This window comes from Variovorax sp. F042 (genome assembly GCF_057814215.1).
Genome location: NZ_JBVASX010000011.1, coordinates 170,736 through 225,301, shown reverse-complemented (window position 1 = coordinate 225,301; position 54,566 = coordinate 170,736). Strand labels below are relative to the sequence as shown.

Sequence of the window (54,566 nt, the reverse complement as noted above, 5' to 3'; positions counted from 1 at the left end):
TTCGCTGATCACCGGGTGAGCATCGCAAATATCGATCGTCGGGTCAATAAAGCATCGACGAAAGGCAGTCAATCCGGTGGCGTCCATTCATCGAATTTCTCGGTGTTAAGCACGAATTTATATTGTTTTTCTTTGACGTTGCACGTTCATAAACTTCGCCACCTCAGTAAGAAAAAACACTGAGAGAACGATGAAGACATGCGAGATGTCACGAGGAAATCTCAGCGCGTGAGCGCGAGCTTCCTTCGATGTTCTTGATGTGCACCGGGGCGCCGCACCATGAGATCTCTTGCGGATCACATGATGAGCCGAGCACCGTTTCGACCCACCGAAACAGGAGCCAGAGTATGAAAAGAATCTTGGTCGCCAATCGAGGCGAAATCGCTTGCCGCATCATCCGGGCGGCGCGCGAGCTGGACATCCAGACCATCGCCATCCATTCGGACGCGGACGCCGGCTCGCTGCATTGCGAAATGGCGGACTTCGCCGTCCGAATCGGACCGGCGCCTGCGAGCGAGAGCTATCTGAATGTCGATGCGGTTCTCCATGCCGGCCTGCAGTACAAGGCCGAGGGGGTGCATCCGGGCTATGGCTTTCTCTCCGAGAACACCACCTTCGCCAGGGCTGCGGAACGTCATGGCATTGCATGGATTGGCCCCACGCCGGAATCCATCGAGGACATGGGCGACAAGCACCGGGCGCGCAGCATCGCTCACCAGTGCGGAGTACCTGTTCTCCCAGGCAGTCGCGCATTTCTTCCTGGCGAAGGTGTGGAACTGCTGGCGCTTGAAGCCGCGCGTGTGGGTTACCCCTTGCTGGTCAAGGCGGCCGGCGGCGGTGGCGGCATCGGGATGAAACGAGTGGACTCGCCTGCCACCTTGGCAGCGGCCGTTTCGTCAACCCAGTCGCAAGCGCTGAAGGCCTTCAACGACGCCTCGATCTATCTGGAGCGCTTCGTGGCGTGCGCCCGGCACATCGAGGTGCAGGTTTTCGGCTACGGCGACGGCACCGCAGTTCACCTCTTTGAGCGCGAGTGCTCGGTGCAGCGACGGTTCCAGAAGATCGTGGAAGAGAGCCCCGCGCCAAACCTGGCACCCGACGTACTCGAGCGGATGCTCGCCTGTGCCGTCTCGCTTACCGCGGGCCAGCGGTACCGCGGAGCCGGGACTGTCGAGTTCATCCTGGACGAGGACAGCCAGGCCTTCTATTTCCTTGAAATGAATACCCGCATCCAGGTTGAGCATGGTGTCACCGAAGCCGTGACTGGACGGGACCTGGTGCGCGATCAAATTCTCCTGGCTGCCGGACTTCTGGAGCACACACCACAAGCGGCAATTCACCGTCAAGGCGCCGCGATCGAGTGCCGGGTGTATGCAGAGAATCCGTTGAAGAACTTTCTTCCATCGCCTGGCCTGCTTGAACGATTTGTCTTGCCTTCAGGGATCGACGGCCTTCGCGTGGACACCGGCGTACGCCAAGGGGATTCGATCAGCCCGTTCTACGACCCGATGATCGCCAAGATCATCACTGCGGCGTCGACGCGTGCCGAGGCACTGCAACGGATGGACGCGGCACTGCAATCCATCGACATAGCGGGCATTCGCCACAACACGACTTTCCTGCAGCAAGTCATCCGGCATCCGGCCTTCGAGGCCGGCACAGTAGACACGAATTTTGTCGATCGGGAAAAGCAGGCACTGCTGGCCAACTTGAGCGAGCTTGCGAGCGATAGCGCTTCGCCGAAAGTCACATCATGAGCGGTCACGAAGCGCTCGCCGAAAAAGAGCTGCCGTGGCGAATCGCGCCTTCTGGCGACAGCTGTCTTGTGGTGGAGACCCGCCTGGTTGCTCCCGGCGCCGGCAGCCGGTGGTCGGCAACCGCTGCGGCCGCATTGCGCGAAGCCGGCATTCCGGGCGTGACGGATATCGTGTCTGCAATGACGACCGTTGGGATTCACTATCGGCCAGAGTCGATTCAGTGCTTGTTAACGCTTGGAGAGACGCCTTACCAAGCCGCGGCACGCCATATCTCGACGGTGCTTGAAGGGTTCGAATGCAGCGATTCGGTTTCCACGCGCCTCGTCGAGATTCCTGTCTGCTACGGCGGTGACCACGGCCCCGATCTCGAGTCTGTGGCCGAAACATGTGGACTGTCGTCTCGCGCATTGATCGATCTGCATGCCGGCGCTGATGTCGAGGTTCAAATGGTCGGCTTTGCGCCGGGCCATCCTTACATTGGCACCTTCGACGAACGACTGGCACCACCGAGGCGCGCGCAACCCCGAACAGCCGTGCCGATCGGCTCCATCGGGTTGGCGAACCGCCAGAGCGTGATCTATCCATTCACGCTCCCCGGCGGATGGAATCTCATCGGTCGAACCCCGTTGATGCTTTTCGACCTGACCCGCGATCCGGTGTGTTTGCTGGAGGCGGGTGACCGCGTTCGTTTCGTTCCCATTTCGGTGGACGAGTTCGAAGCCATGGGAGCGAAGTGATGACGATCGAAGTCCTCAAGCCCGGTGCGCTGTCGACCTTTCAGGACCTGGGGCGCGCCGGCCACCAGCACCACGGCATTCCGGTCTCCGGCGTCATGGATGAACGCTCGCACCGGCTGGCCTGCATGCTGGTCGGCAATGCGCCCTCTCAAGCCACGCTCGAAGTCACACTGCTTGGCCCCACGCTGAAATTCGATGCGGCTGCGGTCGTTGCGGTGTGCGGCGCAGACCTGGGCGCCACCCTGGGTGGGAAGGTATTGCCACTTTGCACGCCAGTTTCCGTGGCTGCAGGCGACCTGCTCTCCTTCGGCAAGCGCGCAAGCGGACTGCGTGCATACATCGCAGTCGCTGGCGGCTATGCACTCCAGCCGGTCATGGGCAGCGCGAGCACATACGTTCGCGGCGGATTCGGCGGCGCGCAAGGTCGTCCGCTTCAAAAGGGTGATCGCATCGGGCTTGCCCATGCAACAACAGGAACTTTGTCGCTCGATGCAAACGGATTCGTTTTCCCGAAGGAAGTGCAGCGTCCGTCGGGGGCGCCACTTCGGATCGTCGCAGGCAGGGAGTGGAAGGCATTCGAGCCCTCTGCGCACCGGGCGATGGCCGAGCAGGCTTTCCGCGTCAGTCCGCGTTCCGATCGCATGGGCTACCGGCTGGAAGGCGAACCTCTGCGCCTTTTGCAGTCGCTGGAGCTGCAATCGGAAGCCGTGAGCTTCGGAACCGTTCAGGTCCCTCCGGATGGACTTCCCATCGTGCTGCTGGCAGATCGCCAGACCACGGGCGGATACCCCCGCATCGCGAACATTGCGACTGTGGATCTGCCCAGCCTCGCGCAGGTCATGGCGGGCGAGCATGTGCGCTTCGAGTGGATCACGCTGGATGCAGCGCAACGGCTCGCGGTTGCGCAGGGCGAGCTCTTCCGGACGATGGAGGCAGGCCGTGGCGCCCATTGACTTCAACAGCGACGTGGGTGAGAACTACGGGGTCTACCGGCTCGGCGACGACGCGGCGGTGCTGGACCATGTGACCTCTGCCAACGTGGCCTGCGGCATGCACGCCGGAGACCCGCAGACCATCGCCGCCACCGTCGAGCTCGCGATAGCCCGTGGCGTCTCGATCGGCGCACATCCCGGGTTTGCCGATCTCCAGGGATTCGGGCGGCGGCCCATGCAACTGGGGCGAGATGAGTTGTTCCACCTGATGCTCTACCAGATCGGCGCGCTGCAAGCCTTTTGCAAGGCCGCAGGGACTCGCCTGGCGCACGTCAAGACGCACGGTGCGCTCTACAACATGGCGGCACGCGATCCGCTGATGGCGCGCGCGATTGCCGACGCCGTGCGCGCCGTCGATCCGCAACTGGTTTTCTATGGCCTCGCAGGTTCAGAACTCGTCCGCAGCGCGCGAGACGCGGGACTCGTCGTGGCAGAAGAAGTGTTTGCGGACCGGAGCTACCAGGACGACGGCACCCTGACGCCGCGCTCGCACCCGCGAGCCATGGTCACCGACGTCGAGCAATCCGTGGCGCAGGTGTTGCGCATGGTTCGCTCCGGCGTGGTGAGGTCGATCAACGGCGTGGACGTGCCTGTGCGGCCGGACACGCTGTGCATTCATGGCGACCAACCCAATGCGGCGAGCTTCGCGCGTGCGATCCGCCAGGCACTCGAAGCCGAGGGCGTGTCCATTCGCCCTGTGAGCCAGCGCGCCACCGCCCTTCGGCCGAAGTCCCCCCTTACCCCTGGAGCCCACGCATGAGCCAAGAAATCGAAATTCGCACGGACACAGCCGGCACGCTTTTGAAGATCGTCGCCGCGCCGAATGCACTCCTGTCTGCGGGGGACGACATCGCAATCATGGAGTCCATGAAGATGGAGATTCCGCTGCAAGCGCCCGCAGCGGGATTCGTCGCCGAATTCTTCTTCGACGAGGGGGCGTTGCTTGAAGAAGACGTCGTCCTCGCGCGCTTCCTCGTCAGTTGACGCTGTCGCGGCAGCGCATTTCATCCAGCCCTGCCGCTGGCAACACCTCAGTTGTTTGAACCCATTCGAAACGGACGACGCGTCGTCCGAGACGAGCCGCGCCTTCTCGAAGGCAATTTGAATCCCTCCCCACATGATGGAGAAAAGATGAACACCTCTCACACGCTGGGCTCGACCGATGGGTCGGGCGCACTGCCGGCGCATTCCTTCTCCAGTGATGCGACGACTGACCCTCTTGCCCGGACGACTGCGCGCAAAGCGGCCCTGGCCGCATCGGTGGGAACGGCCATCGAGTACTACGAATTCGGTGTCTACGGCTACATGGCCGCGACCATCGGCCCCCTGTTCTTTCCGAGCACCGATGCGACCGCGTCGCTCCTGGCCATTCTTGCCGTCTTCGGCAGCGCGTTTCTGATGCGCCCCATTGGCGGCATTGTTCTGGGTCGATTGGGTGACCGTATCGGCCGACGCGGCATCTTGCTCGTCACCGTGATCGGCATGGGCATTGCGACCGCCGCCATCGGTCTCTTGCCCGTGGCCTCGACCGCCGGCATCGCCGCGCCCATCCTGCTGTTGGCGATCCGCCTCGTGCAGGGCTTTTTCGCTGGCGGCGAAGTCACAGGTGCCGCTGCTTACGTGGCCGAGTCGGCGCCTCCCGGGAAGCGGGGCTTCTACGGTGCCTTCACGCCGGTGGGTGTTGCAGTGGGCGGCGCACTGGCGGCCTCTGCTTGCGGCCTGACCTCAGCCCTGCTGAGCGCCGACCAGATGCAGCAATGGGGTTGGAGAATCCCGTTCCTGCTGGCGATACCTATGGTGATCGTGTCGACCGCCGTACGGCGCCGCGTCGAGGAATCTGTGGCATTCCAGGAATTCCAAGCCCATAACGAGCCGACCAAAGCCCCACTGCGCGAAGTTCTGACCCAGCATACGTCGAAGGTGCTGAAAGTGACCGCGCTGGCGTTCGGCCAGAACGTCGGCTACTGGGTGGGCCTGGTGTTCATGAACATCTATCTCACCACCTACCTGAAGTACGACAAGACGACCGTCTACTGGATCATGGCCGCAGTCGGCGTGACCATGGCCATCCTCATGCCGTTCTGGGGCGGCCTCTCGGATCGTTGGGGGCGTCGTCGGGTCCTGGGCATCGGCTTTCTGGGCTACATGCTTCTCGTGTGGCCCATGATGATCCTCATGGACCAGCAAAGCATCGGCCTAGCGGCGCTGGCCATGTTCATCATTGCCTTGCCTTTGCCTATCGTGCAATCGGTCGGCTATCCGACCTATGCCGAGCAATTTCCAACGCGCATTCGATACACCGGGATGGCATTCAGCTTCAACATCGGCGCGATCCTCGGTGGGGGCCTGACGCCGTATGTAGCCACAAGCTTGATTGCGTCCACTGGCAACTTGAAGTCCCCCGCCATCCTGCTGATCGCAGCGGCGATCTTCAGCTTGCTCGCATTGCTGACGGTACGGGAGACCGCAAAGGATCGTCTCGCATAGGCGACGGCTGCAAGTCTCAAGCCTTGCAGTTCAGCGTTGCAAGCGATCGACGTCATTTGGCATTGGCACTGAGCATGAAATCAACAAATGCGCGCAGTTTCCCTGGCATGTGCTTGCGATGTGGGTAGTACAGATGAAACGCGTCGTCCATCCCGCTGTGCCGCTTCAGAATTTGCCGCAACTGGCCGCTGGCCAACTCCTGCTTAGCAAAATCCTCGAAAACGAAACCAATGCCTTGCCCTCGTGCCGCCGCATCAACGACAGACCTCATTTCGTCAAATAGAAGACGCCCCTGCACGTCGATCTGAATCATTTGCCCCGCCGAATCGAACTTCCACTCAAACCACCGGCCTCCCACGGAATAGCGTTGTCGAATGCAGTCGTGGTTCAGCAGATCATCGATGGACTTGGGTTCCTTTCGGCCCTGAAAATAGTCCGGGGCGGCTACCACGATTCTTTTTTGTGCCGATCCCAACTGCATGGCCACCATGTCGTTCTGCACTTTCTTGCCCATTCGTATGCCGGTGTCAAAGCCGGCATTGACGATATCGCCGAGCACGTTGTCCAACGATATCTCGACATGGACCAACGGGAAATTCGCCAGGAAGGCGTCTATATGGGGTTCGATAAACATACGGTATGCGACGTATGAGGAATTGATCCGCACGGTGCCGGACGGCTGATCGGTCGCTAGCAAAGCTTCTGACAAAGAGTCTCTGATCAGTGCAAGCGCGGGTGCCATTTTTGAGTTCAGTGACGAACCCGCCTCGGTCAAGCTGACGCTGCGCGTGGTGCGGTTGAACAGCCGCACATTCAACTGCGCTTCCACGGCTTTGATGGTGCGCGACACGGCGGTGGGCGTGACGCCCAATTCCGCCGCAGCCCGCGCAAAGTTCAAGTGCCGGGCCGCCGCCTCGAACGTCAGAAGCCCTGGAAGATGTATCGGTGGCGCGGCGGGCGCTACCCCCGCACGGCCAGCAGGCACCGCGTTTTGGATTGTGAGCTTTTTGTTCATTCTGTATTTCTGCTTATGACTATTTACGTCATTATCTCCGGCGTCCACACTGCTGGTATCGCATGAATTCTTCATGCAACGTGATTGCCAAAAGGAAATACAAAATGACACTCAGCAGTTCTTCCAGCGATCTTTTTTCGCCAGTGGCGATGGGTGCGCTGGCGCTCGCAAACCGCATCGTCATGGCGCCGCTCACCCGCAGTCGCATGGGTCCCGATGGCGTGCCCAACGACATGCACGCGCGCTACTACGCACAGCGGGCCAGCGCGGGCTTGATCATCAGCGAGGCGACCAACATCTCCGCGCAGGGGCTGGGCTACGCGTTGACGCCAGGCATCTGGACGGAAGAACAGGTAGCGGGCTGGAAAAAAGTGACAGACGCGGTGCATGCAGCCGGTGGCTTGATCGTGTGCCAACTGTGGCATGTAGGTCGTTTCTCGCATGTGGACCTGCAGCCGGACGGAGGAGCTCCAGTGGCACCTTCGGCGATTCGGGCGCAAGGGCAGACCTATACCGAAAAGGGAATGCTGGATGTCTCGATGCCGCGCGCACTGGAAACGTCCGAGATTCCCGGCATCATCCAGCAATACCGACACGCCGCGGAATGCGCAAAGCGCGCTGGCTTCGATGGTGTGGAAGTGCATTCGGCCAACAGCTACCTGCTAGACCAGTTCCTGCGCGATTCCACAAACCAGCGTGGCGACGAATACGGCGGCTCGATTGAAAATCGCAGCCGGCTCACATTAGAAGTCACTGCGGCGGTGGTCGAGGTCTGGGGCCACGACCGCGTCGGTATTCGGCTTTCCCCTGTGACGCCGGATGCGGGCAACACGCCTCTGGACAGCCAGGTCATGCAGACGTATGGCCATTTGATCGAGCAACTGAATCGCTTCCAGTTGGCGTATATGCACTTTGTCGAGGGCGCCACGGCCACCTCGCGATCCGTGCCCGAAGGCATCGATCTCGACGCATTGCGCGCACGGTTCAATGGCCCCTACATCGGCAACAACAACTATGACCTCGACCTTGCGGTGAATCGCCGGTTGGAAGGCAAGGTTGATGCGGTCGCCTTCGGCCGCCCATTCATTGCCAATCCCGATTTGGTCCGTCGGTTGAAAGAGGGCGTTGAACTGGCTGTTGCCCCACGTGATGCCTATTACGGCAACGGCGCCAAAGGTTATACCGACTGGCCTGCGCTGGTGGACTGAGCAGGTTGGTTGCCAACCCAATATCCGATCTGGAATCAACGAGTCATTGCGACTCCATCAGGAGCAACCGAGTGAAGACGACTTTCATCAAGACTTTGATTTTCGCGGCGATCGCTGTCGGCATGGGCACAACCGCCCAAGCCGCAGACTCGCCAAGCCGCCCACAAGCCAACCAAGGAAACACCATGAGCAAACCGACGTACGTGCACGATTACCAAGCCATCTCCCAATTGCTGAACAAGTACATCGAGGGATGCAAGCAGGCCAAGAGCAGCATCATGAAGTCCGCTTTCAACCCCCAGGCGACGATGTACAGCGTAGGCCCCGATGGCAAGCTGACCGGTGGTGCGATTCCGATCCTGTTCGAGGGGATTGACAAGGATTTCCGTCCGTCTCCCGACGCGACGGCCGCGATCACCCGCATCGAGATCGTCGGTACGGCGGCCAGCGCCCGCATCGACGCCAACGATATGTCGGGCGTCTCGTTCACCGACTTCTTCCATCTGTTGAAGGTCGATGGCCAGTGGACGGTGATCAGCAAGATTTTCCAAACCCACGTGGCACCTTAACCAGGCTAAGAAGAAAAGAGTATGACAAGCCTCACCTCCGCTCTCGCCGTTTCCGTCCTGTCCCTGGCGGTTGGTAACGCTTCTGCAGCCGACCTGCCCGGCGTCGAACACAACGTCGCAAAATTCTTGCAATCCCTTGAAGGCGGCAAGACGCTCGACACCATGACGCCGGCCGAGGCCCGCGCCGCGCTGGTGGGCGCGCAGGCTGGCCCCAAGGTGGCCTTGCCGGCGGCTGACGTCAGCGAGAAGACGATCCGCGTCAATGACAGCGACCTGAAGCTCACCATCGTGCGCCCGGCAGGCAGCAAACAGAAGACCCTGCCCGCGTTCATGTACTTCCACGGCGGCGGCTGGGTGCTGGGCGACTTCCCGACGCACGAACGGTTGGTGCGTGACCTGGTGGCAGGCTCGGGCGCGGTGGCGGTCTTCGTCAACTACACCCTGTCGCCTGAGGTGGGATACGGCGTTGCCATCGAGCAAGCCTATGCCGCGACCACCTGGGTGGCCGAACATGGCAAGGAGATCAACGTCGACGGCAAGCGCCTCGCCGTAGCAGGCAACAGCGCGGGCGGCAATCTGGCCGCCGCGGTTGCCTTGATGGCGAACGAGAAAGGCGCACCTGCACTGCGTTCGCAAGTACTGCTGTGCCCGGTGACGGATGCAAACTTCGACACGCCGTCATACAAGGAGTTTGCCAACGGCTACTTCCTGACGAAGGACTTGATGGTGTGGTTCTGGAACAGTTACACGACGGACGCCAAGGCACGCAAGCAGATCTACGCTTCGCCGCTGCAGGCGACGACCGAGCAGCTCAAGGGCTTGCCGCCGACGCTGATCCAGACCGCCGAATTCGATGTCCTTCGCGATGAAGCCGAGGCTTACGGCCGCAAGCTGGATGCCGCGGGCGTGCCTGTGAAGTCGGTGCGCTACAACGGCATGATTCACGATTTTGGGCTGTCGAACGCGTTCAGCCATCTGCCGGCGCCCCGCAGCGCGATCGCGCAGGCGTCGCAAGAGCTCAAGGCCAACCTGGGCAGGTAATTTCAAAGGCAAGGAACCCGCAGCTCATGGCACAGCTGCGGTATCTCATGACGAAAAGCACACCCGGTGATCCTGCCGGTGACGCTGCAAACGCCGAGCGCATCTTCTTCCTCCCGATTCATAAATTCCCCAACCTCGACCGAAAGTGAAACCATGAACAAACCTACTTACGTCCCCGAGTACAACGCCATCGTCGAGGTGCTGAACAAATACAGCGAAGGCTGCAAGCAGGCCAAGAGCAGCATCATGAAGCCCGCTTTCAGCGAGCAGGCAACCATGTTCAGCATGGGCGCCGACGGCAAGCTCTCAGGCGGAGCCATCCAGAATCTGTTCGACGGTATCGACAAGGATTTCCGTCCGTCGCCTGAAGCGCAAAGTGCCATTGTCCGCATCGAGATCGTCGGCACCGCCGCAAGCGCCCGCATTGACACCAACGATGTCTCCGGTTTCTGCTTCACCGATTTCTTCCATCTGCTGAAGGTCGAAGGCAAGTGGACTGTGATCAGCAAGATCTTTCACACGCACGTCGCTCCCTGAGCTTCACGAGCGATCGCCACAGAGTGCCACGGGCACTCCGCTCTACCAGGTCAAGAAGAAAGGAGCACCCCATGAAGAAGATCTTCATCGTCGGCGGCGCCGGCAAGGTTGGCCGTCGCCTTGCGCAGTTGCTGGCCACGCGCGGCCACGAACCGCATTCGCTGTACCGCCGTCCGGAGCAGGCAGTGGAATTGAAGGGCCTCGGCGCGATCCCGGTGCTCGGCAGCCTGCAGGAACTCGAGGTGGACGAACTGGCGCGACTCATGGGAGTTAGCGACGTCGTGGTGTTCTGCGCAGGCGCCGGAGGCAAAGGGGGCATGGCGATGACCAATGCCATCGACGGACGCGGGCTGGAGCTGGCGGTGGCTGCCGCAAAGCAGGCGGACATCAAGCGCTTCCTCCTGGTCTCGGCCTTTCCCGAGTCCTTCCGCGGCAAGGAGATCTCCGAGACCTTCGAGAACTACATGTCCGTCAAGAAGCTCGCTGATGTGCATCTGGCCGAGACCGATTTGGACTGGGTCATCCTTCGTCCCGGTACGCTGCTGGACTCGCCAGGGACCGGCAAGGTTCGTACTGGGCTGGCGATCCCCTACGGCGAGGTGGCGCGCGATGACGTGGCCGCCACGCTGCTGGCGATCATCGAGCAGCCGGCAGTGAGCCGCGTCATCATCGAATTGACCCAGGGCGACACCCCGGTGGCCGAGTCGGTGCAGCGTCTTGCACGCGCCTGAGCACCGGCGCGCATTCATGGCATCCCCTATGAAACTATTGCTGGTCGGCGCTACGGGTCTGGTCGGGCGCCACGTCCTGACACTCGCGCTGGCTGATCCGCGCGTGGGAGCGGTGGTCGCGCCCTCCCGGCGAATATTGACGGCGCACCCGAAGCTGTTCAATCCGCAGGTGGATTTCGATCGTCTGCCGCAGGACGCCGACTGGTGGCAGGCGGATGCGGTGATCTGCGCGCTGGGCACCACCATGCGCACCGCGGGCTCCGAGGAAGCATTCCGCCGCGTGGACTTCGACTATCCACTGACCGTCGCCGGATTGGCGCGTGCGCATGGCACGCCGACCTATATGCTGAATTCAGCCATTGGCGCGGATGCCGGCTCGCGCTTCTTCTACAACAGGGTCAAGGGCGAGTTGGAACAAGCGCTGACCGGCCAGGGTTTCGAATCACTGACTTTCGTGCGGCCCGGTGTCATCGGCGGTCATCGGGACGAGTTTCGCTTCGGCGAACGGATGATGGTGATGGGACTGACATTGGCAGGGCCGCTGCTGCCCAGGCGCTGGCGCCTCAACCCGGCCCCGCAGATCGCCAGCGCGCTGCTCGAAGCGGCTGTCCGCCCGAAGCTTGGTGTTCGTGTCGTGACCTCGGACCGGATGATCTGATTGGTGCTGCACGACTCGGCTTTCATTGACAACGAAGACACCAGATGTCTGAACAAAGGAGTCCTCATGGACAAACACGTCGCTCCGGTGCCGCTGGAGAAGGCCTATCGCTTGCTCAACCATGGTCCTACGGTCCTGGTCTCGGCGCGCCACGGTGGCGTGGACAACGTCATGGCGGCGGCTTGGGCCTGCGCGCTGGACTACAAACCGCCCAAGCTGACCGTCGTGCTGGACAAGATTGCCAAGACCCGAGAACTCGTCGAGAAGAGCGGCACCTTCGTGATCCAGGTACCCACCGTTGCGCGACTGGCCCTTACCTACCAGGTGGGGCATCGCAGCCTGTCCGATGAGCCTGGGAAGATGTCGAAGAGCGGCGTCGAACTCTTCGCGATGGATGGCCACGACCTGCCTTTTGTTGCCGGATGCTCGGCCTGGCTGGCCTGCAAGGTCGTGCCCGAGCCGCACAACCAGCAGACCTACGACCTGTTCATCGGTGAGATCGTCGGAGCCTGGTCTGATACGCGCGTGTTCAAGGACGGCCATTGGAACTTCGAGACTGCCGATCCGGCCATGCGCAGCCTGCACTACATCGCCGGCGGGCATTTTTATGCCATTGGCGATCCGCTCGTTGTCGTTGACGCCTGACGAGTTTCGCAAGCTGGCCGACGGCTTGCCATGTGCTTTAGAAAACTGGCCGAACGAGCTCCGGCGATGGCGTCTCCGACTTATTTGCCGACTTTGCGCCCCCCGCCAAGCTGCATCCTGCAGTTGTCTCGGACTTTATGATGCTGACGAGCAATCCTCACGTCCGAGCTTCATAAGGCACCTTGTCTCGGACATTAAAGTCCGAGACAGCGCATTAATGTCTGAGACATGCCCATCGTCGGGGGAGCGCTAGCGGCTTGGTGCTCCGCTGCCAGGTCATAGTGAGGCTGACCCATCACAGTCGTCTATCCGCGACGGCCGGTCTAGACTGGCTGCTGACCTTGAGTTTTCAGATCTGAATGACCGTCGCTTGCGAAACCCGACATTCACGCTCGCCAAGCGCGTCGGTCCGCTGTACCCCCGTAACCGGTCAATCAGCGAAAGCTCACCGCTAGATCACGCGAACGGCTGCTCGCGCAGCTGGTGAACTATCGCTCTGCGCCCGTTGCGGTCGGTCACCGCCGCGACCTTGAGTGCACGCCAGCGGACAATTGCAAGGGTCCGGCGGTTGGCGATATCAATCCGCGGAGCGCCACAGGCACCATGCCAAGCACCAGTCTCCGATGTGCGTATGCCCGACGAACGCTGCGCTCGGCCGCCGTTCTGGGCGCGCTCATGGATCCGCGAAGTGCTGGAAGCTGACGAACTCATGCACGGCCCGACGCGGCGTGGCCACCTGATTGACAGGCACATCGCGATCGGGGTAGCCCAGCGACATGCCGCACACCGTCAGCTCGTGCTCCGTGAAGGCCAGGTGCTGTGCGATGACCGGATGGAACCGCGCGAACGACACCTGCGGACAGGTGCCCAGGCCGCGCGCTGCGGCGGCGATCATCACGTTCTGGACAAATAGGCCCAGGTCGAGCCAGCTGTGGGGCGCCAGGCGCCGGTCGATGGTGAAGATTAGGCCCACCGGCGCGCCGAAGAACACGAAGTTCTTTTCGGTCTGCCGGATGCGGCTGGGCATGTCGGCGACGTCCACGCCGAGCGTCTGGTAGTAGATCGCACCGAAATCGCGCTGCCGCTGGGCGTATTCGTCGGGCAATGGGTCGGGGAAGTGCGGGGATGGCGGAAGCGTGTTCTCGCGGCAGGCGCTCACTAACGCGGCGCCCAGTGCTGCCAGGTGCGCACCGGCGACGGCGTGCACCTGCCATGGCTGGGTATTGGAGTTGCTGGGCGCGCTCGATGCCACGTCCAGGATCTCTTCCAGCAGGGAACGCGGAACGGGGTCCGGCTTGTAGGCGCGCAGGCTGCGCCGCCCCCGCAGTACACCGTCGACCACGCGCGTGGTGTGCGCGATGTCGCCCTGCGTCATTGCCGCTCCTCGGCCTGCGTTTCGACCGGTGGCGCGTGGTATGCAATGCGCCCGGCAGGCAGGTAGAACAAGGCGATGACCGCGCCGCCGCGGGCTTCCGGGTAGTGGTGGCTGCCCGGGCCGGGCGCCGTCCAGCCCGCTTCGCACCAGCCGTTGGGCCCTGCCAGCGCTGCGCCGGCGTTGAGAGGGACCACCATGTTCAGCTCGCCATAGGGATGCGCGTGGTACTGCCCGCGAAAGGTGTTGCCCGGGGTGCCCTGCGTGTTGGCCGTGCTGTCCATGTACACGGCCGTGATGCTGAACCAGTGCGTGCGCTCCGACGGCTCCACGAGGCGGCTGCGCCGGTAGTGCGGTCCGGTGATCTCGACGTTGGCGGCCCAGCCGTCGCGCACGCCGGCCTTCACCAGGCGCGCGAGCTGCTCGTACACCTCGCTGCCTGGGCCATGGGTCTGGTTCAGCCAGCGCTCGACGTCTGTGCCCGCGGTCATGTCCTTCACTTCGCCGAGGAAGGCGATGCTGCGCGCTATCAGTTCTTCCCGGTCTTGGTTGCTGTCGTGCTTGCTCATGGTCACTCCTCTGATGTGAAGCCGGAGGCCCGCACGACCGGACCCCATTTGTCGCGTTCGGTCCGGATGTGGCTTTCGTAGGCCTTGGGCGTGAGCGTGAACAGCTCCATCCCGACCTCCTCGAAGCCCGCCACCAGGGCCGGGTCCTTGCTGGCCGCGAGCACGTCGTCGTACAGCTTCTTCTCCACGGCTTCGGGTGTGCCGGGGGGAGCGAAGACACCGTAGGATTCGACGCCGGTGATCGCGGGGTAGCCCTGCTCGGCGAAGGTCGGAACGCCAGGCATGGCGCGCGAGCGCTTGTCGCCGCTCACGGCCAGGATGCGCAGTTTGCCGCTCTGCAGGTACGGCAGGAAGTCGGCGACAAAGCCCAGGTACGCGGGGATCTGACCACCGAGCAGGTCGTTCATGGCCGGCGCCGAACCCCGGTAGCCCACGTGCTGCAGTTTGAGCGCCGCCGCCTCGGACAACTGGAAACCCAGAAAGTGCGCCATGGAGCCCGCCGCCGGCGACGCGAACATAGCGCGGCTGGGAGCCTGTTGCGCCCACCGCACGTAGTCGACGAGGGTCTTGACGGTCGCGGGGACGGCGTTGCTGACGGCCAGGGCACAGGTCGCCGAGACGACCGGTGTGATGGGCACGAAATCGGCCGCCGCGTCGTACGCAAGCTTCGTGTAGACGTGCGGGTAGATGCTGAGCGCCGAGGTGTGCGTGCACAGCAGGGTGTTGCCGTCCGCGCGCTCGCGCTTGAGCTGTGCGTTGGCCAGGCGGCCCGCGCCGCCGGGCCGGTTGTCGACGATGGTGGTGATGCCTTGCTTGCGCCATGCCTCGGCCACGCGGCGCGCAGTCTGGTCCAGCGTGCCTCCTGCGGGGTAACCCACGATGATCCGTCGCGGCGGCGCCGGGGCTTGCGCCCAGCCCATGGTCGGCAGTGCCGAGGTGGCCAGCGTGGCGAGACCGAGGGCACCGAAGCGCCGGCGTGAGAGTGGGTTCATGGGGGGCTCCGCGAGGTTGCAAGGGGTTGAGGGCTCCATGATCGTCATCCGTCGCCATGAACGGAATCGCCCGTTTTGCAAGAGCACAATGCACGCCGTGCAATATCGGAGACGCGCACCATGAGCATCGGACGCATCGACCTGAACCTCATCAAGGTGTTCGACGCGGTCTATGAAGACCGCAACCTGCTGCGTGCGGGAAAGCGCCTGAACCTGAGCCAGTCGGCAGTCAGCCACGCGCTCACGCGCTTGCGCGAGGTAGTGGGCGACGAGCTGTTCGTCCGCACGTCCAAGGGCATGGTGCCCACGGCACGGTCAGCGGCGATGGCCGACGGGCTGCGCGACTCGTTGCGCCGGATCGAGGCCACGCTGGGGGTGGAGCCCTTCGACCCGGGCAAGTCCACACGCCGCTTCGCGGTGGCCGCCAACGACCACCTGACGGCGGTGATGGTGGCGGAGCTGAGCCGGCTCATGGCGGTGGAGGCCCCCGGCATCGACCTCGTGGTCCGGCCGTCCACGCGCCTCGATCTCGCCGAGCAGATCGACGTCGGCAAGATCGACATCGCCGTGGGCATCTTCGCGCAGGTGCCGTCGCGCCTGAGCGCGCGGACCTTGATGACGCAGGGCGAGATGATCGTCATGCGCAAGGGGCACCCGGCTTCTCGCCGCAAGGTGGCACTGCGCGACCTGGCGCGCTATCCCTTGGTGACGGTGTCTGTGGGCGGCCAGGAGGAGGGCGCCGTCGGCGGCTTCATCCTGGAGCGTGGCCTGGCGCGGCAGGCCGAGATGTTCGACCGCCATGCGCTCGAAGAGGCGTTGTCGGCCGAGGGCCTGGCGCCGCGGTATCGCACGACCGTCCCGCATTCCCTGGCGATTCCGGCCTTGCTACGCGGCTCCGACATGTTGTCCATGATGCCGTCGTCGCTGGCGCGCAGTCTGGCAGGTGCGGGCGAGTTGCTGGTGCGCGAGCCGCCCTATCCAACCGCGCTGTCCACGTTCCGCGCGGTCTGGCACAGCCGCAATGACCACGACCCCGCGCAGGTGTGGCTGCAGGAAAGCATCGCGCGGGTGGCGCAACAGGTGGCCTAGCCATTTGCCGGGGGGTGTGGGTGGTCGTGGTGCGGGCAGCCGCCTGCCGCCTGGCAGCCCGTTCGGCGGGTCCAGTCCGAAGCCAGGATGATGCTGCACATGTCCATGCGCTGGAAGGCGGGGTCCTTGAAAGCCAGGACATCGTCGTTGAAGGTGCCGAAGGTGCTGAGCGGGCGGTGTTGCATGCCTTCGTAGAAGGCGTCGATGATGCCCTGCGCGAAGTCTGCTTCCCGCGGAGAGGCGGCGACCACGGCCGCGCGCTGGGCCTCGGAAAACTGGTCGTAGCCGCGGCCCGCCACGTCCATGCCTGCCCCGGCCTGGACCAGTGCGATCTCCGGGCGCATGAACTGCGGTATGCCCGGCGTGGTGTGCAACGCAACGGCGTTCCAGACGGTCTCGATGTCGGCATCGCGCACGCCGTGGCCCCGCAGGAATTCCCGTGCGGCATTCGCACCGTCCACTTCGAAACGCAGCTGGCTGTCGCGGTAACGTGCGGTGAGGCCGATGTCGTGGAACATCGACGCCGCGTAGAGCAGCTCCGGATCGAAGCTCAAGCCTGTGCGGGCCCCGGTCAGGTAGCCCCAGCAATACACGCGCACGGAGTGGTGGAAGAGCAGATCGCTCTCGGTGTCGCGGATGAACTGGGTCATCTCCCGCGCGAGCTGGCTGTCGGGTATGTACACCCCAGGGATGGCTGAGTGCGTCATGGCGTGGTCCTTGTGCTGGTGGATGTCGCTTGTGCGTGCGCGCCGCTACAGTGGCCCCGCATCACAGGGCGGCCAGGGCCTGGGGCGTGTTGCGAAACGCGATCGCCATCCGGTTGTAGGTGTTCATCAGACCGATGGCGATCGTCAGGTCCACGAGTTCGGGCTCGCCGAGCACGGAACGAGCGGCGGCGAAATCGCTGTCGGGCACGCCGGTCTCTGCCACGCGGGTCACCGATTCAGCCCAGGCCAGAGCAGCGCGCTCATGCGCGTCGAAGAGCGCGCCTGCCTCGCGCCATGCTTGCAGCAGGGCGATCTTTTCGATGGGCTGGCCCTTCTTCAGCAGATCGCGCGTGTGCATGTCCAGGCAGTAGGCGCAGTTGTTGATTTGGGAAACGCGCAGGTACACCAGGTCGACGAGAACAGGCGACAGGCTGCTCTTCGAGATGTACCCATACACGCCGCCCAGCGCCTTGACGCCAGCCGGGGCGACCGTGTTGTAGTCGATGCGGTTGCTCATGGTCGTGATCCTCTTGGTCGGTTAATGAATGGGGGTGGTGAGTGCCGTGTCGTCGCTGTCCACGACGAACACCGCCAGCAGTTTTGCGGGCCGGGTCTTGCTGGCATTCCTGCTGACGGTGTGCCGTGCGCCGGGAGGTTCATAGAAACTGTCTCCAGCACGCAGGATCTGCCTGGGGCCTTCATTCACCTGCGACTCGATGGCGCCCGAGACCACGTAGCCGTAGATGAACGCGGACTTCGCGTGCACATGGGAGGGCGAACCGGCGCCGGGCGCGTAGTCGACGACCACGGCAACCAGCGACTTTCCGGGAATGTTCGCAATCTGCTGCTGTAACGCGGGCGTGACTTTTTCGCCCGCGCCGTGTGCGTTCGCGGCAGGGGTCGTCAACAAGCCGGTCGCTCCGGCGGTGAGCGTGATGGCGAGCAGCCAGGAAGCATGCATGGAGCTTCTCCTTGAAAAAATGATGGGTGGCGTTGCAGGGGTTCAGCCGGCGAACCCGAGGATCTGTGCGAAATCCTGCAAGCGAACCCGGGGCATGGCAGCCCGGTTCACCGGGGCCTGCGTGTCCCCGTATCCCATGGACATGCCGAACGCGGTGATCTCTTCCTGCGGCATCTGCAGATACGACGCAATCGGCTCGTGGAACTGCGCGAAGGCCACCTGGGGGCAGGTGTCGATGCCGCGTGCCTTGGCCGCGAGCATCACGGTCTGCGCGAACAGGCCGAGGTCGATCCAGCTGTGTGGCTTCAACCGGCGGTCGATGCTGAAGATGAGGCCGACCGGGGCGCCGAAGAAGGCGTAGTTGCGCTCGGTCTGGCGCGTGCGCGCAGCGGTGTCGGAGCGTTCGATGCCGAGCGATGCGTAGTAGCGGGCACCGAAGTCCTGCAGCCGGTTGCGAAACATGTCGGGCAAGGGTTCAGGGAAATGCGCCGGTGCTGGCGCAACGCCGGCGCGTGACGCGGTGACCAGCGCATGGGTCAAGCCGTCCTTCACCTCGCCACTGACCACGTACACGCGCCAGGGCTGGATGTTGGCGCCACTGGGGGCGCAGGCTGCCTCGGTCAGGATCTCCTCCACGGCTTCCCGAGGAAGAGGGCTGGCTTTGAATGCGCGCGTGGCCCGGCGCGAACGCACGACGCAAGAAACGCATGCTGCGGTGGTTTCTGGCGACCATGGCGCAGCGATGGCGCTCGGGACGTCGCGGTGTTGGGTGAGGGTTTCAGTCATCGTGTTCTCTTCGTGATCGCTTGGAGAAACGCGATCTTCGAGGAGATCCGACTTGAATGGAATTGATGTGTTTGCAGTTGCATATTGCACGCAATGCACTGCGCAGACCGGCATCTGGGGGGCCACCGAACTGCGGATCTACACCGACCTCAGCGCCCGCAGGGCGAATCCAAGCCGAGAGCAACGACGTCTGAAGCCCCGGCCGGAGTTGATCACCGTGGGATAGCGGCGAATCGCTTGCGGTACTCTGCGGGCGTGACGCCGACTTGCCGTATGAACGCTCTGCGCAAGACGTCCGCATCGGAGAACCCGCAGCTCGCCGCAACCTGCTTGGGCGCCAAGTCTCCCTGCTCCAGCAGGCGACGCGCGGTGCCTACGCGCACTTCTTCCACCCAAGTCGCCGGCGTGATCCCCACCGCCACGCGAAACAGCCTCGAAAGGTGTCGAGGACTCAAATGCATGCGTTCGGCCAGGCGTGCGACGCTGTGATCGAGCGCGGGTTGCGCGGCGACCCAACGCTGCAGATCCTGCAGCGCCGCCCGACCGACAGGCGCAGCTGTGCCTTGCCTGCTGAACTGCACCTGGCCGCCGGGCCGCTTGAAGAACATGACAAGCTGGCTCGCGACCCGGATCGCGATGTCATGCCCGAGATCTTCTTCTACCAACGAAAGTGCCAGGTCGAGCCCCGCGGTGACGCCAGCAGCCGTGCGTAGCCGCCCGTCGCGCACATGAATGGCATCCTTCTCGACCACCACGTCAGGGAATCGCTCGCTGAGCTGCTCGGCCACGGCCCAGTGTGTGGTGACCCGCTTTCCGCTCAACAAGCCGGCTGCCGCGAGGACGAAAGCGCCACTGCAGACAGATCCGTAGCGTCTCGTGCCCGGCGCACTTTGCCTGAGCCAGTCGAGCACCTTGCCAGACACCGGCAGTTCAACGGGGTTCGGGCAGCCAGCGACGAGCAAGGTGTCGATGGGTTCGTCAGCGTCTTGGTTGATGGTCCAGTCCGGCATCAATCGCACGCCGGACGAACTGCGCAGGGGACCCGAGGCAGCGGCGGCGACGACCAGTCGGTACACCTCCCGCTGCGCCTGCGTATTCGCTTCGGCAAAGACGTCCAGCGGACCCGACACATCGAGAAGCTGCACACCCGGAAATGCCAGCAGCACGATCGTCTTCAACTTCTTGGTCACCGATGGCCGCTCCGGTCTTGAAATGTCTTAAATCGACGTGCCACGCTGATTTAAGACGTGGCACGACGATCCTATCCTTCTTCAGACCACTCAGCGAAGGAACCCCATGTCATCCGCCCAAGACGCCGCCATCCCCGACTCCACGCTGGCGAGAGCCATCACGGAGTTCATTCGCGACAACGAAACGGACTTGCTCTTCAACCATTCGAGTCGCGTGTACCAATTCGGTGCACTGGCCGGCGTCAAGCGCGGCCTGAAGTTCGACCGCGAGCTGCTCTATGCCGGTGCAATGTTCCATGACATCGGTCTGGTGCCGGGCTACAGCAGCCAGGATGAGCGCTTCGAGGTAGACGGGGCACATGCTGCCCGCGCCTTCCTGCGCAGCCACGGCATCCCTGAGCAGGACGCCTACACCGTGTGGACCGCCATCGCGCTCCATACGACGCCCGGTGTGCCACAGCACATGCATCCTGTCGTCGCGCTGGTGACCGCCGGCGTCGAGATGGATGTGCTGGGACTGACATACGCTGACTATTCGGAAGCTGAACGCCACGCGGTAACAAGCGCATTCCCGCGCACTGCCAGGTTCAAGGAGGACATCATCCAGGCCTTCTACGACGGTATCAAGCACAAGCCCGGCTCGACATTCGGCAACGTCAAGGCAGACGTCATGGCCGACAAGGAGCCGCACTTCCATCGTGGGAACTTTTGCAGCGCGATCCGCTGCTCGCATTGGCACGGCTAAGTTTCCTAGCCTCTCGCTCTGTCACTTGCACATAACGGCACGTTGGGAACTATCGCCGATGGAGTCGTGTTCATGATCGCCGCCCGTTGATCAAGGTGGCAAGGCTGCCTCGCGGGTAGCAGCAGCTCAGGGATGACGCGCCCACCTATCGGTTGTGGCGCTCACAGATCGAGCGGATGCGCCCCTCAGTCTGGCCTGCACGCCTGGCTATCTCGCGAATGCACAACCATTCATTTCATTTGCATCTTTTACTCAGGGCAAATCAGCCGGCGCATCATGCCTTGTGCATGTCGTATTGATGCACTTTGGGTCTCGGCTCGACCCACCGGCCGCTCCGGTATCCAACTACTTCAATTGGAGACCCAAATGAAAAAATTCATTCCCAGCGCCATCGCCAGCCTCCTGATCGCAGGGGCAATCTTGCCGGCCGCCGCCAAGGAGAAAGTCGTCGACCGGAGCATCACGGAAGCGGAAGTCCTGGGGGCCCAGCAGGCCTGGTGCAAGGCGCTGGTCGACATCAGCGCTGCGAATTCCAGCGGAGGGCAGCCGGCCGCCAGGGCGCTGGCCGAGAAGGTCATCGACAGCGCTTACGCCTACCAACTGGGCGCAGTGCTGTTCAAGCCGACGCTCACGACATCGCCGCAGACCTTCCGCACCGCTCGCGACGGCGCGCTGGCGTACTTCGTGGGCGGCAACCCTGCCTTTCCCAACGACACCGGCTTCGCCCTGAAGGGCTGGACTAAATGCGAGATTGCCAACACTGCCGTACTCATCCACGGCGACGTGGCCAGCACGCTGGGTAACGTGCTGTTCACTGACCCGGACGGCAAGGTCACCACGGTCGACAAGACCTGGACTTTCGTGAAGGACGGTGCCGGCAAGCTGCGCATCGTCGTGCATCACTCGTCGCTGCCGTACGCTGGCCGTTGAACACCGCGTTCGAGTGCCGGCAGGCCCAGGCTCTAGGGCGGCGCCTACAAGGCGCCTTCATCGGGTGATGAAGGCCCTTCGGAGGACCGTCATTGGTGGCTCAAAGGCGCGAATCGGTGGCAGCACGACATCGTAGCGCTCGACCTGCACCGTGGTGAATTGCCCCACGCAACCCTGCGCCAGTGATGAGGTGCCGATGTCGCGCGTCAACACATTGGGGTTGCCGTGCACGTTTGCACTTCGAGCGGCAGTGGCCAGAGTGGCCGAACGCCTGTCTGTCTTGGGTCAGTAGGCACCCATGTAGTCGCGCTTGCCGATCTCCATACCGTTGTGACGCAAGATGGCATAGGTGGTGGTCACGTGGAAGAAAAACTGCGGCAGTCCATAGTGCAAAAGATATGCGCTTGCGGTCAGCTTCTTTTCCTTGGGGGTGCCGGGGCGCAATACGATCTCGCGGCTTTCGCTGGAATCAAATTGCTCAGGCTTGAAGGAGCCGATATGGGCCAAAGCTTTGGCGATCAACGCTTGCAGGTCGGCGAAGCTGACCTCGGTGTCGGGCCAGGACGGCACCTCGGCACCAGCCAGGCGGGAGGCAATGCCCTTGGAGAAGTCTGCGGCGATCTGTACCTGACGTACCAGCGGAAACATGTCAGGGAACAGCCGCGCCTGCAGCAGCGCATTTGGATCGATATTTCTTTGCGTCGCCTGGTCTTCGGCCTTCTTGAGCACGTCGGACAGGGCGCGCAGCATCTGCTGCATGACGGGAACGGAGGCGTTGTACAGCGGGCTAGTCATGGTGAGTTCACTTCAAAAATTGGGCACGATGGCCGGAGTTGGCGTGGCAGGGGCCCTGCCGACCATGTAAGGCTAACAGCACAGGGCGAACTGAATCGCCCCGGCTTTTGTGGCTAGCTTTTCTTCCCGCTGGTAGTCGGAGCAGCCGCGTTGAAGGGCAGTTCACTGGCAAGAAGCGGACGTCAATTGCAGACGCACGACAGACCGCGATCGCTGGCGGATTCAACCGGTCGATGCAACACACTAACCACCGCATAGGCGGAAGGAGTGTTGCAGATGAAGCGGCGACCAAGAATCTACTATTCAGGCAGTCAGAAGGCACTGATGTGGGAGCGCTGGAAGCAAGGCTGGACGTTGCATGAGATCGGCAAACTCTTCGATCGGCCTCACACGTCGATCCATCGAATACTTGCGGAAACGGGCGGATTCCGGCCGCCTCAGCGATCGCGCGCATCGACTGCATTGACGTTGGCCGAGCGCGAGGAGATCTCGCGGGCGATGGTGGCAGGCGAGTCGATTCGATCCACTGCAGCGCGACTGGGGCGAGCACCATCGACGATCAGTCGAGAGATCAAGCGCAACGGTGGTAGCGATGGCTACCGTGCCAGCCTGGCCGATGAAGCGACTTGGGATCGAGCGCGACGTCCCAAGCGTTGCAAGCTGAGTGAGAACCGCACATTGGCTCGCATCGTGATGGACAAGCTGCGCGTGCTTTGGTCGCCGGAACAGATCGCAGGTTGGCTCCGGCATACTTATCCGTGCGACGAGAGCCACCACGTGTCACACGAGACCATCTACCGCAGTCTGTTCATTCAAGCGCGTGGCGCCTTGAAGAAAGAGTTGTTGGAGCACCTGCGGCGCACCCGTGGAATGCGCCGGTCACGCCACTACACGCAGAAGACGGCAATTCACGGGAAGATCGTCGATGCTGTTTCGATCAGTGAGCGGCCCGCCTGCGTTGAAGACCGAGCAGTGCCTGGTCACTGGGAGGGCGACCTGGTCTTTGGCAGTGGCAACAGCCAGATCGCGACATTGGTTGAACGTCAAACGCGATACGTGATGTTGGTGAAGCTGGATGGAAAGGACTCGCAGACGGTCGTCAATGCACTCATCAAGAACGCCCGCAAACTGCCGCAGGAGCTCTACAAGTCACTGACTTGGGATCGAGGCACGGAGATGCACGCGCACAAGAAATTCACGATGGCCACCGACATCCGGGTCTACTTCTGCGATCCGCAAAGCCCATGGCAACGCGGAAGCAACGAGAACACCAATGGCTTGCTTAGGCAGTACATGCCCAAGGGCGTGAGCCTCGCAGGCTTCTCACAGCGCCAGCTCAACGCGATCGCGAGACAATTGAACGAGAGGCCGCGCAAGACGCTCGGTTTCCAGACACCCGCTGAGATGTTCAGCGAATGTGTTGCATCGACCGGTTGAATCCGCCCTGCAATGCAGACATCGTCGACCGACCGGCAAGCATTCGATATCCTTACCCCAGTGTTTTCAAGCTTTCTCATCCAGGTACTACTCGAATGTCAGACCTTCTCTACAGCCCTGCAGCCGACCGCAACAAGCAGCCCATCCTCGATGCATTGACTCGCATCCTCGGCGAGCATGGCACCGTGCTGGAGATCGCATCTGGAACAGGCCAGCACGCCGCCTTGTTCGCCGCAGCAATGTCTCAATGGATCTGGCAACCCACCGACGCGGATGCCCGCATGCTCCCCACACTCGCAAGCCGAGTCGCAGAAGCCGAGCTACCCAATCTCCGCCCACCACTCCCACTCGATGTGATGGCCCCTCAATGGCCATCGCAGGGCCCCGCGTTCACCCAAGAAGAGAAGTTCGACGCGATCTACTGCGCCAACATGCTGCACATCGCACCTTGGGCCACATGCGCCGCCCTGATGCAAGGGGCCGCGCGGCATCTGCTTCCTGGCGGGTTGCTCATCACGTACGGGCCTTACTTCGAAGATGAAGTCCCAACGGTGCCGAGCAACCTGGCATTCGACGAAGACTTGCGCGCCCGAAATCCCGCATGGGGAATTCGTCGCATTGAGGACGTAACAGCAGAGGCGAACCGATCAGGTCTCACGTTGCGCGAGCGGCATGCGATGCCCGCGAACAACTTGCTGTTGGTCTTCGGCTTCCAGTGAATACAGCGTACGCGCCATGAACGTAGCTCTTCGGATTCTTTTCATCGCCGCAGGCGCACTGCTGCTTGGATTCATTTCAAACGTCATCCTGGTCGCCATCGGCCATTGGCATGAAATGAACGTGGCACGCAGTGAGTACGATCTCTCCGATTCCTTCATGATCGCCATATTCGTGCAGGCACTTTGTGTCGTTGCCGGTGGGTTGATTGGCAATCGGCTGTACCGGCGGTAGCGCGGCCAATGGCTCAACATGCGGCCCGGGCGCATTGCCGCCCGTTCGACAACAACTCAGACAGGCGACAAATGGCAACTCCAGATTCCCGCAGGCGCAGCGCATCGTTCAGCCTGGCCGCATTGGCCACCGCAGCCGCACTCGCCGGATGCGCCTCTGTCAGCGAGCCCGCAATCACGCCCGCCCAGACGGCCCAGGCGCAAGCCGCATGCACGGCGCTGCAAGACATGAAGATCGCGGCCTCCGCCATCGGCAAGCCGAGCTCGGGCGCTGTCGTTCAATCTGCGAGCTTCGTCCCCGCCAATGCCGCGGACAACCCCAATGGCGAGTACTGCGCGGTCAAGGGCGTCGTGCTACCCGTCAGTGCATCGGCGCCCAGCCTCGAGTTCCAGGTCAACCTTCCCACCGCATGGAACCGCCGTGCGCTGCAGATGGGCGGTGGCGGCTATGACGGCACGCTCGTCACCGGCCTGGGCGCCTACACCGCGCAGCCCAACGGCACACCCAACGCGCTGCGCCAGGGCTATGCCACGCTGGGCAGCGACGGTGGGCACAAGGGCACGGGCAACTTCGACGGCAATTTCGCGCTGAACGAAGAGGCGCTTCTCAACTACGGCCAACAGTCGGTGAAGAAAACGCACGACGTGGCGCTGGAGATCATCCGGCAGCGCTATGGTGCGGCGCCACGGCGCTTTTATTTCATTGGTGGATCGCAGGGCGGGCACGAGGCGCTCGATGCCGCGGCGCGCTATGCCGCCGACTACGACGGGGCCATTGCCAACTACCCGGCGTACAACATCACGATGCTGCAACTGGCGTCGCTGCATGTCGGCAAGGCGCTGTATGCCAATGGCGGCGCGGGCTGGATGAACCCGGCCAAGAAGACGCTGCTCGTCAACGCGGTGTATGCCGCCTGCGACGGGCTCGATGGCGCCAAGGACGGGATCATCGGCAATGTCGCGGCCTGCAACGTGGTCTTCAACATCGACAAGGTGAAGGCCACGCTGCGTTGCGTTGGTGGCGTGGACAACGGCGACTTCTGCCTGTCTGATGCGCAGATCGCGGCCGTGCGGCAGATCGCATCGCCCTATGACGCGGGGTTTGCGGTTGCGGGACAGCAGGTGTTTCCGCGCTGGCCGGTGCTCGAAGGTGCGGTGTTCTCGGTGTCGTCGTTTGGCGCATCGCGCGTGCCATCGAACCCGCCGGCCACCACCGATGCGTTGCTGTTCTCCATTGGTGCGGCGCACGCCAAGTATTTCGCCACGCGCAACCCGTCGCTCGATGCGCTTCGCTACGAGCCGGCGCGCTACAGGGCACGGTTGCAGCAGCTGGGCAGCATCACCGACGTGACGACGGTGAGCCTCGAAGCCTTCCGCGCCAGGGGCGGCAAGCTGATCCTCACGCATGGCACGGCGGACGATTTCATCAGCCCTTACAACACCGAGGACTACTACCGCCGCCAGGTCGCCGCCTTCGGCCAGGCGGGTGTCGATTCATTCATTCGCTTCTACAGCGTGCCGGGCTTCGGCCACGGCATGGGGCCGTACCGGCTCGGCTACGACGGGCTCGCGGTGCTCGACAACTGGGTCGAGAAGGGGCAGGCGCCTGAAACGATTCCCTCGGTCGACAACAACCAGAACGCCAACCGCTCGCGGCCGATGTGCCGTTGGCCGGCATGGCCGATGTTCACGGGGGCGGCGGGTGCTTCGATGAACGACGCGGCTAACTTCAGCTGCAGGGCGTCCTGACATCGTTGGTACTTTCCATCGGGTTTTGTGCTCGAGTTTCGTGCACCATCGTGCATCGATCACGATGTTTCACTTTTGAAACGCATGCGTGTCTCGATCCCCCGGTGGGGCGTTTAAAGTTCGAGCCCGGTGCGTTTTCGCGTCACGGACTTTTCCCCCAACCGTTTTACTGATTGAAGAAAGAACCCCCGTTTTGAACAAGACCGACCTCATCGCCGCTATCGCCACGGACACGAACCTCAGCAAGGCTGACGCCGCCCGCGCGCTCGACTCCGCCATCGACAACCTGTCGCGCGCCCTCGCCAGCGGCGACACGGTACAACTGATCGGCTTCGGCACTTTCGCCGTTGCAAGCCGCCCCGAGCGCACGGGCCGCAACCCGTCGACCGGCGAGCCGATGACCATCAAGGCCAGCAAGGCGCCCAAGTTCACCGCCGGCAAGGCGCTGAAAGACGCTGTCAACACGCCTGCAGCAGGCCAGTAAGCGCTTTTTCTTCCCTCCGTTGCGTCGGCGCAGCAGCGCGGGCCTCGGAGGGCCTCATCTTCAGGAAGCCGTCACATTCCGCGCTAGAGTTCGTGCACGTTCACGAGCTCAGCCATCCGACATGTACGACGCGCCTGTGCCAACAACGCAACAATCCCGCACATTGCAGCAGTGGCTGCTTCGGCTCCTTTTCACGGGGGCCTGCCTTCTGGTTCTGGGCTGTGCAAGCCCATCGGGGCCACGACAAGGGCCGGGGCCCGCCGTCAGCAGCACGTTGACGGACGAACAATCGAACAGCATCGCAATTCACGCGCTCGGCCTTGTAGGCACGCCGTACCGCTATGGTGGCAACACGCCTGATGGCGGCTTCGATTGCAGCGGGCTCATCGGGTACGTGTATCTCAACAGCGTGGGCGAATCGCCGCCGCGCACCGTGGCGCGGATGAGCGGCTTCGGCAGCCCGGTGTCGATGTCCGAGCTTCGCACGGGCGATCTCGTGCTCTTCGGCTCATCCACGCCGTCGCATGCGGGCATCTATGTGGGCGGAGGGCGCTTCGTGCATGCGCCATCGACTGGCGGCGTGGTGCGGCTTGATCGGCTGGATGGCGTGTATTGGTCGCGCCAGACGGTGCAGGCGCGGCGGCCTTGAGTCCGGCAAGCATGTCGGCAGCATCGTTCACCCTCACTCCGACAGACTTCGCGCGCCTTCAGAAGGTCGTCGGACGCCGCGTTGGCCGCAAGCCGGGTTTGTCGTCCACCCTGTTCATGTTGCGCGCGGCGGTATGGGTGGGCGTCGGATTACTGGTCGCGGCGTACGTGCGCGTGCTGGACGACTACGTCGAACTGCCGCATCTCCGGTTCATGGCGTACCTTGTGATGATCGTCTTCCTGCTGCTGGTGTCGCTGCCCCATGTTTCCCAGGCGCTCTGGCGCAAGCACATGTTCGCCCCCAATGGCACGTTTCTCTCGCCCCAGACCGTCAGCATCACGGACAGCGCGCTGACGATCCAGTCCGCAACGATGCGGTCAGAACTTCTGTGGGCGGGCTTCATGGCCCCGCGAGGAAGACGACGTGAACCACTATCTCTTTACCGATGAGATGCAGGCGGTCGTGCTTCCTCGTTCCGCCGTTGCATCGTTTGCCGACGAGTTCGAGCGCCTGACTTCGCATCTGAAGAACAAGCCCTGAGGTGAGGGCTCCGCTTCGGTTGACTCCGGCCTCAGCTGGCCTTGCCGCGACCGCTCTTCTTCGGGCTTTCGGCGCGCGGGCTCGCCGCACTTGCTGCTGCAGCAGCGCCATTCAACTGATCGACCCACGACAGAGCATCGACATACGACATGAACCGGTTCAGGTACTCCGGCGAGAGGTCGCGCATCAGCGTGAGCGAGCGGTGCACGAGGTGATGCGAGTTGAGGGGGCCGGCGTTCTCGGGCACCTTTGCCAGTGACTGCGTCAGACGCCGGTCGGCGCTGAGCTTGGACCAGGTGCTCTTGAAGTAGCGGATCGACTTCAGCTCGGTGGAGGGCGACGAGGCAGAAGAGGTGGCGGGCGTCGCCTTGCCTGTTGCGGCCGGGCTGTCATCCATGACCGGCGCGTGCTGGGCGATGTGGTCGATGAGTTCGGCGAGCGCGCCACGTTCAGGTGTTGCTGCTTGCGGCTTCGCAACGTCCGCAGGCGCTGCTTTCTGAAGATCCTCGCCATACGCCACCAGCAGTGCGACCACCTTGTCGTCGAGCATGCGCCGCGCGTCACCGCCGTGCGCAGTCGCGCGCCTGGCCATCGCCTCGATGACACGAAAGCGCACAGGGTCGAAGCGCTGATCGCCACGCGCAAGCGCCGCGGCGACCATCGCGCCGGTGTCGCGGCAAGTCTCTTGATCAGTCACGGGGCTTCGTGTTGGCGTTGGAAGGGCGCGGCGTGGGCGCCATCTCCACACGCCGGTTCTTCGAGCGCCCGTCGGCATCTGCATTCGACGCCACTGCCTGCTCGGAGCCGAATGCGGCCGCAAAGATCGACGACGACGGAATGCCGGCCTCTATCAACGCGCGCGTCACCGTCAGCGCACGCTGGGCCGACAGCTCCCAGTTGTCTGCAAACTGGCGCGCGTTGTCGCGCATCTGCCGGTCGTCGGTGAAGCCGCTCACCATCAGGATCTCGTCTCGCGACTTGAGGTACGCGGTCAGCGGTGCGGCAAGGCTTTTCAGCAGTTGGCGGCCTTCGGGCTGCAGCTCCGCGGAGTTGAAGGCAAACAGCACGCTGCCGTTGATGCCGATGCGTCCGTTGGCCAGCGTCACGCGGCCGGCCGCGAGCGGCCCTGCAAGGGCCTGTTCGAGCGTCTGCAGGCGCTTGGCCTCGGCCTGCCGTTGCTTGACTTCAGTTTCCAGCTTCGACGCAAGCTCCAGCTGCATGCCCAGCGCGCACACCAGGATGAGCACAAAGGCCCCGAGCAGGCCGGCCATCAGGTCGCCGAACACCGCCCACACCGGCACGCCCGGCTCGTCGAAGCTGGCGTCGAGCTCTTCGCGCATCATGCTTCGCTGTCCACCGGCGCTTGCTGCTGCCTGCTGGCGATCTGCTGCATGTCTTCGACGATCTGCTTCTGCGACATGATGCTCAGGTCGATCACTTCACGGGCCTGCGCCACGTAGTAGGCCAACTGTTCATCGCTGCGCGCAATGGATTTGCCCAGCGCGCCTTCGATGCGCTGCAGGTGGCCCACGAGCTTGTCGTTCGACTGGCTGAACATCTGCACTGCGAGGCCGAAGGCTTCACCCAGGCTGGCCACTTCGACGGCGCTGCCGGTGATCTGCGCGGCAACGGCGGCCATCTTCTCGGACTCGGCATCGGCCTTTTCAGTGAAGCGGCTGCCGACGCGCTCCAGCAGGTCCGCCGATGCGGACACCAGCGTGTCGATGGCTGTGCGCTGTTCGGTGGACGCGTGGTTCACTGCATCGAGCAGGGTGGCCAGCGTTTCGAGGATGCGGCTGCGTTCCTCCAGCATTGCGTTGTCGCGCGTCATGCTGTCGGCGAGTTTCTGGCGCAGCTCGGTCACCACTTCGGCTGCGGCCCGCGGTGCTTCTGCAGCGGCTTGCAGGAGCTGCGCGATTTCGGCGACGGTGTTCTTCGCATGCGCCTCGTTCTGTGCCGTCATGTCGCGTGCGGTCTGCGCCACTGTGTCGAAGAGCTGCTGCTGCTGGCTTGCGTTGTGTGCGTTGACCTGCTGCCATTCCTGTTGCAGCGAGGCTGCCATGGCCGTGAGCGATTGCGTCCATGCCGAGAGGCGTTGCTCGTCGCGCGATGCCATCTGGGACATTACTTCGGCCGCGGCCTGCGGTGCTTCGGCTGCGGCTTGCAGTAGCTGGGCGATCTCTGCGACGGTGCTCTTCGCATGCGCTTCGGTCTGCGCGGACATGTCGCGCGCGGTCTGCGCCATGGTGTCGAGCAGCTGTTGCTGCTGGCTTGCGTTGTGCGCGCCGGCTTGTTGCCATTGCTCTTGCAGCGACGCGGCCATGGCCGTGAGCGATTGCGTCCACGCCGAGAGGCGTTGCTCGTCGCGCGATGCCATGTCGGTCTGCAGCTTTGTGTGCGCCTGGTCCACGGTGCTCAGTAGCGAGGCCGAGTGCTGCTCGAAAGTGGCGGCTGCGGCTGACAGGGCCTGGTGCGAATCGCCCGACAGCTTCTCGCTGACGCGCTGATGCTGCGCGAGCGCGTTGCCCCAGGTGTCCGACACGCTGCTCACGGTGCTTTCGAGGCGGGCGGAAACGCTGTCTACCAGCGCGGCTGAGCGCTGTTCGAAGGTCTGCGCGAAATGGTCGTGCGAGCCGCGCAGGTCTTGCGACAGCGCTTCGGTCGTGCGCTGGTGTTCGGCGAGCGCGGTCTTCCAGGTGTCTGCCACGCGGGTGGTGGTGGCCTCGAAGCGGCTCGAGAGGCCATCGAGCTGCTGTTGCACGGTTTGCGAAATGGTGTCGTGCAGCGTGGCGGTTTCGCGTGCGATGCCGGCCATGGTGGCCTCGACGACAGGCTGTATCGCCGCGCTGGCGACGCGTGCGCTTTCGGTCAGGCTCTGCTTCAGCGACTGGTCGACGGAAGTGGCGAGGCTGCCGTACACGGCTTCGGCCTTGCTGTGGAAGCGGTCCTGGCTGCTGACGAGGCGTTCGTTCAGCGCCTGGGTCTGCCGCTCCATCGCGTGCATCATGGCCTGCAGCTGGCCGACCAGCTCGGGCATGGCGTGGGCCTGCTGCTGCAGCAGCTTGAACGACTCTTCACGCTGATGGCTGAGCGAGAAGACGCGCAGTACGGTCGCGATCTTCGTGTCGAGCATCTGCCCGGCCTGCAGCCGCTCGCGCCGGCTCAGTGCCGAGGCAAGGCCCAGCATGGCCGATGCGGCCACGCCTGCAACCGAGGTGCCGAAGGCAAGGCCCAGGCCCTTCACGGGGGCGGAGAGCGAATCGCGAATGGTCTGCAGGTCGGTCGAGCTCTCCAGCGCCAGGCCGGTGCCCTTGAGCGTGACCACCATGCCCACGAAGGTGCCGAGCATGCCAAGCAACACGAGGAAGCCGGCAAGGTAGGGCGTCATCGCCGGGCCGGGCAGGCCGACGCGCTCGCCCTCGATACGCAGGCGCACGGCGTTCTGCAGCGAAGGGTGCAGCTGGCCGAGCCATGTGCCGAGGCTCTCGGGCGGGGAAGAGAGGTCTGCCACGGCATGCGTCAGCGTGGCCGTGGCCTGCTGAAAGCGGTGCAGCTCCAGCGCGCCCATGATGTAGAACGCGCCGACGATCACGGTAACGGCCAGCGCCAGCGGGTTCGTGCCGATGTATCCGGCGCCCACCCAGCCAACGACGGCCAGGCCTGCGACAAAGACAGCGTATTGAAGGAATCGGGTCATGTAGTTCTGGTGGCCTGGGTGCGAAGGGCTTCGAGCAGCCCTTCGACCGGTTGAAATCGAAAGTCCAGTTCGGCGAGCAGCACGTCCTGGGCGTCCTTGCGGAACACGGCCAGCCACGCTTCGTCGGGCTGGGCACCGTTGTCTTTATCTGTCTCTGGTTCGCCGTCCGGCAGGTCCGGCACGTCGGGTGCCTGGCTGGCCTTGCGCAGGCGCTCGAAGTGCTTTTCGAGGATGCCCGGCACGGCCGACAGCAGGCTGTGCTCTCGCGCCTCCAGCACCTGCGCCATGACCACGTCCACGGACGCGAGCCGGGCCATGGACGGCGACTTTGCCGCCAGCGCCGAGCGCAGCCGGCTGCGCAAAGAGCCGACGCCTGCTTCCATCGCCTGTTGCCGGGCGAGGTAGCGCCGGCGATAGGGGGTGAAGTCGGGCGTTGCGTCCTTGCTGGTGCCGAAGGTGGTGTCTTCGACGATGGCGTTTGCCAGCGCGGTTCGCACGCGTTGGCATTCGCTTTCTTCGGTGTTGCGGGGAGCGCGCGTACTGGCCTGTGTTGTTGCCGGTGCGCCATCGAGCGCTGCGGACAGCGAGATGGCATCGGTCCAGCCGAACCACTGGCTCAATCGGTCAGCGGTGGGTTGCGCGGGTTCGCGAGCGTCGATGTCGGTCAGTCGTGAAAGCAAGCGAATGAGCGCCGAGCCGTTGAAACCTGTGCGCCTTGAAACTTGCCCCATAACCTCCTGAACGCGCTTGAACGCACCTCTTCGAAAAACCTCGCAGTCTACAACAGGGCCCTCTCTCGAAGGCCTGCCTGGCGGCCTCGCCCGGCCTCGGCTGTGTAACGAAATGCCAGCTTTTTCATTTTGTGCGCAGCGAAGTTACGTGCTCGGGCCGCACGCCCATTCCCACGGCCCGTGCCGGGAGCCTGCGTAGGAGCGGCCAGCGTGCGAGCAGCCGCAGCGGCCAGGGCACGTGCCCAACCGTGGCCGTCAGCTCGCCGTGGAGCACTGGCATCAGCACTCGGTCTTGTATGAGGCGCTGCACGGCCTGCGTCACGCGCACGGGCCATTCCCTGCGGCGCTGCAGCTGGGGCAGCAGGGTGTCGATCTCCTTCTCGGTCGCTGTGCCGGCCAGCGCAGTGGCCAGCAGGTTCGCGGCAGCCACGGCGTCCTGCACGGCGAGGTTGATGCCGACGCCGCCCACCGGCGACATCGCATGCGCGGCGTCGCCGATGCACAGCAGCCCGCGGCATGACCAGGCCTCGAGGCGGTCGACCGTCACTTCGAGCAGCTTCACCGCGTCCCAATCGGGCAGCGCCTCAGGCAGCCGCGCGGCGAGAAAGGGCGCGATCTTGCCGATCGCTTCATGGAATGCCCCGATGCCCCGGGCCTGCAGCGCATCGTGGCCGCCCTTGGGTATCACGAAGGCGCATTGCCAGTAGTCGCCGCGGTTCAGCGTCACCAGAAAACGCCCACCCGCGACGTGGCCCGCGGTGGCCGATGGGTCACCGGCCTGCCTGGGAATGGCCATCCACAGCACGTCGATGGGCGCGCCATAGCTGATGTGCGGCAGCGCGGCGGCATCGCGCAGCGCGGAGTGCCGCCCGTCGGCCGCCACCACCAGCGAGGCGTGCAGCTCGACATCCTGCGGCTGGCCCGCGCGGCGGCCGCGCCGCACCTTCACGCCGTTGACGCGGCCCTTGTCTTGCAGCAGGCCGATGGCCTCGGCATCTGTCCACAGTTCGAAGCCCGGGTAGCGCCGGGCCTCGTCGCACATGAAGTCCAGAAACTCCCACTGCGGCATCAGCACGAGAAACCTGCTGTGCGCAGGCAGGTGCGTGAAGTCGGCCACTGGGATGCTGCGGCCCTCTATGGTGGCGCGCAGTTCCTCGATGCGGTCGTGCGGGCGCTGCAAAAAGGCTTCGAGCAGGCCCAGCTCGTGCAATATCTCCAGCGTGGACGGATGCACCGTGTCGCCGCGAAAGTCGCGCAGAAAGTCGAGATGCTTTTCCAGCACGACGACGGGCACGCCGGCCCGGGCCAGCAGAAGGCCCAGCACCATGCCGGCAGGACCGCCACCTGCGATGCAGCAGCGTGGTTGTGTGTCCATGGCTTCTATCTTTTCGCTCCCTGATGACGGGCTCGATCTTCGCGCGTGGTCCGGTTCATGCATGTAGGCCCGCAGGCATTGCACAGCGGCCCGGCGCTTGCCGTATCCGGGTTTTCCATTACGCAAAGCCACGCGCCCGCCCTGCGCAGTCCGACGGATGCGCCCGCGCCGCAGCCCGGCAAAACTCCTCGGGTCAATAACGAGGAGACATCCGCATGCACAGCATCCGACGCCATCTGGTGTGGCTGGTCGTGGCCGTGGTCGGCGCTTTCGCGCTAGGCACCGTGGCCCTGACCCGAGGCGAAAGCGTCAACGCCCTCTGGGTGGTGGCCGCCGCGATCTGCACCTACCTGATCGCCTACCGCTACTACAGCCTCTTCATCGCCGACAAGGTGCTGGGCCTGGACGGCAACCGCAAGACGCCGGCGCACCGCCACAACGACGGCCTCGACTACGTGCCGACCGACAAGAACGTGCTGTTCGGCCACCACTTCGCGGCCATCGCAGGGGCCGGTCCGCTGGTGGGCCCGGTGCTCGCCGCGCAGATGGGCTACCTGCCCGGCCTGCTGTGGATCCTGGCCGGCGTGGTGTTCGCCGGTGCGGTGCAGGACTTCATCATCCTGTTCATTTCCACGCGGCGCGACGGCCGCTCGCTGGGCGACCTAGTCAAGCAGGAGATGGGCGTGGTGCCCGGCATGATCGCGCTGTTCGGCACCTTCATGATCATGATCATCATCCTCGCGGTGCTGGCGCTGATCGTGGTGAAGGCGCTGGCCGAATCGCCGTGGGGCACCTTCACGGTGGCTGCGACGATTCCGGTGGCGCTGTTCATGGGCGTGTACCTGCGCTACATCCGACCGGGGCGCATCGGCGAGGTGTCGCTGATCGGCTTCGTGCTGCTGATGCTCGCCATCTTCGGCGGGCAGGCCGTGAGCCAGAGCGCCGAATGGGCGCCGCTCTTCACCTTCGACGGCAAGGCGCTCACGTGGATGCTGGTGGGCTACGGCTTCATCGCCGCGAGCCTGCCTGTGTGGCTGCTGCTGGCGCCGCGTGACTACCTGTCGACCTTCTTGAAGATCGGCACGATCATCGCGCTGGCCATCGGCATCGTGTTCGTGATGCCCACGCTGCAGATGCCGTCCATCACGCAGTTCGCGCAGGGCAACGGCCCGGTGTGGTCGGGCAGCCTGTTCCCGTTTCTCTTCATCACCATCGCCTGCGGCGCGGTGTCGGGCTTTCATGCGCTGATCTCCTCGGGCACCACGCCCAAGATGCTCGACAACGAGCGCCACGCGCGCTTCATCGGCTACGGCGGCATGCTGGCCGAATCGTTCGTTGCGGTGATGGCGCTGGTTGCGGCCTCGTGCATCGAGCCGGGCATTTACTTTGCGATGAACAGCCCCGGCGCGCTGGTCGGAACGACCGCGCAGCAGGTGGCTGCCACGGTGTCGAGCTGGGGCTTCGTGATCACGCCCGAGATGCTGGTGCAGACCGCGAAGGACGTTGGCGAAACCACCATCCTCGGCCGCGCAGGCGGCGCACCGACGCTGGCCGTGGGCATGGCCCACATCCTCCACCAGGTGATCGGCGGGCAAGCCATGATGGCCTTCTGGTACCACTTCGCGATTCTGTTCGAGGCGCTGTTCATCCTCACGGCTGTGGATGCCGGCACCCGCGCGGGCCGCTTCATGCTGCAAGACCTGCTGGGCAGCTTCGTGCCCGCGCTCAAGCGCACCGATTCGCTGCCGGCCAACCTCGTTGCCACGGCGCTGTGCGTCGCGGCCTGGGGCTACTTCCTGTACCAGGGCGTGGTCGATCCGTTGGGCGGCATCAACACGCTGTGGCCGCTGTTCGGCATCTCCAACCAGATGCTGGCCGCCGTGGCGCTGATGCTGGGCGTGGTCGTGCTGTTCCGCATGAAGCGCGAGCGCTATGCGTGGGTGGCCATTGCGCCGGCAGCATGGCTGCTGGCGTGCACGCTCACGGCCGGCTGGCAGAAGATCTTCTCGGCCGACCCGAAGATCGGTTTTCTCTCGCACGCCGCGAAGTACACCGACGGCATCGCCAACGGCGTGCTGGTTGCACCGGCCAAGACGCCCGAAGCCATGTCGCGCATCGTGTTCAACGACCGTCTCGACGCGGCGCTGTGCGCGCTCTTCATCTTCGTGGTGCTGAGCGTGCTGGTGTACAGCATCAAGGCCTGCCTCGCGGCGCGCGCGGCCAACCGGCCGACCACCAAAGAGACGCCGTTCGAGCCCGTGGGCGCAGCAGCCGCAACGGCTGCCCACTGACGCCATGGGCCTCGCATTGCCGGAAGCCGGGCGCTACTTTGCGCGCTCGCTCAAGCAGTCGCTGCGGCTCATGGTCGGGCTGCCCGACTACGACGCCTACCTGACGCACATGGCGGCCACCCACCCTGACCGGCCGCCGATGAGCTACGAGGCCTTCTTCCGCGAGCGGCTGGAGGCGCGCTACGGGGCAGGCAAGGGGCGCTGCTGCTGAGCGAGAAGCCCCCAGGCTCAGGCCATGCCTGAGCCCGCCTGCGCTAATTCCAGCTTCTTTCTTCGGCGCCGCGGCGCGACGATGTCTCCAACGTCACTCGTGGAGAACATCGATGCCATCCGAACTCAACCAGATCACCGGCTTGTCGCTGCGCTGGCGCGTCCTGCTGTCGGGCGTGCTGCTGCTGGCGGCGGCGATCAGTGCGGCGCATCCGTCGTCGAATGCGGGCGTCGAGCTGCAGTCGGAGCAGCGCTTTCAACTGGCCCTTGAGGCACAGGCCGCGCGCGACTATCGCTCGATGCTCGAGGAGCTGCGCCAGGCGGCCAACGAAGGCCACGCCGAGGCGCAGGAGATGCTCGGCATGGTGCTGATGACCGGCCCCGCGCTCTACGGCACGGCCGTGAAGGCCGATCGCTGCGAAGCGGGCATGTGGATGCGCCGCGCGGCGGTGCAGGGCAGCGAAACGGCGAAGGTGCAGCTGACCTTTCTGAACCGGCTGCGCGCCTCGCCCGCGGGGAAGAACGCCTGTGGCTGAATGCGTAGTGCCTGATCGCGGCCATGCTTGCGCACTGGTCGCACAATGGCGCGTGGCGACGAGGGCATGCTGTCGCCCTCGACACAAGGACCGTCCTCCATGCGCAACGTGCTCGATTTCAGTTCCTGGCAAGGCCTGCTCACGACCCTGATGGGCCTGGTGCTGGTGTCTGTCGTGGCGGTCGGCATACGCCTGCTCGTGATGCACAGCGTGCAGCAGCGGCGCGAACGCCAGAACCGGCAGATCAACGAGCGGTTGAAGACGCTCATCGCGGCTTACAAGGTGCTGGGTGGTTCGTTCACCGGCGACCTTGCCGTTGACCCCAGCCATCTGCGTGAGCTTCGGCAACGTGCCGGGGCTGCGGCGGCAGAGGATGCGGCTGCTCATGCAGACGTGTCCGCATCGGACCGCCGTCGCCGCATCCGCGATGCAGTGGAAGCCGCGCTGTCCGACGTGATCCTGCTGGGCACCGAGACGCACGTGCGCCTCGCCGCCAAGGCGGCCAGCGACATGGTTGCGGGCCGCACGGTCGAGACTGCAGAACTGGTTGTGGCACTGCGAACATTCATCCGCGACGTGCTAGACCTCGATCCAGTCCCTGCAGAACTGGGCATTCCCAGGCAGGGCCCCGTGCGGGCGAAAGGCACGCCTGCGCGTGGTGATCGTGGCGAAGGGGCCGGCGGTGGACGAGGCGGTGGTGCCAAAGGCGGCGGTGGTGGCGGCGGCGCGGGGATGCGGTCCGAGACCGTTCTTGAAAGCAACGACGCCCACGCGCCGGGCAACCGCGAATGAAGCGCGAACGAAGAGGGATGCGATGTTCAAGGATCGCTCCGATGCCGGCCGGCAACTGGCGTTATTGCTGAGCCAGTACCGCGATGCACAGCGCTGCATCGTGCTCGCACTGCCGCGAGGTGGCGTGCCAGTAGGTGCCGAAGTGGCACGCGCGTTGCACCTGCCGCTCGACGTGCTGGTCGTGCGCAAACTAGGCCTGCCCGGCCATGAGGAATACGCCGCCGGCGCCATTGCAGTCGGCGGCATTCGCGTGACGGGCGAAGAAGCGCCTGGTATGGCGCGCACATTGAAACGGGAGCAGCGCGAACTGCAGCGGCGCGAGCGCGAATACCGGGGCGATCGCGCGCCGCTCGACCTGCATGGCATGACGGCTCTGCTGGTCGACGATGGACTCGCAACCGGCTTGTCGATGCGCGCAGCGGTGATTGCTGCAAGGGCACTTGGTGCGGTCTCGGTCATCGTGACCGTACCCCTGGGCAGTGCGTTCGCGTGCCATGCGCTGCAGACACCGGCCGACCCGTCAGCGCTGACCGGCATCGGCAGCATGAGCCCCGCCATGACCCATGCCGACGAGGTGGTGTGCCTGCACACGCCAGAGCCCTTCTTCGCCGTCGGTGCCTGGTACGAATCGTTCGAGGCGCCCAGCGACGAAGAGGTGCGGCAGACGCTGGCGCAATGGCGCTGATGATCTTTCTTTCCCGACGCCTCTGCACCGTAGACTCCTGCGTCACCAACGAGTGGAGCGGAGTGATGGTCCAGAGAGAAGTACACAACGAGGGAGTGGGGCGCAGCGCCTTCCGCTTTGCAATGCGTGCGGGAGCATTGATTTCATGCGTGGCGCTGCTGGTTGCTACTGCCTTGGCGCTGGCAGGCTGCGCATCGCATGACCCGAATCTCAAGCGCATCTCCGGGGATTCCATCGAACTCCACGAGAAGCTGATGTTTTCCGCCATCGCAGGCGCAGCGCCCGGCGTGCGGTACTACCACGGCTTGTTGCCCGGCACCTACAAGGCCACCATGGAAGACAAGGCCGGTCGGTACTACTTCGGCAACGGTGCCCTGCTGGTGCTTGGCGGCCAGCAGAATGCCGATGGCACTACGGAGGAGCCGCTGGCTGTGGGCGGTTTCTGGCTGGCGAAGGACAACGGCGCATATCCGCCTATGCGCCTGTTCTACCTGCCGAAGTTCCGGGATCAGGGCACGATGGTGAACGGCGTGATCGTGAACACCATTGTGCAAACTCCGGGGCTCTCGGTCGGACAGGCCGGCATTGCCGGTGCGCTGGGTGGCGCGATTGCCGGGGCGATCGTCGAGAGTGGCGCCGTGGGGTATGGCCCGAAGAACGGGGAGCCGATCTTCGTTCCGTTCAAACAGGTGCCGGATGAGAGTCTGCTCTTCACGCAAGCTGTGGCTAGCCGTACCCCGGCCAAGGCGGAAGAGGCGCGTTGAGACAGGAAGTACCTACAGGCAATGAAGAACGCACTCTCTTGACCAACGAAACCGAGTCTGGCGCCGATGCCCATCCATTCATTTGCCGCAACCGACCTCGTCTTCGATCACCAGAAACTCGGCGTGCTTCTGGTGTTTCCGACAGAGCAACTGCCTCAGGCGCGGCTTCGTCCCAGCCCGGTCGACCTCGAGGAACTCGTCGACAGCCCGCATCCCTATCTGCGTGAAATGGCCGAACAGGCCTTGCAGCGGGACAACGGAATCAAGAATGCTCTGGACGCGATCGCGAGCGAGTTCGAATTTGCTCCGCTCCCCACGCTGAAGCGATGGTGTCAGGCCAACGGCTTTGCGGCGCTTGCCTCGGAGTTAGCACAACTGCCTGTCGCGGCGGCGGAAGGCACCTTCAAATTCAAGGGCTACCTTCCGACCAGGATCGACGAATCGGCAGCAACACGCTACGCCGCGTTGCTTCTCCTCATGGCTGTGCGTGCGATCTTCTTTGGCGAGCGAAGAGGTCTGGATCAGATCGTCGGCAGCATCGAGGCCAAGGGCTGGCGCTATGCCCGTGTGCTTCCAGAAGACTCTGCGCTCGTGGTCAGCGGCTTCATGACGCTGTCCGAACATTTTTCCGATCTGGGGATGGCGACGGTGCTCCGCTCATGCGCTCAGCGAATAGTCGATGCTGTTCATCCCGAAGACAGACCTGTCGCTGCGCTCGCAATCACTTATTCGTTGCTGGTGTCGACCGGTCGTTCCGCATTGGCCAAGAATCCTCAGCTACTTCTGAAGTTCGCTAGCTGAAGAATTCAGAGCTTCTTTTCGGTCGAGTGCTATGCCTTCTGCGCCGGAGCACTCATCGCATCGAACCCACGCGCCAGATCCGCCGTCAGATCCTCCGGCGCCTCCAACCCGATGTGCAACCGCACAACCGCCCCGCGCTTGCTCCAGTCCGTCACGCTGCGCGCCGCACGCATGTTGGTCCATGCCACCAGGCTTTCATAGCCGCCCCACGATGAGCCACGCCCGAACAGCGTGAGCGCATCGACGAAGCTCTCGACCGCGGCGCTCTCGATGCCGGGCTGCAGCTCGATGGAAAGCAGCCCGTTCGTGCCGCTGCAATCACGCTTCCAGATATCGTGCCCCGGATGCTGCGGCAAGGCAGGGCAGAACACAGTGGCCACTTCAGGCCGCTTCTGAAGCCAATGCGCCACTTCCAGCGCATGCCGCTCGTGCATCTGCAGCCTAGCCGACAGCGTGCGCATGCCGCGCAGCACCAGCCAGGCGTCGTCGGGGCTCACGGTCATGCCGAATGCATCGCAGCGCTCGTTCAGCGGGCGCCATGCGGCTTCGGTCGTGGCGACGGTGCCCATCATCACGTCCGAGTGGCCCGAGAGGTACTTGGTGGCGGCCATCGTCGAGATGTCCGCGCCGAGTTCGAGAGGCCGGTACTGCACGCCGGAGCCCCAGGTGTTGTCCGCCGCGAGCAGCGCGCCGCGCGCGTGCGTCAGTTCGGCGAGCTTCGGCAGGTCGCACATTTCGTAGACCAGCGAGCCAGGGCACTCCGCGTACACCAGCCGCGTGTTCGGCTCGAACAGTCCTTCGATGCCGCTGCCGTCCGCCGCGAAGAACGAGCTGCGAATGCCATATGGCTCCAGAAACGAATGCACGAGGTTGCGCGTGGGCTCGTACACGCTGTCCGACATCAGCACATGGTCGCCCGGCTTCAGGTACGACAGCAGCAGCATGCCGATGGCCGCGAGGCCGGTCGGAAAGAGCCGCGTGCGGTAGGCACCTTCGAGTTCGCTCACTGCGTCTTCGAGCGCGAAGGTGGTCGGTGTGCCGCGTGCGCCGTAGCTGAAGATGCGTTCGTCGTCGCGCCGCGCGCGTGCGTCGCGCATTGCGCCCACGCTGTCGAACAGCACAGTGCTCGCGCGCATCAGCGGTGTGTTGACGGGCGCGCCACCGGCATAGGAAGGCGCCTTGCCGGTGCGCGTGAGCCGGGTGTCGAGGGAGAGTCCGGGGGAGTCTTTGTGCGAGTTGGACATGGTGTTCAAGCGTTGGCCAAGCCTCGATGGTGCGTCAATCTGCCTTCGCACCGGAAAGTTTGACGATGCGCGACCAGCGGTCGATGTCCTGGCGCAACTGCGCGGCGAAGGCTTCGGGCGAGTTGGCCACCACTTCACTGCCACCGTCGTTCACGAGCTTGGTCACCTCGGGCATGCGCAGCGTGCGCACGATGGCTTCGTTCAGGTAGGCCACGCGTTCGGGCGGTGTGCCGGCCGGTGCGAAGAAGCCGTACCAGTCTTCGAAGCGCGCACCGGCGTAGCCCAGCTCCTCGAGCGTCGGTGCATTCTTGAAGACGCCGATGCGGCGCGGGCTGGTCACGGCCAGCACGCGCAGCTTGCCGTTCTGCACCAGACCCGCGACCGAAGATGTCGAGGTCACGAGCACATCGACCTGTCCGCCGAGCAGGTCGGTGAGTGCGGGGCCGGCACCCTTGTAGGGCACGTGCGTCATGGCGATGCCGTCGTCCTTCGACAGCACCACGCCAACGAGGTGCGACAGCGTGCCGTTGCCCGGCGTTGCATACGTCACCTTTCCGGGGCTGGCCTTGGCCTTGGTGGCGAGGTCGGCAAAGGTCTTGAGCGGGGAGTTGGCATCCACCACCAGCGCGAGCGGCGCGGCGTTGATCTGCGTGATGGGAATGAAGTTCTTGATCGGGTCGAAGCCGGGCGCCGCATACAGCGTGGGGTTCACGGCCATGATCGACACCTGCGAGGTGAGCACGGTGTAGCCGTCGGGCTTGGCGTCGGCCACGGCCTTGGCGCCGATGTTGCCGCCCGCGCCGCCGCGGTTGTCGACCACTGCCGCCTGTCCCATGATTTCCGGCAGGCGCGTGGTCACGAGGCGCGCGGTTGCATCGTTGCCGCCGCCGGGCGGGAAGGGCGAGATGAACTTCACCGTCTGCGACGGATAGCCGTTGCGCGGCGCGAGCGGTTCGGCTGTGGCTGGCTGCAAGACGAGCGCCGCGAGCCATGCGGCGGCGACGGCAAAACGGGCAAGGTGCGGGATGCGGCTGGCGAACGACATGACGGAACTCCTGGAATAAGAACGGACAAGGACGAACAGAAAGCGAAAGCCGGGCTCAGGCGTGCGATGCGGCGGTGGGAAGGCGGAAGGCGGCCCGCTCCTGCGCGTCGAGCTGCGCGACGAGGCCGGTCTCCCATGCGAGGTAGCGGCGCGCGGCTTCCTTGTTGCCGTCGTGCCGGTCGTGCACGAAGAACAGGTAGTCGATGCAGTCGCTGTCGGCGGGCAGCGCGGGCGTGGCCTCGACGGGCAGTCCTGCGGCGCGCCATGCGGCCATGCCACCGGCCAGCAGCAGCGGCGCGGGCGAGTGGCCTGCGAGTTCGGAGGCGGCAGCCCATGCCGCAAGCGCGGCATCGTCGGCGACCAGCACGAGCTGGCGGGTCTCGCTCTTCACGTCGGCCGCGAGGCGAGGGCGAATCGACCAGCGCGCCTGCGGGATGTGACCGGCGCGAAACTGCATGCTGCCGCGCAGGTCGATCACCGCCACCTCGTTGCGCTCGATGCGCGCGGCAAGGGCTTGCGCATCGATGGTGGCCAGTGCGGGCGCTTGCGGAGCGGCAGCGGGCGCCAGCGACAGGCCGCTCGCCAGCCCACCCTCGAGCACGCTCGCGTCATGCCCCATCTGCCGCAGCCAGCTCGCGATGGTCGGTGCGCGCACGCCGTCGTTGTCGAACAGCACGAGCCGGGCACCGCGCACGCCGAAGTACTGGTCGCCTGCCTGCATCAGTTGGCCGCCGGGCGTGTGCTGCGCGCCGGGCAGGCTGCCGGCCGCGAATTCTTCGGGCGTGCGCACGTCGCACAGGAACAGGCTGCGGCTTGTATCGGCGGCCCATTGCTGCACGGTCTGCGCGTTCACCGCCGGCACGTCGAAGCGGGCGGCCAGCGCTTTCGCGGCGGGGCGCAGGTCGGTGTTGCCGCTGTCGTCCGCATAGCGCCGCGTGCCGCCATGCTCCAGCGTGTGGTCGCCCAGGTACCAGCCCTGCGTGCCGTTCTCCAGCGCATAGACGGGGTTGGGCAGCCCGAGGTTGATGAGCGTCTGCGCGCCGATGATGCTGCGCGTGCGGCCCGCGCAGTTGATGACGATGGGCGTGGTGGTGTCGGGCACCAGCTGGCGCACGCGGTAGGCCAGCTCGCCGTTGGGGCAGCAGGTGGCGCTGGGAATGTTCATCTTGTGGAACTCGCTGACGGGGCGGCCGTCGAGCACCACGACCTTGTCCTTGCGCGCCAGCATCTCGGCGAGCTGGTCGGCGCTGACGCGGGGCGTGTGATAGACCTCTTCGGCCAGTTCGCCGAAAGTCTTCGAAGGCAGGTTGACGCCCGCGAACAGCACGTAGCCCGCGGCCTTCCATGCGCGGGCGCCGCCTTGCAGCACGTGCACGTCGGTGTAGCCCAGCACGGCCAGCCGCGCGGCGGCGCGTTCGGCCACGTCGGCATCGCCTTCGTCGTACACCACCACCCGCACGCCGCGGCGCGGCACGAGGCGCGGCGCATCGATTTCCAGCCGGCTGAAGGGCAGGGGAATGCCGTAGAACAGATGCGCCTCGCCGTACTGGCCGTGCTCGCGCACGTCGAGCAGCGCGATTTCGCCGCCGTCGTGCAGCCAGGATTTGAGGGTCTTCGGGTCGATGAAGGAGGTCATGAGAGCAACAAGTCGTTGGGACGAACGAAGTCCTGCGAGGCCGCAGCGCGCGGCCCGCATGAGGAAAAGGAAAGCCGGAAAGGGAGCGCTTAGCGGCGCGTCTGTACGCCGATGCCCATGGTCTGGTATGTGCCTGCTGCCAGGTCGTAGGCGGTGCGCTGGTTCAGCGTTTCGAGCGCACGGCCGTACATGTGCAGGTGGCGAATCACTTGCTCGCCCTGGATCTCGACCGAATGGATGTCTTCAGGCATCAGCGCGATGCCCTTGCCCGGCGCGACGACGACCAGTTCGGTCTGCTTCAGCTTGCCCACGCCCGGCACGTTGCCGTCGTCGGTGCGCTCGTACACGCGGTTGTGCTCGGTTCCCTCCACGGCTGCGATGCAGGCCCAGGTCGTGTGGTTGTGCGGCACGATCTTCTTGCCCGGGCGCATCACGTTCAGGTACAGCGCGTAGCTCTGGTCCGGGTCTTCGGCGATCAGGTAGCGGGCCTGGTGCTCGCCGGCCTCGGGCGGCGGGAAGTCGGCGGCGCCCCAGTATTCAGTGTGCGCGGCCAGGTCTTGCAGCGAATCGAGCACCACATCGAGTTTTTCGCGGGTGGCTTCAGCGCCGCCGATGGCTTTCTTCATGTCGGCGATGGACGCCTCGACGGCCTGGCGGCGTTGCTCGGAAGGGGTGCTCATGCAGTTTCTCCAGTGGGGTTGCCTGTTTGGTGTGCATTCACTGTAGTGACGGGGGCGTGACGCAACAATCCAAGCAGAGCAGGAAACACATCAATAAAATTAATGTATGCCCACGCTCGATCTCGAACTGCTGCGCTCTTTTGCGGCCGTCGTCAGCCTCAACAGCTTTGCGGCGGCGGCCGTGCACCTGGGGCGCACGCAGTCGGCCATCACGCAGCAGATGCAGCGGCTGGAGGAGCAGATCGGCCATCCGCTGTTCGCCAAGCAGGGGCGGCAGAAGCGGCTCACGGAGCACGGCGAACGGCTGCTCACCTACGCGCATCACATGCTGGCGCTGAACGACGAGGCGCTGCGCAGCCTGCGGCAGGGGCAGCTCGAAGGCAACCTGCGCATCGGTGCGCCGCACGACGTGGCCGAGACCATGCTGCCGCTGCTGCTGACCGAGGTGGCGCGCACCTCGCCGCTGCTGCAGCTCGACATCCACATCGGCCGCAGCCCCTATCTCATGACATCGCTCAAGAGCGGCGAGGTCGACATGATCATCTCCAACCGCGCCGACGAGCACTCGCAGTTCGAAGGCGTGGTGCTGCGCACTTCGCCCACCGTGTGGCTGTGCGCCGCGAGCTACGTGCACGACCCGACGAAGCCGGTGCCGCTCATCATGGCCGACGGGCCCAGCATCTTCCGCCGCATCGGCCACGAGGCGCTCGACGCGGCGGGCGTGGCCTGGACGCCGCGCTACACCTCGTCGAGCCTGATCGGCATCAAGGCCGCATTGCGCGCGGGGCTGGGCGTGACGGCGCGCGGCGTGGAGCAGCTCGACGCGGGCTTGCGCGTGCTGGGCGCGGGCGACGGCATGCCGCGGCTACCCGACCTGGCTTACTACCTCTATGTGCGCAGCCATGTGGTGAACCCGGTCACGCGGCAGGTGTTCGAGACGCTGAAGAAGCACCTGCGGCTGCCGCGTAGCGATATGCCGGCGTAGGGCTCCTGCTGTCGCCTACATCATTGCGTAGCTGCCGCGCCCGCCCTGCTTGGCCCGGTACATGGCCTTGTCGGCCGTGGCGAGCAGGTCTTGCGGCGTTTCGCTGCCGCTGCCCAGGGCGATGCCTATCGACACGCCAATGACCATGCTTGAATGCTCCAGCTGCAGCGGTTGGGCAATCGCGTCGATGCATCGCCGTGCCAGCGTCAATGCGGCCTGTTCCGCGGGCTCTTCGAAGTCGGTGGCCAGCAGCACGAATTCGTCGCCGCCGATGCGCGCCACCGTGTCTGTGTGCCGCACCAGGGCCCGCAGCCGGTGTGCGATTTCCCCGAGGGCCTTGTCACCCGCTTCGTGGCCGAAGGTGTCGTTGAGGTCCTTGAACCCGTCGAGGTCCAGGTAGAGCACGGCTACCTGCTGCGCGCGCTGCCTGGCATGGACGAGCGCCTGTTGTAGCCGCTCGTCCAGCAGCTTGCGGTTGGGCAAGCCTGTCAGCGTGTCGTGGTGGGCCAGGCGAGCCAGCGCCTCCTGGTTGTCGAGCAGCTTGGCCAGCAGCCGGTTGAAGGCTTGCGTCAGGTGCCCGATCTCGTCGTTGCGCACCACCTGCAGCGGCGTCAGCGCGAGCTCGCCGCGGGTCATGCGGTCGGCCTGGTCGGCGGCGCGCAGCAGTGGCCGCAGCAACCACGCCATGATCAGGCCGATCACGACGAGCACCGCCGTCACGGCGGGCGCGCGTTGCTGCAGGATGAAGGTCTGCATGCGCGACACCGGGGCCAGCGCTTCCGACACGGGTAGCCTCGCCACCACGAACCAGCCGCTGTTCGGCACCGAGGCAATAGCGGAGATTTCTTCGATGCCCTTTGCGTTGCGTGTCGTCCCGCTACCGCGGAAACCCGCCATGGCCCGGTCGTGCAGCGGGTTCACGCCGTCGGGCGGGGTCGGCGTGAGGGACATCGAGACGTCCGTGGAGGCGACGAAGATGCGGTCGCGCGGCGAGATCACCAGGATGCCGCCGGCCTGGCCCACGCGCCCCTCCTGCAGGTGGTCGAGCAGGCCGTCGGCCGAGAGGTCTGCCGTGCCGAGCAGCACGGCGACCACCTGGCCGGCACCGTTGCGGATGGGTGCGGCCATGGGCAGGGCCGAGTGCTGAGAAGCCGTGGACCGTGGGCGGCCTACCGCGCGCTTCCCGGCGGATGCGGCTGTGAATTCCGGACCGCCCGTTTCCAGCTGTACGGCGCTGTCGAGCCCGTCGAGTCGTTTGCCGGTGACATCGGTGACCACAAGGCCGAGGGGGAAGAGGGCGCTCAGCGCGCTGCGTTCCGCCAGCCATGCATGCAGCTGCTCGGGCTGCGCCAGGAGTTCCGGCGGCAGGGCACCAGCCAGGCGCTCCAGGAACGACAGCCGTTCGTCCAGGTAGTTGTCGACATCGCGGGCCACGTAGGCGGCCAGCGCCATCTGCTGCGTCGCCACTGATTTCGTCAGGTCTTCCCGCAGGAAGCGGGTGAGCTGGATGTAGCTGGCGGCGGTGCCCACGACTGCCATCGCCAGACCCATCACGAGGAGACGAACGACCAGGCTATTGGCGGATTTTCGGAGATTCACTCTGGCTGCGGGTCGAGAGGCGGTTAGGTGCGGGACTGTATCCGAAGCGCTCCTGCGGCCGCTGACGGCGCGACCAGAGGAGGGCCGCACCCATGGCCAGCACCAGGAAGCCGCCGAAGCCTGCCAGCGTCGGCAGCAGCGGCGCATCGAAATACAGCAGCGCGCCGTACACCCCCAGCATCGCCAGCGAGGCCAGGCTCTCGTTGAAGTTCTGCACCGCGATCGACTGGCCCGGGTGCATGTACAGCAGCCCGCGGCTTTGCAGCAGCGCGTTCATCGGCACCAGCAGCAGGCCCGCGAGCGTGCCGATCACCACCAGCAGCGCGGCGGCCACGGCGGGCTGCGTCACCAGCGTCATGAGCAATATCACGGCGCCCAGCGCAATGCCGATCGGCAGCGCGCGCAACGCACGCCCGAGCGGGAACCAGCGCGAGGCACCGACGGCGCCAGCCGCCATGCCGATGGCCACCGCGATCTGCAGCAGTGCGCCCTGCGACAGGGTGAGCCCCAGCCGCTCGGCCGCCCAGCGCAGCACCAGAAACTGCAGCGTGGCCGACGCGGCCCAGAAAAGGCTGGTGACGGCCAGCGAGATGCGCGCATCGGCATCGCGCCACAGCAGCACCAGCGAGCCCCCGAAATCCCGCAGCAGCCGGCCCGGGTGCGCCAGCGCCGCGCGGTCGCGTGCCGGGCTGTGCGGAATCGCGAGCGTGCAGGCGGCGGCCAGCAGGTACACCGCGCCGATGGCGGGCAGGGCAAGGCCCTTGCCGACCAGCGTGCTGCCCAGCGCCACGCCGAACAGGATCGACAGCACCGTGCCTGCCTCGATCCAGCCGTTGGCGGCGACCAGTTCTTCTTGCGGAATCAGCTCGGGCAGGATGCCGTACTTGGCTGGCGAGTAGGCCGCGGCGCCAAGGCCGACCAGCGCGTAGGCCACCAGCGGCTGCACCTGCCACAGCAGCAGGGCGCAGCCGCCCAGCTTGATGAGGTTGGTGGCCATCAGCACGCGGCCCTTCGGCGCCGCGTCGGCCACGGCGCCTGCGAAGGCGGCGAGCAGCACATAGGAAAGATAGAAGAACAGCCGCAGCGCGGGCGTCATCCAGCCGGTCGCGTGGCGCTGCATGAGCAGGCCGATGGCGACGATCAGCAGCGCGTTGTCGGCCAGCGAACTGAAGAACTGCGCGGCAACCACCGAGCGCAGCGCGCGCTTGGACCGCGCGCGTGGGGCCGCCGCGCTCACGCGGTCATGCCAAAGAAGTGCTGGCGGTAGCGCGGCGACACGTCGTCCACGCGCAGCATCAGCGGCAGGTCGGCGGTGTTGAAGGCCACGTCGAGTGCGGGCGGGCCGAGCAGGCGAGCGCCGCAGCGCAGGTAGCCCTTGATGAGCGGCGGGGCGGCAGGAGGCGCTGTGTCGCTGTCGGCATCGGCGTCTGCCCCGTTGTCCAGCGGCAGCGCGACGCGCGGCTCCACGCGCCAGCGCTGCTCGACCAGGTGCGTGCGGCACAGCCGGTGCCACAGCCGCGCGGCCGTCGCGCCCTGGTCGTCGAGCCCGATGCTGGCGCAGCCGATCATGGTGTCGAGCGCGTGGTCGACCATGTACTGCCCCAGCGCTGCCCACAGCGCCATGATGACGCTGCCCGAGCGCCACTCGGCATCCACGCACGAGCGGCCCAGCTCCAGCGCGCGGCCGCGCAGCGGCGCGAGCGGCGACAGGTCGAACTCGGTGTCGGTGTAGAAGCCACCCGCGCGATGCGCCGCCTCGGGCGTCAGCACGCGGTAGGTACCGATGAGCGGGCCGGGGCCGTGCAGCGGGTCGATGGCGCGCACCAGCAGGTGGTCGCAGAAGGCGTCGAAGCGGTCGACGTCGAGCCCGGGCGGCGTGCCTTCGGGTGGTGTGAGGCGCGCGCCCATCTCCTGCGCGAACACGCGAAAGCGCAGGCGCTGGGCGTCGCGCACGTCTTCTTCGCAATCGGCCCAGCGGGTTTCCAGCACGGGCGCAGCGGCCGCGAGCGGCGTGGGCGAACGGTGGGGCAGGGCGTGCGTGGCGGTGATGTCCATGTGCGTGCGGCAATTCACTCAGTTGGAGGGCGGATAGCGGTCGACCAGGCGGTTCTGCCGCCGGTTGAGCCGTGCGAGCGCGAGCAGGCCGATGGGCCGCACGCCGGCCTTGCGCTGCGCGGCGCCAATGGCGAACAGCAGCCGTTGCTTGGCGAAGACCATGCGAAAGCCTTGCACCACGCCGGTGTCGGGGTCCCACGCCTCGATGGCTTCGGAGCCCGCGCCGTTGATTTCCATGATGGTGAAGCCGCGCCCGGCGCCGAGTTCGCGCAGGCTCTGGTAACGCACGTCGAAGCGCCCGAAACGGAAGTCGGGCATGTCGCGCGCGATGGCGTCGATGGCGCGCACGAGCTCGGGCGTGATGAGCGCCGCGCCGTCGCGGTAGAGGCCGCCCACGCGGGTCGAGCCGATGGTGGCCAGCCGCACCTGCTGGCCGGCCGCGGGCACGCTGTCGGGCGGCACGCTGCATTCGTGGCGCGGCGAGCGCGCGATGCGGCGGGCGCGCACGTCGGCCGCCACGAGCTGCGCCACGGTGCTGCGGCCGTCGCCCGTCACGCGCGGGAAGTAGCGCAGCGCCAGGCCGATGATGCGGCCTTTGCCAGTGTCGGGGTCGCGCGCATAGAAGATGCCGGCCTCGCCTTCCTGTGGCAGGTAGCGCTGCAGCACGACCGTTTCACCGCGAGGAAAGACGGCCAGGTAGGCCAGCAGCGCTGCCATGTCGGGCAGCAGGCGCACGCCGTAGCCGCACAGGCCGAGGTCGGGCTTGGCGACCACTGGAAACGCTAGACCGCCGTTGGCCATGGTGTGCCGCAGCGAGTCTTCGGTTGCCGTGCCGTCGTTGAACACCGCGCAGTAGTCGGCCGTGACCGAGCGCGCCAGCGGCCCCATGCCGCGGAAATATTCGAGCTTGCCTTCGCCCACCAGCCCGCCGGAGGTGAGGTGCGGGTTGGCCGCTGAAGGCACGGTCGTGCCGCCGTAGCGCAAGGACAGCCACAGCCACTGCACCACCAGCGGCACGCAGATGAGCCACTTGGGCATGCGCTCCAGCACGCTGCATTCGCGCACCACGGCCAGCCGGCCGGTGTCCACGCCGAAGTCGAGCCCGGCGGCCATCACGCAGCCTCCGTTGCGCGGGTGGCAATGAGGCCGACTGCGGCGATGCGGTCGATGTGCGCATACACCGGCCGCTCCAGCTCCTCGCCGAACACATCGGGGTCGATCTCGGCATACGACCAGTCGAAGCCGGGTGCTGCGAGCAGGGACTGCAGTTCGGCAAGGAACGGATCTTCGCCATCGACCATGGCTACGCCGGTGTAGAGCAGCAGTTGCCCGCCCGGCGCCAGCCGCTTCAGCGACTCGGCCGCGATGCGCACGCTGAGCGCTCGCCCGAGCCGCGTGCCGCCGTGGCGATAGGCACGCTGCGCGCCGTCGTCGAGGTAAGGCGGGTTCGACACGATGAGATCGAATTCGACCTCGACCGCCGACAGCGCATCGCCTTGCGCGAGCGTGACGGCGATGCCGGCCACTTCCGCATTGATGGCCGTGTACTGAAGCGCAAGCGGGTTGATGTCGTTCATCACGACGGTCGCCTGCGTGCCCATGGCCGCCAGCCCACGCGCCACCGCGATGCCGCCCGCGCCGCTGCCGCAACCCACGTCCAGCACGCGCACATGAGGCTGCGCCTTGCGCCGGGCGAGCGCGTGGTGGAGAAAGCGCGCGAAGCGGCTGGTGTCCGGCCCGAAGAACACCGCGTTCTCCTCGACCGTCGGATAGGCTGAATGAAAGAACAGGTCGTCGCCCAGGCTGGCGATGCGCACGGTGCTGCGCAGCAGCGAGCCCGTGTGCCGCACGATGCCGGCACGCTCCATGTCGGCCAGCAATTCCGGCGGCACCGCGCGCGCTTCGAACGACAGGTTCCAGCCGAAGATGTCTCGCAGCGTCGCGCCCGGCTCGCGCCCGCGCCGCGCGAGCACGCGCTGGTGGGTCAGCGGGGTGACCGTGGTGAATCGGTAGCCCGTGGCCGCCACCTGGCGCAGCACGCCGGCCGCGTTCAGCATGCGGTGGCCTCCTCGGCGTGCCGCAGTTCGGCGGTGTAGCGCTCGAAGCAGCGTTCGCCGCAGACAAGGCGCATCAGCGCGCCTTCGGCAATGAACTGCCCGCAGGCCGGATCGGCCTCGACCAGCGGCCGGATCACCTCGCGGTTCCATGCGCGCGAATGCGACACGTCGAGCGCTGCATGCAGGTCGAAGTAGGAGCGCGCGCGGCCGCTCAGGCCCAATCGGCGCATGCCGGCCGCCACCTGCTTCACGCGCCCGGGCGCCGTGAGCTCGATGACGCCGAGCGCGCCTATGGAGTGGTAGCCGTAGCTGCGCGTGGTCGCCAGCCCGACCATGGTGTTGGCGAGCGCGAGCGACTCCCACACGGTGGTGTCGATGGCCGGGTGCAGGTCGAGCTCGCGCACCATGTGCTCCAGCATCTGGCCGTGCATGGCGCTTTGCTTGCCGTGCCCCATCTCGTCCCAGAAGTTGCGCGCGCATTCCAGCTTGGGCTGTGGCGGCAGCTTGACCTGGGTATAGGCCAGCAGGTCTTCGAAGCCGGCCTCGCCCGCGGCCTCCTGCGTGAGGAACCAGCGCATCTGCGGCAGCGTGGCCTCGTCGGCCAGCCAGTCGAACAGCGGGTGATGCTGGCCGGGGCCGGTGTGCGCCAGCGATTCGAACCAGCCGATGAAGTGGCCCGCGTTGCCGGCCGATGCCACTGCCGCCGCCTGCACCGAAGCGCGCAGGGCTTCGAGGTATTTGCCTTCGAGCAGGCGGCACGCATGCTCGCGGGCGAGGTCGTCCTGCCACTGGGGCGAGGGGCTGCCGAGCCTGAGTCGCTCGGCGTTGAAGCGCGCCAGGTGCCGGTGAAGCTGCGTGTTCGCGTCGGGAGTGTCGTCAGGAGACATGGCCGATCCTCGTCATCCGCTGGGCAAAAGAATCAGGTTGCGCCTTTGCAACGCGGCTGTCCGTCAGACAGTGCCTACAGATTCGCCCCTCGGCGCGGGGATCGGAGGGAGATCGGCCTCAGGTCGCCCAGATGCGCGGCGTGGCCGCGGGCAGCTGCCACAGCTCGCTGCGCCATGCCTGCCAGACCTGCCGCAGCAGCTGCGTCGCGGGCTCGACCACGGGTGCCAGAACCCGCAGCACGACCACTTCGGGGTGCGGGCTGGTGGCGCCGGCGCTGTCGAACAGCGGGCTTGCTTCGAGCAGCGTGCGGGCTTGTGCAAGCAAGGCATCGCGCCGGGCGCGCGCCACCGGCGAGCCCGCCACGAAGAACAGCGAGGCCATGCAGCGGTGGCCGCCGAGGCCGATGGGGCTTTGCAGCAGCCGGTGGTCGGCCGCGTCGATGCGCCCGCGCTCCAGCCACACGCCGGGCACCTCGATGTGCTGCAGGTAGGTGCCACGCTCGAAGGGCTGGTTGGCGTTCGGCAGGCCGAGCGCGGTGACGTCCCAGCCGATCAGCTCGGCGCCGGGCGCGACCTCGATGGAGAGCCGGTTCTCCGCCTGGCAGCCGCTGTAGCAGATGGCTTCGAGCGGCAGCCATTCGAGCCGCGCGCCGGCCGCGAGGCGGATGCGCGTGCGCTGCAGCGCCAGCTCGCCTTCGGAGCGGTAGAAGCGCGAGGCGCCGGGCGTGGTGATCAGTCCGTGGCTGCCGTCGGCGGCCTCGATGTCGATGTCGAGCGTGTCGCCGCCCACCAGCCCGCCCGGCGGATGCACCAGCACGTTGTGGCAGACGGTGTCGCCCTCGGGGTACAGGCTTTGCAGGATGCGCAGCGGACCGTCATGGCGAAAGCGGGCGACGGTGCGGGCGGCTTCTTGTTGGTAAGCGAGATGGAGACGGGCGTGCCAGGGCATGCAGCGAGTCTAGTGCGCTCGCTTGCGGTGTCTCAGATCTTCCAGGCGCCGTCGTGGGCCGCACTCGCTTCGTCGATCAGCGCCGGCCCGATGCATTCGATGGGATGCGGCGAGGCGCGGAACACGTCGCGGCACGACAGCTCGGCATCGCGCTGGTCTTGCCGCTCGCCACGAAACACGCGCAGCCGCTCGGCATCGATGCCGAACACCACGCGCCCGATGTTCGACCAGAAGATGGCGCCGGCGCACATCACGCAGGGCTCGCCCGATGCGTAGATCGTGGCGCCCGCGAGTTCTTCGCGAGAGAGCTTGCGCCCGGCCAGCGCGCGCAGTGCGTTGACTTCGGCATGGGCGGTGCAGTCGCCGGTTTCGGCATTGCTGTTGCCGGCTTCGGCCAGTACTTCTCCGGCGGCGGAGACGATGACCGAGCCGAAGGGCCGGTTGCCCCGGCGGCGCGCTGCATGCGACCAGACGATGGCCTTGCGCAGGTAGCGCCCGTCGCGTTCGTCGAGCGTGGTTTCGGCGGGATAGGTGGTGGTGTTGTCGCTGTTGGAGTTCATGCCTTGGGGAGGGAGCGTTCGCTGCGCGATGGAAGCATTGAAGTGTTGAAGATGGCGTCGGACGCGGGCTTGACCTTGAGGCCGAAGACATCGGCCACTTCGTCGACCTGCTGTTCGAGCGTGAGTTTCTTTATATCGCCAAGACCGTGGCCGCGCGTGTCGGCCGCGCCCACGTATTGCGCGGTGATGCCCCAGCGCTCGAGTTCGATCTTCTCGTCGAGGATGGGCTCACGCTGGCGCATGGCCGCGATGCTAGGCGCCGGATTGGCAAAGGTCTCGACGATGGCGCGGTTGCTCGCGCGCAGAAAGGCCGCCACTACCTTCGGGTTCTGCGCGATGAGGTTGCTGCTCGCGAGGATGGCGTTGCCGTACAGGTTGATGCCCGCGTCCGCGTACTTGAGCACCGACAGCTCCTCGGGCTTCATGCGCGCGAACAGCGAAACGGCCGAGTCGTGGAAGTAGGTGGCGGCGTCGACGTCGCCGCGCACCATGACGTTGTCGCGTGCGCTGAAGTCGGTGGTCTGCCACTGGAAGGCGTCGCCGCGCATGCCTTGCTTGCGCGCGACCATCGGCCAGGCGCGGCGTGTCGATTCGACGGCCGCCGCCGCGACCTTCTTGCCCGCGAGGCTCTTGAAGTCGCCGGTCACGCCGCGGTCTTTGCGGCC

General features: G+C 65.2%; 60 protein-coding genes and 1 pseudogene (2 of these 61 cut by a window edge). 31 read left to right on the top strand and 30 right to left on the bottom strand.

Translation table 11 applies throughout. The features are described 5' to 3' along the window. Window positions 1-12: the beginning of a LysR family transcriptional regulator gene (locus ACZYSP_RS27375; RefSeq protein ID WP_489017729.1), read on the bottom strand. 927 nt of this gene lie to the left of the window's left edge; the window shows 12 of its 939 coding nt (coding positions 1-12); the start codon lies at window positions 10-12; its stop codon lies beyond the left edge, outside the window. Between the two features lie 335 nt (window positions 13-347). Between ACZYSP_RS27375 and ACZYSP_RS27370 the strand changes: the two genes are divergently transcribed. The 6 genes from ACZYSP_RS27370 to ACZYSP_RS27345 all read left to right on the top strand — a co-directional run bounded on the left by ACZYSP_RS27370 (window position 348) and on the right by ACZYSP_RS27345 (window position 5,973). Further along, window positions 348-1,757: an acetyl-CoA carboxylase biotin carboxylase subunit gene (locus tag ACZYSP_RS27370; protein WP_489017719.1), complete on the top strand. Its 1,410-nt coding sequence runs from the start codon at window positions 348-350 to the stop codon at window positions 1,755-1,757. Then, complete coding sequence (gene pxpB, locus ACZYSP_RS27365) at window positions 1,754-2,494, top strand: 5-oxoprolinase subunit PxpB (RefSeq protein WP_489017717.1); 741 nt, start codon at window positions 1,754-1,756, stop codon at window positions 2,492-2,494. Before ACZYSP_RS27370 ends, pxpB begins: the two co-directional genes overlap by 4 nt. After that, window positions 2,494-3,447 (top strand): 5-oxoprolinase subunit C family protein, encoded by a 954-nt coding sequence (locus tag ACZYSP_RS27360; protein WP_489017715.1) that lies wholly within the window; start codon window positions 2,494-2,496, stop codon window positions 3,445-3,447. Before pxpB ends, ACZYSP_RS27360 begins: the two co-directional genes overlap by 1 nt. Then, window positions 3,434-4,246: a LamB/YcsF family protein gene (locus tag ACZYSP_RS27355; protein WP_489017713.1), complete on the top strand. Its 813-nt coding sequence runs from the start codon at window positions 3,434-3,436 to the stop codon at window positions 4,244-4,246. Before ACZYSP_RS27360 ends, ACZYSP_RS27355 begins: the two co-directional genes overlap by 14 nt. Continuing rightward, entirely contained in the window at window positions 4,243-4,470 is a 228-nt protein-coding gene (locus ACZYSP_RS27350) for an acyl-CoA carboxylase biotin carboxyl carrier protein subunit (protein ID WP_489017711.1), read from the top strand. The genes ACZYSP_RS27355 and ACZYSP_RS27350 overlap by 4 nt, the downstream gene beginning before the upstream one ends. 147 nt (window positions 4,471-4,617) lie before the next feature. Beyond that, complete coding sequence (locus ACZYSP_RS27345) at window positions 4,618-5,973, top strand: MFS transporter (RefSeq protein ID WP_489017709.1); 1,356 nt, start codon at window positions 4,618-4,620, stop codon at window positions 5,971-5,973. A 52-nt stretch (window positions 5,974-6,025) separates the two neighbouring features. Here the strand turns inward: ACZYSP_RS27345 and ACZYSP_RS27340 are convergent, their stop codons facing one another. Continuing rightward, on the bottom strand, window positions 6,026-6,988 hold the full coding sequence (locus tag ACZYSP_RS27340) for a LysR family transcriptional regulator (protein ID WP_489017707.1): 963 nt from the start codon (window positions 6,986-6,988) through the stop codon (window positions 6,026-6,028). 104 nt (window positions 6,989-7,092) lie between these two features. Here ACZYSP_RS27340 and ACZYSP_RS27335 point away from each other — a divergent pair, with 104 nt between their 5' ends. The 7 genes from ACZYSP_RS27335 (at window position 7,093) to ACZYSP_RS27305 (ending at window position 12,377) form a co-directional block, all read left to right on the top strand. Continuing rightward, window positions 7,093-8,196: an alkene reductase gene (locus tag ACZYSP_RS27335; RefSeq protein ID WP_489017705.1), complete on the top strand. Its 1,104-nt coding sequence runs from the start codon at window positions 7,093-7,095 to the stop codon at window positions 8,194-8,196. A gap of 71 nt (window positions 8,197-8,267) precedes the next feature. Next, window positions 8,268-8,765, top strand: a complete 498-nt coding sequence (locus tag ACZYSP_RS27330) for a nuclear transport factor 2 family protein (RefSeq protein ID WP_489017703.1) — start codon at window positions 8,268-8,270, stop codon at window positions 8,763-8,765. Between the two features lie 21 nt (window positions 8,766-8,786). After that, window positions 8,787-9,806, top strand: coding sequence for an alpha/beta hydrolase (locus ACZYSP_RS27325; protein ID WP_489017701.1), 1,020 nt, complete (start codon window positions 8,787-8,789; stop codon window positions 9,804-9,806). Window positions 9,807-9,872: 66 nt separating this feature from the next. Continuing rightward, the gene (locus ACZYSP_RS27320) at window positions 9,873-10,343 is read left to right on the top strand and encodes a nuclear transport factor 2 family protein (RefSeq protein ID WP_489017699.1); all 471 of its coding nucleotides are present in this window, start codon (window positions 9,873-9,875) and stop codon (window positions 10,341-10,343) included. A gap of 71 nt (window positions 10,344-10,414) precedes the next feature. Next, window positions 10,415-11,074: an SDR family oxidoreductase gene (locus ACZYSP_RS27315; RefSeq protein WP_489017697.1), complete on the top strand. Its 660-nt coding sequence runs from the start codon at window positions 10,415-10,417 to the stop codon at window positions 11,072-11,074. A gap of 28 nt (window positions 11,075-11,102) precedes the next feature. Further along, entirely contained in the window at window positions 11,103-11,732 is a 630-nt protein-coding gene (locus tag ACZYSP_RS27310; protein WP_489017695.1) for a Rossmann-fold NAD(P)-binding domain-containing protein, read from the top strand. 66 nt (window positions 11,733-11,798) lie between these two features. Next, window positions 11,799-12,377, top strand: coding sequence for a flavin reductase family protein (locus tag ACZYSP_RS27305; RefSeq protein WP_489017693.1), 579 nt, complete (start codon window positions 11,799-11,801; stop codon window positions 12,375-12,377). Window positions 12,378-13,050: 673 nt separating this feature from the next. Here ACZYSP_RS27305 and ACZYSP_RS27300 read toward each other — a convergent pair. From ACZYSP_RS27300 to ACZYSP_RS27290, 3 genes are read right to left on the bottom strand one after another with little or no spacing between them, the layout of a single operon-like run. After that, the gene (locus ACZYSP_RS27300; protein WP_489017691.1) at window positions 13,051-13,752 is read right to left on the bottom strand and encodes a nitroreductase; all 702 of its coding nucleotides are present in this window, start codon (window positions 13,750-13,752) and stop codon (window positions 13,051-13,053) included. Next, window positions 13,749-14,318, bottom strand: coding sequence for a 4-hydroxylaminobenzoate lyase (locus tag ACZYSP_RS27295; protein WP_489017689.1), 570 nt, complete (start codon window positions 14,316-14,318; stop codon window positions 13,749-13,751). The genes ACZYSP_RS27300 and ACZYSP_RS27295 overlap by 4 nt, the downstream gene beginning before the upstream one ends. Before the next feature lie 2 nt (window positions 14,319-14,320). Continuing rightward, window positions 14,321-15,310 (bottom strand): tripartite tricarboxylate transporter substrate-binding protein, encoded by a 990-nt coding sequence (locus ACZYSP_RS27290; protein ID WP_489017687.1) that lies wholly within the window; start codon window positions 15,308-15,310, stop codon window positions 14,321-14,323. Between the two features lie 120 nt (window positions 15,311-15,430). Here ACZYSP_RS27290 and ACZYSP_RS27285 point away from each other — a divergent pair, with 120 nt between their 5' ends. Continuing rightward, window positions 15,431-16,399, top strand: a complete 969-nt coding sequence (locus ACZYSP_RS27285) for a LysR family transcriptional regulator (protein ID WP_489017685.1) — start codon at window positions 15,431-15,433, stop codon at window positions 16,397-16,399. Here ACZYSP_RS27285 and ACZYSP_RS27280 read toward each other — a convergent pair. The 5 genes from ACZYSP_RS27280 to ACZYSP_RS27260 all read right to left on the bottom strand — a co-directional run bounded on the left by ACZYSP_RS27280 (window position 16,396) and on the right by ACZYSP_RS27260 (window position 20,043). Beyond that, the gene (locus ACZYSP_RS27280) at window positions 16,396-17,106 is read right to left on the bottom strand and encodes an HD domain-containing protein (RefSeq protein ID WP_489017683.1); all 711 of its coding nucleotides are present in this window, start codon (window positions 17,104-17,106) and stop codon (window positions 16,396-16,398) included. The two genes, ACZYSP_RS27285 and ACZYSP_RS27280, sit on opposite strands and share 4 nt — an antisense overlap. A 61-nt stretch (window positions 17,107-17,167) precedes the next feature. Then, window positions 17,168-17,623, bottom strand: coding sequence for a carboxymuconolactone decarboxylase family protein (locus tag ACZYSP_RS27275; RefSeq protein WP_489017681.1), 456 nt, complete (start codon window positions 17,621-17,623; stop codon window positions 17,168-17,170). A gap of 21 nt (window positions 17,624-17,644) precedes the next feature. Then, window positions 17,645-18,067 (bottom strand): cupin domain-containing protein, encoded by a 423-nt coding sequence (locus ACZYSP_RS27270; RefSeq protein ID WP_479618955.1) that lies wholly within the window; start codon window positions 18,065-18,067, stop codon window positions 17,645-17,647. Between the two features lie 42 nt (window positions 18,068-18,109). Next, on the bottom strand, window positions 18,110-18,760 hold the full coding sequence (locus ACZYSP_RS27265) for a nitroreductase (RefSeq protein ID WP_489017727.1): 651 nt from the start codon (window positions 18,758-18,760) through the stop codon (window positions 18,110-18,112). A 305-nt stretch (window positions 18,761-19,065) separates the two neighbouring features. Next, entirely contained in the window at window positions 19,066-20,043 is a 978-nt protein-coding gene (locus tag ACZYSP_RS27260; protein WP_489017678.1) for a GlxA family transcriptional regulator, read from the bottom strand. Between the two features lie 106 nt (window positions 20,044-20,149). Between ACZYSP_RS27260 and ACZYSP_RS27255 the strand changes: the two genes are divergently transcribed. Together ACZYSP_RS27255 and ACZYSP_RS27250 are read left to right on the top strand one after the other, a co-directional pair. Next, on the top strand, window positions 20,150-20,788 hold the full coding sequence (locus ACZYSP_RS27255; protein WP_489017677.1) for an HD domain-containing protein: 639 nt from the start codon (window positions 20,150-20,152) through the stop codon (window positions 20,786-20,788). A 366-nt stretch (window positions 20,789-21,154) separates the two neighbouring features. After that, complete coding sequence (locus tag ACZYSP_RS27250) at window positions 21,155-21,718, top strand: hypothetical protein (RefSeq protein WP_489017675.1); 564 nt, start codon at window positions 21,155-21,157, stop codon at window positions 21,716-21,718. 57 nt (window positions 21,719-21,775) lie between these two features. Here ACZYSP_RS27250 and ACZYSP_RS27245 read toward each other — a convergent pair. Next, window positions 21,776-21,949, bottom strand: a pseudogene (locus tag ACZYSP_RS27245) (hypothetical protein); the annotation flags it as partial. 54 nt (window positions 21,950-22,003) lie between these two features. Further along, window positions 22,004-22,513, bottom strand: coding sequence for a DUF1993 domain-containing protein (locus tag ACZYSP_RS27240; RefSeq protein ID WP_093058073.1), 510 nt, complete (start codon window positions 22,511-22,513; stop codon window positions 22,004-22,006). Between the two features lie 276 nt (window positions 22,514-22,789). Between ACZYSP_RS27240 and ACZYSP_RS27235 the strand changes: the two genes are divergently transcribed. From ACZYSP_RS27235 to ACZYSP_RS27205, 7 genes are all read left to right on the top strand, one after another. After that, window positions 22,790-23,950, top strand: coding sequence for an IS30 family transposase (locus ACZYSP_RS27235; protein ID WP_354339586.1), 1,161 nt, complete (start codon window positions 22,790-22,792; stop codon window positions 23,948-23,950). Window positions 23,951-24,045: 95 nt separating this feature from the next. Beyond that, window positions 24,046-24,669 (top strand): DUF938 domain-containing protein, encoded by a 624-nt coding sequence (locus ACZYSP_RS27230; protein WP_489017672.1) that lies wholly within the window; start codon window positions 24,046-24,048, stop codon window positions 24,667-24,669. Window positions 24,670-24,685: 16 nt separating this feature from the next. Beyond that, window positions 24,686-24,901, top strand: coding sequence for a hypothetical protein (locus ACZYSP_RS27225; RefSeq protein ID WP_489017670.1), 216 nt, complete (start codon window positions 24,686-24,688; stop codon window positions 24,899-24,901). Window positions 24,902-24,972: 71 nt separating this feature from the next. Continuing rightward, the gene (locus ACZYSP_RS27220) at window positions 24,973-26,649 is read left to right on the top strand and encodes a tannase/feruloyl esterase family alpha/beta hydrolase (RefSeq protein ID WP_489017668.1); all 1,677 of its coding nucleotides are present in this window, start codon (window positions 24,973-24,975) and stop codon (window positions 26,647-26,649) included. Between the two features lie 193 nt (window positions 26,650-26,842). Further along, window positions 26,843-27,133: an HU family DNA-binding protein gene (locus ACZYSP_RS27215; protein ID WP_093058078.1), complete on the top strand. Its 291-nt coding sequence runs from the start codon at window positions 26,843-26,845 to the stop codon at window positions 27,131-27,133. A 121-nt stretch (window positions 27,134-27,254) separates the two neighbouring features. Next, entirely contained in the window at window positions 27,255-27,782 is a 528-nt protein-coding gene (locus ACZYSP_RS27210) for a C40 family peptidase (protein ID WP_489017665.1), read from the top strand. A gap of 11 nt (window positions 27,783-27,793) precedes the next feature. Further along, window positions 27,794-28,231: a YcxB family protein gene (locus ACZYSP_RS27205; RefSeq protein WP_489017663.1), complete on the top strand. Its 438-nt coding sequence runs from the start codon at window positions 27,794-27,796 to the stop codon at window positions 28,229-28,231. A gap of 122 nt (window positions 28,232-28,353) precedes the next feature. Here ACZYSP_RS27205 and ACZYSP_RS27200 read toward each other — a convergent pair whose 3' ends face one another. The 5 genes from ACZYSP_RS27200 to ACZYSP_RS27180 form a co-directional block, all read right to left on the bottom strand. Further along, entirely contained in the window at window positions 28,354-28,983 is a 630-nt protein-coding gene (locus tag ACZYSP_RS27200) for a DUF2894 domain-containing protein (protein WP_489017725.1), read from the bottom strand. A 28-nt stretch (window positions 28,984-29,011) separates the two neighbouring features. Then, window positions 29,012-29,662, bottom strand: coding sequence for an OmpA family protein (locus tag ACZYSP_RS27195; RefSeq protein WP_093058182.1), 651 nt, complete (start codon window positions 29,660-29,662; stop codon window positions 29,012-29,014). Then, window positions 29,662-32,019, bottom strand: a complete 2,358-nt coding sequence (locus ACZYSP_RS27190; protein WP_489017661.1) for a DUF802 domain-containing protein — start codon at window positions 32,017-32,019, stop codon at window positions 29,662-29,664. The genes ACZYSP_RS27195 and ACZYSP_RS27190 overlap by 1 nt, the downstream gene beginning before the upstream one ends. Further along, window positions 32,016-32,750: a DUF3348 domain-containing protein gene (locus ACZYSP_RS27185; protein ID WP_489017659.1), complete on the bottom strand. Its 735-nt coding sequence runs from the start codon at window positions 32,748-32,750 to the stop codon at window positions 32,016-32,018. The genes ACZYSP_RS27190 and ACZYSP_RS27185 overlap by 4 nt, the downstream gene beginning before the upstream one ends. 124 nt (window positions 32,751-32,874) lie before the next feature. After that, on the bottom strand, window positions 32,875-34,125 hold the full coding sequence (locus ACZYSP_RS27180; protein ID WP_489017657.1) for an FAD-dependent oxidoreductase: 1,251 nt from the start codon (window positions 34,123-34,125) through the stop codon (window positions 32,875-32,877). Between the two features lie 215 nt (window positions 34,126-34,340). Between ACZYSP_RS27180 and ACZYSP_RS27175 the strand changes: the two genes are divergently transcribed. From ACZYSP_RS27175 to ACZYSP_RS27145, 7 genes are all read left to right on the top strand, one after another. Beyond that, window positions 34,341-36,416 (top strand): carbon starvation CstA family protein, encoded by a 2,076-nt coding sequence (locus ACZYSP_RS27175; RefSeq protein WP_489017655.1) that lies wholly within the window; start codon window positions 34,341-34,343, stop codon window positions 36,414-36,416. 4 nt (window positions 36,417-36,420) lie between these two features. Continuing rightward, window positions 36,421-36,627: a YbdD/YjiX family protein gene (locus ACZYSP_RS27170; RefSeq protein ID WP_093058085.1), complete on the top strand. Its 207-nt coding sequence runs from the start codon at window positions 36,421-36,423 to the stop codon at window positions 36,625-36,627. Between the two features lie 112 nt (window positions 36,628-36,739). Then, entirely contained in the window at window positions 36,740-37,162 is a 423-nt protein-coding gene (locus ACZYSP_RS27165; RefSeq protein ID WP_489017652.1) for a sel1 repeat family protein, read from the top strand. 99 nt (window positions 37,163-37,261) lie between these two features. After that, the gene (locus ACZYSP_RS27160; RefSeq protein ID WP_354339252.1) at window positions 37,262-37,954 is read left to right on the top strand and encodes a hypothetical protein; all 693 of its coding nucleotides are present in this window, start codon (window positions 37,262-37,264) and stop codon (window positions 37,952-37,954) included. A 22-nt stretch (window positions 37,955-37,976) separates the two neighbouring features. Further along, a complete protein-coding gene (locus ACZYSP_RS27155) occupies window positions 37,977-38,639 on the top strand; it encodes a phosphoribosyltransferase (protein WP_489017649.1) in 663 nt (220 codons plus the stop codon). Beyond that, window positions 38,630-39,403, top strand: coding sequence for a hypothetical protein (locus ACZYSP_RS27150; protein ID WP_489017647.1), 774 nt, complete (start codon window positions 38,630-38,632; stop codon window positions 39,401-39,403). The genes ACZYSP_RS27155 and ACZYSP_RS27150 overlap by 10 nt, the downstream gene beginning before the upstream one ends. 66 nt (window positions 39,404-39,469) lie before the next feature. Further along, window positions 39,470-40,204, top strand: a complete 735-nt coding sequence (locus ACZYSP_RS27145; protein WP_489017645.1) for a hypothetical protein — start codon at window positions 39,470-39,472, stop codon at window positions 40,202-40,204. 29 nt (window positions 40,205-40,233) lie between these two features. Here the strand turns inward: ACZYSP_RS27145 and metC are convergent, their stop codons facing one another. From metC to ACZYSP_RS27125, 4 genes are all read right to left on the bottom strand, one after another. Then, on the bottom strand, window positions 40,234-41,448 hold the full coding sequence (metC, locus tag ACZYSP_RS27140) for a cystathionine beta-lyase (protein WP_489017643.1): 1,215 nt from the start codon (window positions 41,446-41,448) through the stop codon (window positions 40,234-40,236). Between the two features lie 34 nt (window positions 41,449-41,482). Beyond that, on the bottom strand, window positions 41,483-42,493 hold the full coding sequence (locus ACZYSP_RS27135) for a Bug family tripartite tricarboxylate transporter substrate binding protein (RefSeq protein ID WP_093058090.1): 1,011 nt from the start codon (window positions 42,491-42,493) through the stop codon (window positions 41,483-41,485). A gap of 55 nt (window positions 42,494-42,548) precedes the next feature. Further along, window positions 42,549-44,129: a rhodanese-like domain-containing protein gene (locus ACZYSP_RS27130; RefSeq protein ID WP_489017640.1), complete on the bottom strand. Its 1,581-nt coding sequence runs from the start codon at window positions 44,127-44,129 to the stop codon at window positions 42,549-42,551. An 89-nt stretch (window positions 44,130-44,218) separates the two neighbouring features. Further along, window positions 44,219-44,809, bottom strand: coding sequence for a cysteine dioxygenase family protein (locus tag ACZYSP_RS27125; protein WP_093058092.1), 591 nt, complete (start codon window positions 44,807-44,809; stop codon window positions 44,219-44,221). A 106-nt stretch (window positions 44,810-44,915) separates the two neighbouring features. Here ACZYSP_RS27125 and ACZYSP_RS27120 point away from each other — a divergent pair, with 106 nt between their 5' ends. After that, entirely contained in the window at window positions 44,916-45,794 is an 879-nt protein-coding gene (locus ACZYSP_RS27120) for a LysR substrate-binding domain-containing protein (protein ID WP_489017638.1), read from the top strand. Between the two features lie 15 nt (window positions 45,795-45,809). On the opposite strand, the gene ACZYSP_RS27115 is transcribed toward ACZYSP_RS27120, so the two are convergent. The 9 genes from ACZYSP_RS27115 to ACZYSP_RS27075 all read right to left on the bottom strand — a co-directional run. Next, window positions 45,810-47,393, bottom strand: coding sequence for a diguanylate cyclase domain-containing protein (locus tag ACZYSP_RS27115; RefSeq protein ID WP_489017636.1), 1,584 nt, complete (start codon window positions 47,391-47,393; stop codon window positions 45,810-45,812). Then, window positions 47,368-48,630 (bottom strand): lysophospholipid transporter LplT, encoded by a 1,263-nt coding sequence (lplT, locus tag ACZYSP_RS27110; RefSeq protein WP_489017634.1) that lies wholly within the window; start codon window positions 48,628-48,630, stop codon window positions 47,368-47,370. Before lplT ends, ACZYSP_RS27115 begins: the two co-directional genes overlap by 26 nt. Continuing rightward, window positions 48,627-49,448 (bottom strand): GNAT family N-acetyltransferase, encoded by an 822-nt coding sequence (locus ACZYSP_RS27105; RefSeq protein ID WP_307616540.1) that lies wholly within the window; start codon window positions 49,446-49,448, stop codon window positions 48,627-48,629. Before ACZYSP_RS27105 ends, lplT begins: the two co-directional genes overlap by 4 nt. A gap of 18 nt (window positions 49,449-49,466) precedes the next feature. Beyond that, the gene (locus ACZYSP_RS27100; protein WP_489017631.1) at window positions 49,467-50,561 is read right to left on the bottom strand and encodes a hypothetical protein; all 1,095 of its coding nucleotides are present in this window, start codon (window positions 50,559-50,561) and stop codon (window positions 49,467-49,469) included. After that, window positions 50,561-51,505: a methyltransferase gene (locus ACZYSP_RS27095; protein WP_489017629.1), complete on the bottom strand. Its 945-nt coding sequence runs from the start codon at window positions 51,503-51,505 to the stop codon at window positions 50,561-50,563. The genes ACZYSP_RS27100 and ACZYSP_RS27095 overlap by 1 nt, the downstream gene beginning before the upstream one ends. Then, complete coding sequence (locus ACZYSP_RS27090; RefSeq protein WP_489017627.1) at window positions 51,499-52,392, bottom strand: iron-containing redox enzyme family protein; 894 nt, start codon at window positions 52,390-52,392, stop codon at window positions 51,499-51,501. Before ACZYSP_RS27090 ends, ACZYSP_RS27095 begins: the two co-directional genes overlap by 7 nt. Before the next feature lie 118 nt (window positions 52,393-52,510). After that, on the bottom strand, window positions 52,511-53,341 hold the full coding sequence (locus ACZYSP_RS27085) for an urease accessory protein UreD (protein ID WP_489017625.1): 831 nt from the start codon (window positions 53,339-53,341) through the stop codon (window positions 52,511-52,513). Window positions 53,342-53,373: 32 nt separating this feature from the next. After that, window positions 53,374-53,901, bottom strand: coding sequence for a nucleoside deaminase (locus tag ACZYSP_RS27080; RefSeq protein ID WP_489017623.1), 528 nt, complete (start codon window positions 53,899-53,901; stop codon window positions 53,374-53,376). Further along, window positions 53,898-54,566: the 3' portion of an ABC transporter substrate-binding protein gene (locus ACZYSP_RS27075; RefSeq protein ID WP_489017621.1), read on the bottom strand. Its footprint extends 360 nt past the window's final position; only the last 669 of its 1,029 coding nucleotides appear in the window; the start codon falls outside the window, past its right edge — the gene reads right to left on this strand; it ends in the stop codon at window positions 53,898-53,900. The genes ACZYSP_RS27080 and ACZYSP_RS27075 overlap by 4 nt, the downstream gene beginning before the upstream one ends.

Bases quoted from the DNA above. Each gene is read 5' to 3' on its own strand.
- ACZYSP_RS27225 (WP_489017670.1), top strand. From the start codon at position 24,686: ATGAACGTAGCTCTTCGGATTCTTTTCATCGCCGCAGGCGCACTGCTG.
- ACZYSP_RS27295 (WP_489017689.1), bottom strand. From the start codon at position 14,318: ATGAGCAAGCACGACAGCAACCAAGACCGGGAAGAACTGATAGCGCGC.
- ACZYSP_RS27160 (WP_354339252.1), top strand. From the start codon at position 37,262: ATGCGCAACGTGCTCGATTTCAGTTCCTGGCAAGGCCTGCTCACGACC.
- ACZYSP_RS27185 (WP_489017659.1), bottom strand. From the start codon at position 32,750: ATGGGGCAAGTTTCAAGGCGCACAGGTTTCAACGGCTCGGCGCTCATT.
- ACZYSP_RS27290 (WP_489017687.1), bottom strand. From the start codon at position 15,310: ATGAACCCACTCTCACGCCGGCGCTTCGGTGCCCTCGGTCTCGCCACG.
- ACZYSP_RS27205 (WP_489017663.1), top strand. From the start codon at position 27,794: ATGTCGGCAGCATCGTTCACCCTCACTCCGACAGACTTCGCGCGCCTT.
- ACZYSP_RS27230 (WP_489017672.1), top strand. From the start codon at position 24,046: ATGTCAGACCTTCTCTACAGCCCTGCAGCCGACCGCAACAAGCAGCCC.
- ACZYSP_RS27135 (WP_093058090.1), bottom strand. From the start codon at position 42,493: ATGTCGTTCGCCAGCCGCATCCCGCACCTTGCCCGTTTTGCCGTCGCC.
- ACZYSP_RS27280 (WP_489017683.1), bottom strand. From the start codon at position 17,106: ATGACGCACTCAGCCATCCCTGGGGTGTACATACCCGACAGCCAGCTC.
- ACZYSP_RS27165 (WP_489017652.1), top strand. From the start codon at position 36,740: ATGCCATCCGAACTCAACCAGATCACCGGCTTGTCGCTGCGCTGGCGC.
- ACZYSP_RS27240 (WP_093058073.1), bottom strand. From the start codon at position 22,513: ATGACTAGCCCGCTGTACAACGCCTCCGTTCCCGTCATGCAGCAGATG.
- ACZYSP_RS27345 (WP_489017709.1), top strand. From the start codon at position 4,618: ATGAACACCTCTCACACGCTGGGCTCGACCGATGGGTCGGGCGCACTG.
- ACZYSP_RS27125 (WP_093058092.1), bottom strand. From the start codon at position 44,809: ATGAGCACCCCTTCCGAGCAACGCCGCCAGGCCGTCGAGGCGTCCATC.
- ACZYSP_RS27220 (WP_489017668.1), top strand. From the start codon at position 24,973: ATGGCAACTCCAGATTCCCGCAGGCGCAGCGCATCGTTCAGCCTGGCC.
- ACZYSP_RS27170 (WP_093058085.1), top strand. From the start codon at position 36,421: ATGGGCCTCGCATTGCCGGAAGCCGGGCGCTACTTTGCGCGCTCGCTC.
- ACZYSP_RS27250 (WP_489017675.1), top strand. From the start codon at position 21,155: ATGAAAAAATTCATTCCCAGCGCCATCGCCAGCCTCCTGATCGCAGGG.
- ACZYSP_RS27340 (WP_489017707.1), bottom strand. From the start codon at position 6,988: ATGAACAAAAAGCTCACAATCCAAAACGCGGTGCCTGCTGGCCGTGCG.
- ACZYSP_RS27275 (WP_489017681.1), bottom strand. From the start codon at position 17,623: ATGAGCAACCGCATCGACTACAACACGGTCGCCCCGGCTGGCGTCAAG.
- ACZYSP_RS27090 (WP_489017627.1), bottom strand. From the start codon at position 52,392: ATGTCTCCTGACGACACTCCCGACGCGAACACGCAGCTTCACCGGCAC.
- ACZYSP_RS27195 (WP_093058182.1), bottom strand. From the start codon at position 29,662: ATGCGCGAAGAGCTCGACGCCAGCTTCGACGAGCCGGGCGTGCCGGTG.
- ACZYSP_RS27100 (WP_489017631.1), bottom strand. From the start codon at position 50,561: ATGGCCGCCGGGCTCGACTTCGGCGTGGACACCGGCCGGCTGGCCGTG.
- ACZYSP_RS27315 (WP_489017697.1), top strand. From the start codon at position 10,415: ATGAAGAAGATCTTCATCGTCGGCGGCGCCGGCAAGGTTGGCCGTCGC.
- ACZYSP_RS27155 (WP_489017649.1), top strand. From the start codon at position 37,977: ATGTTCAAGGATCGCTCCGATGCCGGCCGGCAACTGGCGTTATTGCTG.
- ACZYSP_RS27150 (WP_489017647.1), top strand. From the start codon at position 38,630: ATGGCGCTGATGATCTTTCTTTCCCGACGCCTCTGCACCGTAGACTCC.
- pxpB (WP_489017717.1), top strand. From the start codon at position 1,754: ATGAGCGGTCACGAAGCGCTCGCCGAAAAAGAGCTGCCGTGGCGAATC.
- ACZYSP_RS27300 (WP_489017691.1), bottom strand. From the start codon at position 13,752: ATGACGCAGGGCGACATCGCGCACACCACGCGCGTGGTCGACGGTGTA.
- ACZYSP_RS27235 (WP_354339586.1), top strand. From the start codon at position 22,790: ATGAAGCGGCGACCAAGAATCTACTATTCAGGCAGTCAGAAGGCACTG.
- ACZYSP_RS27145 (WP_489017645.1), top strand. From the start codon at position 39,470: ATGCCCATCCATTCATTTGCCGCAACCGACCTCGTCTTCGATCACCAG.
- ACZYSP_RS27120 (WP_489017638.1), top strand. From the start codon at position 44,916: ATGCCCACGCTCGATCTCGAACTGCTGCGCTCTTTTGCGGCCGTCGTC.
- ACZYSP_RS27305 (WP_489017693.1), top strand. From the start codon at position 11,799: ATGGACAAACACGTCGCTCCGGTGCCGCTGGAGAAGGCCTATCGCTTG.
- ACZYSP_RS27190 (WP_489017661.1), bottom strand. From the start codon at position 32,019: ATGACCCGATTCCTTCAATACGCTGTCTTTGTCGCAGGCCTGGCCGTC.
- ACZYSP_RS27255 (WP_489017677.1), top strand. From the start codon at position 20,150: ATGTCATCCGCCCAAGACGCCGCCATCCCCGACTCCACGCTGGCGAGA.
- ACZYSP_RS27175 (WP_489017655.1), top strand. From the start codon at position 34,341: ATGCACAGCATCCGACGCCATCTGGTGTGGCTGGTCGTGGCCGTGGTC.
- ACZYSP_RS27285 (WP_489017685.1), top strand. From the start codon at position 15,431: ATGAGCATCGGACGCATCGACCTGAACCTCATCAAGGTGTTCGACGCG.
- ACZYSP_RS27180 (WP_489017657.1), bottom strand. From the start codon at position 34,125: ATGGACACACAACCACGCTGCTGCATCGCAGGTGGCGGTCCTGCCGGC.
- ACZYSP_RS27360 (WP_489017715.1), top strand. From the start codon at position 2,494: ATGACGATCGAAGTCCTCAAGCCCGGTGCGCTGTCGACCTTTCAGGAC.
- ACZYSP_RS27130 (WP_489017640.1), bottom strand. From the start codon at position 44,129: ATGACCTCCTTCATCGACCCGAAGACCCTCAAATCCTGGCTGCACGAC.
- ACZYSP_RS27270 (WP_479618955.1), bottom strand. From the start codon at position 18,067: ATGCATGCTTCCTGGCTGCTCGCCATCACGCTCACCGCCGGAGCGACC.
- ACZYSP_RS27080 (WP_489017623.1), bottom strand. From the start codon at position 53,901: ATGAACTCCAACAGCGACAACACCACCACCTATCCCGCCGAAACCACG.
- ACZYSP_RS27210 (WP_489017665.1), top strand. From the start codon at position 27,255: ATGTACGACGCGCCTGTGCCAACAACGCAACAATCCCGCACATTGCAG.
- ACZYSP_RS27310 (WP_489017695.1), top strand. From the start codon at position 11,103: ATGAAACTATTGCTGGTCGGCGCTACGGGTCTGGTCGGGCGCCACGTC.
- ACZYSP_RS27370 (WP_489017719.1), top strand. From the start codon at position 348: ATGAAAAGAATCTTGGTCGCCAATCGAGGCGAAATCGCTTGCCGCATC.
- ACZYSP_RS27085 (WP_489017625.1), bottom strand. From the start codon at position 53,341: ATGCCCTGGCACGCCCGTCTCCATCTCGCTTACCAACAAGAAGCCGCC.
- ACZYSP_RS27105 (WP_307616540.1), bottom strand. From the start codon at position 49,448: ATGGACATCACCGCCACGCACGCCCTGCCCCACCGTTCGCCCACGCCG.
- ACZYSP_RS27200 (WP_489017725.1), bottom strand. From the start codon at position 28,983: ATGGTCGCCGCGGCGCTTGCGCGTGGCGATCAGCGCTTCGACCCTGTG.
- ACZYSP_RS27325 (WP_489017701.1), top strand. From the start codon at position 8,787: ATGACAAGCCTCACCTCCGCTCTCGCCGTTTCCGTCCTGTCCCTGGCG.
- ACZYSP_RS27350 (WP_489017711.1), top strand. From the start codon at position 4,243: ATGAGCCAAGAAATCGAAATTCGCACGGACACAGCCGGCACGCTTTTG.
- ACZYSP_RS27335 (WP_489017705.1), top strand. From the start codon at position 7,093: ATGACACTCAGCAGTTCTTCCAGCGATCTTTTTTCGCCAGTGGCGATG.
- ACZYSP_RS27095 (WP_489017629.1), bottom strand. From the start codon at position 51,505: ATGCTGAACGCGGCCGGCGTGCTGCGCCAGGTGGCGGCCACGGGCTAC.
- metC (WP_489017643.1), bottom strand. From the start codon at position 41,448: ATGTCCAACTCGCACAAAGACTCCCCCGGACTCTCCCTCGACACCCGG.